Here is a 45,479-nt window from a genome sequence, read left to right as displayed (position 1 = left end):
AAATATCATTTATTAACCTTCACTTTCTCAAAACCACCTTAAAAAAGGCGACCATTCGGTCGCCTTTTTATTTCTGTCGCTTTCCAGTCAGGAATATCACCGAACCGGTCGCTTGGCACCATTGCCTTTAGCCGCTGGCTTGCCGCCTTGAGCAGCGGGTTTGGCACCCGGCTTGGCAGAGCCTGCGCGGGTCGGCGCTTTGCCCTTATGGGCAGGTTTGCTCTTACCCGCATTCTGGCCCGCACTCTTGCCTTCACCCTGTGCGGCGGGCTTGCCATTAGCCGCGCCTTTGTGCAGCTGGGAACCCACCGGCTTGCCGCCCGTCGGCTTGTTGCCTGTGCCATTGCCACGCTGGTGACTGATGTTGCTGTGACGGGTCAGGGCCGGTTTCAGCCCCTTGCCGCTGGCGGCGCGCTCGTTGCGCCCTTCCGCAGGCACCAGACAGCCGGGGCCGTTGCCAATCAGGTGGCCCTTGCCCATGGCGAGCAGGGCTTCGCGGATCATCGGCCAGCCAGCGGGATCGTGATAGCGCAGCAGCGCCTTGTGCAGGCGGCGGCGACGCTCGCCCTTGGCGACAAAGACATCGCCCCCTTCGCGGCTCACCTTGTTTAACGGGTTTTTCTCTGTGTAATACATGGTGGTGGCGTTGGCGAGCGGCGACGGGTAGAAGTTCTGCACCTGATCGAGCTTGAAGCGGTTCTCTTTGACCCAGAGCGCCAGATTGACCATGTCTTCATCGGTAGTGCCCGGGTGGGCGGAGATGAAGTAGGGGATCAGGTACTGCTGCTTGCCCGCCTCTTTGGAGTATTTGTCGAACAGCTCCTTGAACTGGTAGTAGCTGCCCATGCCCGGCTTCATCATCTTGGAGAGCGGCCCCTCCTCGGTGTGTTCCGGCGCGATCTTGAGGTAGCCGCCGACGTGGTACTTGGCCAGCTCCTTGATATAGCGGGGATCTTCGACCGCGATATCGTAACGCACGCCGGAGGCGATGAGGATCTTCTTGATCCCCTTGAGGTCACGCGCCTTGCGATAGAGGTTGATGGTCGGGCTGTGGTCGGTGTCCATGTGCGGGCAGATGGTGGGCCAGACACAGGAGGCGCGACGGCAGGTCTGCTCGGCTTTGGGGCTCTTGCAGCGCAGCTTGTACATGTTGGCGGTGGGGCCGCCGAGATCCGAGATGACGCCGGTAAAGCCCGGCACCTTGTCGCGGATATCTTCGATTTCTTTGAGGATCGACTCTTCCGAGCGGCTCTGGATGATGCGCCCTTCATGCTCGGTGATGGAGCAGAAGGAGCAGCCGCCAAAGCAGCCGCGCATGATGTTGACCGAGGTCTTGATCATCTCGAAGGCGGGGATCTTCTCGTTGCCATAGGCCGGGTGCGGCACCCGCTGGTAGGGCAGGCCGAATACGCCGTCCATCTCCTCGGTTTCCAGCGGGAAGGCGGGCGGGTTGACCCAGACGATGCGATCGCCGTGGGCTTGCGACAGGGCGCGGGCACAGCCGGGGTTGGTCTCGTGGTGCAGAATGCGCGAGGCGTGGGCGTAGAGCACCTTGTCCTCTTTCACCCGCTCGAACGCCGGCAGCTTCACATAGGTTTTTTCCCACGGCTTGGGCTTGGCCGGCTGCACCAGCACAGGCTGGGCTTCCTGCGCGGCAGGTGCCGCTTCGGTGGCGTCGTCAGAACAAGGAGCCCCTTCCATATAGGGGTTCATGATGGGATCGATGCGGCCAATCTGGTCGAGCTTGCTCGAATCCACCCCTTTCCAGCCCGGCAGCGGCTCCTTGCGGATAACGGCGGTGCCGCGAATATCCTGCATGGTGTCGATGCTCTCCCCCGCTGCGATGCGGTGGGCCACTTCCACCAGCGGCCGCTCGGCGTTGCCGTAGATGAGGATATCGGCCTTGGCATCGAGCAGGATGGAGCGGCGAATGGTCTCGGACCAGTAGTCGTAGTGGGCGATGCGGCGCAGGGATGCCTCGATGCCGCCGATGACGACGGGGACCTCCTTGAAGGCCTCTTTGCAGCGCTGGGTATAGACAAGAGTGGCGCGATCCGGCCGCTTGCCGCCCACATCCCCCGGGGTGTAGGCGTCGTCGTGGCGCAGCTTTTTGTCGGAGGTGTAGCGGTTGATCATGGAGTCCATGTTGCCCGCGGTCACCCCGAAGAAGAGGTTCGGTTTGCCCAGACGCATAAAGTCATCCTTCGATGACCAGTCCGGCTGGGCGATGATACCGACCCGAAAGCCCTGCGCTTCCAGCATACGGCCGATGACCGCCATGCCGAAGCTCGGGTGATCCACATAGGCATCCCCCGTCACCAGAATGACGTCGCAGCTGTCCCAACCGAGCTTGTCCATCTCTTTGCGGGACATGGGCAGGAAGGGCGCCGTGCCGTAGCACTCGGCCCAATAGCGGGGATAGGAGAAAAGGTTGGTAACCGGCTGCATTTTAACCACCTGGAACAATTCGGGTCGCGCATTATACCGGTTGCGGTCAAGGGGAGCGATGGCTTTTTGTCCTTATAGATCCCGCGGAATAGGCCACTGCCCGCAATAGCAAGGGCGCCCGCAGGCGCCCTTGTGATGATGAGGCTGATAACCGGCCCCCGTCAGGATTGAGATCAGAGCGCCGGAGGGTGCGACTCCCCTGCCCCCTTGGCGGCCAGCGCTTCGTCTACCTGCTGATCCCGCGCCCCTGTCATGCCGGCGTGGCGGGCGATCAGATGGTAGATGGCGGGCACCACCAGCAGGGTGACCAGGGTGGCCAGCGACAGCCCGAAGAAGACCACTGTCCCCACCGCCATCCGGCTCTCGTAGCCCGCCCCCATGGAGAGCATCAGCGGCACCGCGCCGATAATGGCGGTGAGCGAAGTCATCAGGATGGGGCGCAAGCGGCGCACCGAGCCTGCGATGATCGCCTCCTCGAACCCTTCCCCCCGCTGGCGCAGCTGGTTGATGAACTCGACGATGAGGATGCCGTTCTTGGTCACCATGCCGATCAGCATGATCATGCCGATCTGGCTGTAGATGCTCATCTCCTGCCCCGTCAGCCAGAGGCCAAGCAGGCCGCCGAAGATGCCGAGTGGCACCGTCACCATCACCACTGCCGGGGTCAGGGTGCTCTCGAACTGGGCCACCAGCACCAGATAGACCACCAGCAGGGCGAGGCCAAAGACCAGCACCATCTCCCCCTGATTGTCGCGGTAATCCTTGGAATCACCGGCATAATCCACCGTCATGCCGGTGGGCAGGTTGGCGTTGGCCCAGCCATCGAGGAAATCGAGGGCCTCGCCCAGGGTGTGATCCGGGTGCACGTCGGCGGTCAGGGTGATCGCCTTTTGCCGCTGGTAGTGGTTGAGGCGGTTGGCGGTCGCCACCTGCTTGACGGTAGCCAGGGTCGAGAGACTGACCATTTCGCCATTAGCGGCCTTCAGGTAGATGCGACCGAGATCCGAGATGCCGTTGAACTCGGTCTGGTTGCCGCGCAGGTAGACGTCATACTCCTCGCCCCTGTCCACATAGGTGGTCTTGCTCGCCCCGCCCAGCAGGGTTTGCAAGCTGTTGGCCACGGTGGAGACCGGAATGCCGAGCTGGCTGGCGCTGTCACGATTGATGGTCACCTGCAGTTCGGGGGTATTTTCGGCGTAGTCAAGGTCCGGGTTCACCATCAGGCCACTGGCCTGGGCGGCCTCTTTCAGCGCCAACCCCTGTTGATGAAGCTCACCATAATCGTTGCCTTGCAATACGAACTGGACCGGTGCGGTGGAGCCGCCGCGAAAACCGGGCATAAAGGGGCGGATCATCACGTCGGGAATACCGGCGAGCTTGGCGCCCAGCGAGCGGGAGAACTGGGTGGCGGTGATGTCGCGCTCGGCCCAGTCGGTGAGCTGGATGATCACCATACCGGTCTGATCGCCGCCACGGCCAAAGGCGGGGGTGCTGAAGCTCAGCGACTGCACTACCCCCTCCCCCAGCATCGGCATGATGGCGGACTCCACCTGCTGCATGTTGCGCTTCATCCGCTCGATGCTGGTCCCCTCCGCCCCCTTGACGAAGACAAACACCACGCCGCGATCCTCGGTCGGGGTGAGGCTGCTCGGCAGCTGGGTAAAGAGGGCGCCGATACCGGCCAGACAAAGCAGCAGCGCCAGCGGCATCCAGCGGGAGCGGCGCAGCAATCCCTGCAACAGGCGGCGATAGTGCCCCTCCAGCCAGCCAAGCCCGCGATCGAGGGCTGCCGTCAGCCGGTTCGGCTTGTCGAGCGGGCGCATCAGCCAGGAGCCCATGGCCGGGGTCAGGGTCAGCGCCACCAGCGAAGAGCAGAGCACCGCAAGCGAGAGCAGAATGGCAAACTCGGTAAAGAGCCGCCCCACCATGCCATCCATAAAGGCGATGGGGACAAACACCATCACCAGCACGGCAGTGGTGGCGATGACCGCAAAGCCCACTTCGCGGGTGCCGTGCCAGGCGGCCAGCAGCGGCGGTTCACCCCGCTGCAGATGGTGGTGGATGTTCTCCACCACCACGATGGCGTCATCCACTACCAAGCCGATGGCGAGAATAAGGGCCAGCAAGGTAATGAGGTTGATGGAAAAGCCGAAATACCAGGCGCCGATAAAGGCAGAAATCAGCGACACCGGCACCGTAATGGCCGGAATAAGCGTGGTGCGCCCCTGGCCGAGGAACAGATAGAGCACCGCCACCACCAGCACGGCGCAGATGGCCAGGGTCTCGTACACCTCGTCGATGGCCTGCTTGATAAAGATGGTGGCGTCATAATCGACCTCAAGCACCGCCCCCTCTGGCAGGAAGCGCTGCATCTCGCCGAGTTTCTTCTCGATCCCCTGCGCCACTGCCAGCGGGTTGGCGGTGGACTGGGCGACGATACCGATCCCCAGACTCTCGCGGCCATTTCGCTGGTAGGCGCTGTCTTCGTTCTTGGCCCCCACCTCCACATCGGCGATATCAGCCAGATAGACGCTCTGACCGTTGGCGGCAGTGGTGACTTGCAGTTGCCGGAAGTCTTCTGCCGTGTGGTAGAGGCGGGCAATCTGCACCGCCATGGTCATGGAGTTGTTGCGGATCTCGCCCCCCGGCAGCTCGATGTTCTCGCGCTTGAGGGCATCCTGCACATCCGCCACCGTCACGCCGCGCGCCGCCATATCAGCCGGTCTCAGCCGCACATACATCACCTGGGTGAGATCGCCGGAGAGCACCACCTCGCTCACCCCGTCCACCAAGCTCAGGGGGTCGACCAGCACCCGGTTGGCGTAATCGGTCATGGCGGTGCGATCCATCTGGCTGCTGCTGAAGTTAAGCCAGACCGCCACATCGCCGCTGCCGCTATCCTTGGTCACCAGCGGGTCGTCGGCATCCTCCGGCAGCTTGCTCTTGGCGCGGGTCAGGGCATCGCGCACATCGGAGACCCCCTCCACCATGTTCCAGCCGAGCTTGAACTCCACCGTGATCACCGAGCGCCCCTTGCGGGTCACCGAGTTGATGTTTTTGATGCCGCTGATACCGGAGAGCTGATCCTCGATGGGTTTGGTGACCTGACTCTCCATCACCGCCGGGGCTGCCCCCTCATAGGTGGTGGTGATGGTGACCGACGGGGTCTGCACATCGGGCATCTCCCGCACCGTCAACTTGCTGAAGGCGACCAGACCAAACACGGTGAGCAGGGCGCTGAGCACCACCGCCACCAGCGGGCGGCGAACTGAGATATCGGAGAGCCACATCAGCCGTTCACCTCGGCCAGATCACGCACCTGCACCCCATCACGCAGATTGACCAGCCCCTCGACCACGATGCGATCGCCGACCTTCAGCCCCTCGGTGACCCAGACGGTCTCCCCTTCGGTTTCACCGAGCACCACAGGCACCCGCTTGACCCGGCCATCGGCCTCGAGACGGTAAACAAAGCGCTGCTCACCGGCGTACTCCACCGACTGGGCAGGGATCAGGGTGAGCTGCTGGGCGGGCAGTGCCAGCTCCACGTTGAGCAGCATGCCCGGGCGCAACTGGCCGTTGCCATTGGGGATCATCACCCGCGCCTTGATGTTCTGGGTATCGTTGGAAATGCGGCTGTCGAGGGTGGTCAGGGTGCCGTTGAATTGCTGATCCGGCCAGGCAGTGCTGGTGGCGGTAACCGGCATGCCCGGTCGCAGCAGGGAGAGGTAACGCTCCGGCACCGCCAGATCGAGGCGCAGTTTGTCCAGTTCATCCAGATGCAGCAGGGTGTCGCCGCTGTTGACCAGCGCCCCTTCGCTCAAGTCAATCAGGCTCACGGTACCGGCAAAGGGAGCCTGCAAGGTACGCAGGGAGAGCTCGTAGCGGGCGGCATCGAGGCGTGCTTGCACCTGGGCCACGCTGGCCTCCTGCCCCTCCAGCACCGACTGGGTGACGGCGCCACGGGCGACCAGCTTGCGCATCTCGTTAAGCTTGCGGTGCTCGTCGCGCAGACTGGCGCTCTGCTCGGCCAGCTCAGCCTGCTGTTTGCCCGCATCGAGCGCGATCAGGGTCTCCCCCTTCGCCACGCTCTGACCCGACTGCACCGCAATCTTGACGATGCGGCCGGTCACTTCGGGGCTGATGATGACGGAGCGATTGGCCGCCAGCTTGCCCACCAGCTTGAGGGTCGGCTCAGCCAGGCTCTGCTTGACGGTTTGAGTGCGGATATTGACCTGTCTGGTCGGTGCTTTGGCGGCGGGTTCGCTGTGACGCAGCGCCCAGACGCCGGCAACCACGATTAGAAGAAGGCCCAAGCCGAGCCAGATACGCATTTTCATCGAACAGTCCATGAAGAGTAAGGGGGTAAATCCAGATTGGGGCCATTTTAGCCCCAGACTATGCCGTGACTATGTATAAATGTGACAAAACGTAACAAAAACAGAAGAAGATCATTGTGTTGATGATTAAATGATTAACCAATCAACAGACTGGCGTAAAATGGAGGCTCTCCATTACCAACAGGTGTTTGTTCCCATCGACGTTGTTTGATCGCCGCTTCTTTTCACCTTTAAGCTGGCCGTTGCTAGCGCTGGCCGCATTGCTCATCATCTTGGCCCTGCGCCAGTCGCTCAGGCAGATAGAGGATATCTACCAGAGCAACACCCTTAACAGCGCCATTCATCTGGGGGATCAATTCAGGCAGAGTCAGGTGTTTCTGGAGGCGATGCACGGCCAGGCCGAGGAGCGACTGCGCAGTACCCCCCAGTCAGCCCTGACCCGCCAACTCTATCGGCATATCGAGATGCTGCCGGATGGAGGACTGGCCCTCGATCATCGCCCCGCCGACTTGCCCAAGCGGCTGGTGGGCAATCTGACCGGTGCCGGCCCCTTGCCACCTGTAGGCAGCGAGCGGGAGGCTCGCATTCATCTGGCCCTGAGCCTCTCTCCCTTGCTGGCTACCGCCAGCCAGCGTCTTGGCAACGAGATCGCCTGGGTCTACTTCACCGGCATAGACAATTTTATCTGCCTCTATCACTGGGAACCTTCCAACCGGTTTCGCTTCTCCCCCTCGCTCTACCCGAGTTCTTATTGGCAAGACGCACTGGCAGCCCATAACCCGAAGCGGGGCACCATTATATCGAGTCCGTTCAACGACCTAGCGGGGAAGGGGCTGCTCATCACATTGTCGCGCTCCCTCTACAAGGAGGGTCATCTGGTGGGGATGCTCAGTATGGATATCCAGCTCTCGCGCTTGCATCAGCAGCTTGACGAACTGACCCCGAAACTCGGAGATTACATGCTAGTCAACCAGTATCGGCAGGTGCTGGCCAGCGGTGCAACAAACACGGCCACGCCCGCCGATCTGCTCCTCTCCTCAACCTATCTTTGGCAGCAGGGCAGCTTGCGCCTTATCCTGACCATTCCGGACACCCCTTGCAGCTGATCCACACCATTGCCCTCTGGCCCCTGCTGAAGGCCATGCTCTGCCAGTCCGCCCCGACCCTGCTTGCCATCCTCTTTATGCTGCTGGCCGCCCTCTCCAACCTGAAATTCCATCGCCTCAACCAGCGCCTCAACTACCTCTCCTGCCACGATGCCCTCACCGGTGCCTTCAACCGCCACTATCTGGTGCTGCTGGAACAGGCGGGCGATCTGGCCCGACAGCAAGCGGGGATCCTGATGCTCGATGCGGATCACTTCAAACGGGTCAATGACAACTTCGGCCATGGAGTGGGTGATAGGGTGCTGATCAGGCTGGTACAGATCTGCCAGCAGCAGATTAGGCCCACTGATCGCCTGATCCGCTGGGGGGGCGAAGAGTTTCTGCTGCTGATTGGCCGCGCTGATGCAACGCAGCTCGGCGAGCTGGCGGAGCGGCTGAGAAAGGCGGTGGCGGATCACGACTGGGCCGCCATCGAACCCGGGCTGGAGGTCACCATCAGCCTCGGCTATCTGCCCCACCAGGAGAACCTTCCCCTGCACGAAGCGGTGCGCCGCGCCGATGTGGCGCTCTATCAGGCCAAGGCCAACGGTCGCAACCGCAGCGAAAGATGGCAGGGTGACGAGGACCAGCCCACAGAGTAAGCTGGAACATCCACACTTTTCAGGAGTCACTTCGTGCCACGTAAACCCCGCGTAGGGCTCGCTCTGGGGAGCGGTGCCGCCAGAGGATGGGCCCATATCGGCGTCATCCGCGCTCTTGAACGACTCGGCATCAAGCCGGATTTGATCGCTGGCTGCTCCATCGGCAGCTTTGTCGGCGCCGCCTATGCCGCCGGTGAACTGGATCGGCTGGAAACCTGGGTGCGCGGCTTTACCCGCCTGCAGGTGGTCAGTCTGCTCGACCCGGCTCTCTCCGGCGGGCTGTTTCGCGGCGAAAAGGTGTTTGGCCTTGCCGCCAGCCATCTGGGGGATCCCGATCTCGAGAACCTGCCCATCCCCTTCGCCTGCATCGCCACCGAGCTCGATACCGGACGCGAAATCTGGTTGCAACGGGGCCCGCTGCGTCAGTCGGTACGTGCCTCCTGTGGCATGCCGGGGATCCTCACCCCGACCCGGATCAACGACCGCTGGCTAGTGGATGGCGCCGTGGTCAATCCGGTACCCATCTCGCTGGCTCGTGCCATGGGTGCCGAGGTGGTGATTGCGGTCAACCTCAACACCGACATGCACCAGCCCTGGACCGATGAACCAGACCAACCCGGCAGCGGCGGCCTGCTCAGCCAGTGGCTCAATCGCGGTGAATCCGGGCCAACCACCCCGGGTCTGTGGAGTGTGATGAGTGGCTCCATCAACATCATGCAGGAGCGCATTACCCGAGCCCGGATGGCCGGTGACCCACCGGAGATCCAGCTCTGCCCGCGCCTTGGCAGCTTCTCAATTATGGATTTTCATCGCGCCAGCGATGCCATCAATGAGGGGGAGGCCTGCGTCGAACGCAACCTCGAACAGCTCAAGGATGAATTGGGGCGCCTCGGGTTGCTGGGCAGTTAGTTGTCGACATGCTGCGGTTTACACATGAAAAAAGCGCCATTTGGCGCTTTTTTTCAACTTCCTTACCCGGTCACTCCTTACGGTAGAAGAGCAACCCGAGCAGAATCACCCCCACAGAGACCAGCAGATAGAGTCCCAGACTGGGATTGGTGATACCGCCATAGAGGATGATGAGCGCGCCCAGGGTGGCACAACTCGGGATCACGAACCGCTTTATCCAGCCCAACTCGGTAAAGGTGCGCATATACCAGATATAGAGGAACAGGTAGAGGCCATAGATCAGCACAATAGGCATCTCATCAAGAGCGATGTAACGACCGAATGTCTCGTTGATGCTGCAATACCACAACACCGAGTAGATCACCGACAACAGCGCTGCTGCACGGGCCGAGTTGATGGGCATATGATGGTGCGGTTCGATACGGCTCATCCACTTGGGAGCAGGCCCCTGATTGCGGATCGCCAACGAATAGGGAATGCGCATGGTCGCCAACACTAAACCGTTGAGGGTGCCGAGGCAGGAGACAATCACAAACACGGTCAAAATAGTCGAGGCAGTCCCGCCAAACAGGCTGGTGGTCGCAATATTCACCGCGTTATCCCCCTGCGCCACTATATCGTCCGTCGGCAGAACACTGGCGATCCCCAAGAAATAGGTAACATAAACCACAAAGACGATCAGAGTACCAATCACCAGCGCTCTGGGCAGGTTCCTCTTGGAATCGCGGATTTCGCTGTTGATGGTCACGGCAGCGATCCACCCTTCGTAGGCGAAGGCGGTGGCAACGACGGCCGTGGCCAAAGTGCCTCCGGTGCTCCCGATACCATCCATCGCCTGCACAAAGTTGGTCACGGTCACGCCATTGAGCAGACCAGAAATGGTGCCCACGATGGCAACCAGGATGAGCGGGATCAACTTGATCAGGGTCGAACCCACTTGCAGCTTGCCCGCCAGAACCGGGGCATAGAAGTTGATCAGATAGGTAACTGTCATATAGATAGCCGCCAGCATCCAGGTCGCACCAGAGTTGGTCGGATTATCACTGCCGAGCAAGATCATGGTGTACAGAGCGGCGACCCAGGCAAGGATGGCGGAAAGAGGGGCGTAATAGAGTACGCCTTTAAACCACCCCACCAGATAACCAAACATTTTGCCGTATGCCGCTTCGGCATAATCGACGATACCGTTGGACTTTTCGATCCGCTGGGCAAACTCGGCAAACACCAGTGCGCCAAAGATCATCGAAAATGCCCCCAGCGCCCACGCCAGCAGCGCAATGGCCAGGTTACCGCCCGTCAGACGCAGAACATCATCGGCCTTGAAGAAAACGCCTGAGCCGATCACCACGCCGACCACCATGGCGATGGCTGTCATCAGGCCATAGCGTTTATCCAACTCATTACTGTTCATACCCATCGCTCATCTCTTCTTGAATGTTATTGTTTTCGGGTGGCCAGAGACCACCAGAGGCCCATTTTTCGGGGCCGCCTATTCTCGTTGGTCAGCATGGATAATTCAAAGCAGGTTAGATAAAAAAATCGAGCTGCGCCCCAAAAAAAATACCGCCCAAAGGCGGCATTTCTATTCACATCAATGATCACGCCTTGGCGAGGTCATCCGGTCCGATCTGGCCGATTTCGGCGATTTTTTTGTCTGCCAGCAGCCAGAGGGTGAATTTGTGCAGATCCGGGTGATGAGCCAGGGCAACCAGGAAGGCGCCCCCAACTTCACGGTAACCCAGTTCGTAGTTTTTTAAGGTTGTGGGAGGAACGCCCAACAAATCGGCAAACTTGGGACGGCTCAAACCGACCGCTTCACGGATTTGACGGATCTTCTTACCCACTGTAACGATATTTGAATTCATAATGTTCCATACTCCGTTTGACGGATTTACTCCGCCTTTATTTTTCGCGACGACTCGTAGTCAAGTGTATCAGTTTTGTTCGGACTCGTTATGGTCGAGCCTCTATCTTTATGAGCGCCCTTCGGCGACAACCCTAGCCTTCATGGGGGATGGTAATCCCTCAGCCGCTTCAGGTAAACAGTCTCGAAAAGAAACCTTTATTGTGACCCCCTCAATAACTCGTATAATCCACCAGATACCTATTAAGAGGAATAAGTATGGCGTTTCCCGGCATTATCTCTCACCTGCACCCCGTTTCAAGCCCGGAGGAACTGGCACAACAGCGTCTGCAAGGCGAACAATATCGCGCCGAAGCATTCTGGCTTCCAGCCCAGCTCTCCAGCCATGCCAGCGAGCTGCTGGCCGCCCTGCCGGAGAGCTGCAGCCTGTTTCTTGAACAACCCTGCCCAAACCTTTCCCTGCGCAGCCACGATGGCACCCTGTATAACAATGAGCAGCTCATCACGATAAATGGTCAGGCTATTGCTCTGGCAACCACCCCGGGTGATGGTGGTCTGGTGCCCGAATCGGGCATGTGCGAGATGGCCGACTGGCTGGAGGCGGGACACCGCCATTTCATCTGTCCCGCCGCGGTTCAGCCGGTAGCACGAGCCATCCTCAATATCTGGCCTCTTGACCCCTATCTGGCCCGACATTTCCTGATGACATTTATCCCCTTGCTGCAGAGCGCAACCCAGGCCGATTACCTCGCTGTTTTTGCGGCCAGGGCGACTCCGACCAACCCGCAACCAGACTGGGCTCAGGCTTATATGAAGCTGGAGAAGAAACTGCACAGGGCCTATCTGGATCATTAATTAATCTGGATAAACAGCCAGTTAAGGGCACGACACAATTTGCCACAGGGCTCATTTGTGAGCTTGATCATGTTTTAAAATCAGCATAGAGTGCGCCTCGTCATCGGAATGACTCAGTTGCCTGGCCGTGGTTTCTCACGCATCGCGTACCATGCCAGCGCACTCGACACACCAGGAGAGTGTGCAACCCGCTTCTGCCGGGTCATCTGCCAGACTCGACGCCAGCCGTACGGCGGAGCCTGCAGCTTACATAAATTACAAAGTGTGAAGCACGTGCATAACGTGCGATCTCAACGAGGATTTTTTTATGATGAAAATGGCTCCTTCCATGATCGCCATCGCCATGGCTGCTCTGGGTGCTACCGCTGCTCACGCCGCTGACGACATCTACTTCGGTGCCGGTGTCGGTGCTGCTCACTTCAACGGTCTGAACAAGATCGATGGCGGCGGTTACGCTGGTACTGAAGATGCTGCCGCAGCCAACGCCTTCGTTGGTTACAACTTCACCGAGAACTTCGGTACCGAATTCGGTTACCAGTATGCCGGTCGTGGCAACACCGAAGGTCTGCGTTACGAGAACCAGGGCGCCACCCTGTCCGGTATCGCCCGTCTGCCGGTTGGCAACGACTTCTCCCTGTTCGCTGAAGGCGGCGCCTACTGGGCTCACACCGATGGTCTGGGCATCAGCGACACCAAAGTATCCCCGCTGGCTGGCCTGGGCGTGACCTACAAGGTTAACGACGCTCTGGATCTGCAAGCTCGCTACCGTTACATGTGGGACGTGGCTGATCTGCACGCTGACAACGGTGACCGTTACAAGTCCAACCAGAGCGTTGCAACTCTGGAAGCGGTATACCACCCGTTCCGCACCTCCTACGTAGCGCCGGTAGCGGCTCCGGCACCGGTTGTTGAAGAAGCGCCGGCTCCTGCTCCGCAAGTGGTAGAGAAGAACTTCGCCCTGAACTCTGACGTGCTGTTTGCTTTCGGCAAAGAGACCCTGAAGCCGGAAGGTGTTGCAGCCCTGAACGCGCTGTACCAGCAGATCGTTGAGTTCCAGCCGAAAGATGGCAACGCTGTTGTTGTTGGTTACACCGACCGTATCGGCTCCGACGCTTACAACCAGAAGCTGTCTGAAGCCCGTGCCCGTACCGTTGCCAACTTCCTGGTCAGCAAAGGTATGGCTGCCAGCAAGGTTGCCATCGAAGGTCGTGGCGAAGCCAACCCGGTTACCGGCACCAAGTGCAACGGCGTAACCGCTAAAGCTCAGCTGATCTCCTGCCTGGCTCCGGACCGTCGCGTAGAAGTTCGCGTATCTGGCGTACAAGAAGTCCAGCAGTAATCTGATCAGGTTCAGATAGTGCAAAAAAGGGATGCTGCGGCATCCCTTTTTGTTTGTCTCCTTCTCCCCTGCATCTCTCTCCCCCCTCCCTGTGCTTGCCTGTCCCGCCTCGAAAGCATAAAGTAGTTGCGTCTGTAAGATATTGGATAAGCGATAAAAAGCGTTTTTTGCCCGGTCTGTTGCCCATGATAAATATGATTCATGAGAGTCCAAGGTCTTCGCTATCCACTTTGCTGGCGACTTTTCGCCGCAATAACAACAAGTGCATTGCCCGCCATGGGCTAACACAACGAGGATAAACCGATGAAACTCAAAATGGCTCCTACCCTGATTGCTCTGGCGCTCGCCGCCGCAGGCACCACAGCTCAGGCTGCCGATGACTGGTACACAGGTATTGGTACGGGTTGGGCTTATGCTCATAACCTTGACGATGTTAAAGGACTGGATACAGATAAAGACGCCACTGCACTGAGTCTGTTCGGTGGTTACAACTTCAACGATTACTACGCAGCCGAACTGGGCTATCTCTACGCCGGTAAAGCGGGCGTAGACGGTGCCGATTTCAAAACCCAGGGGGCAACCCTCTCCGGTATCGCCCGCCTGCCGCTGGGCGACATCTTCTCAGTGTTTGCTGAAGGTGGTGCCTACTTCAATCACGTCAACGGTAATGATAACAGCGACAACGGCACAGCACCGCTGGCGGGCCTTGGCCTGACCGCCAAGCTCTCCGACCTTGTCGATGTACAAGCCCGCTACCGTTATTTGTGGAATCTGGGCAGTGAGCAGAAGACCTGGGAGAGCGACATGAGCGTGGCGACCCTGGAGCTGGTGCTGCACCCCAACCGGACATCTTATGTCGCACCAGTTGCCGCTCCTGCGCCTGAGCCGGTTCCCGAGCCGGTACTGGTCGACAAGAACTTCGCCCTGAGCTCTGACGTGCTGTTTGCCTTTGGCAAATCCACCCTCAAGCCAGAAGGTGTCGCAGCGCTCAACTCCCTGTATCAACAGATCGTTGATGTTCAGCCGAAAGATGGCAGCGCCGTGGTCGTCGGTTACACCGACCGTATCGGTTCTGATGCCTACAACCAGAAACTCTCCGAAGCGCGTGCCCGTACCGTAGCCGACTTCCTGGTTGGCAAAGGTCTGCCAGCTGGCAAAGTGGCCATCGAAGGACGCGGTGAAGCCAATCCGGTCACCGGCACCCAGTGCGATAGCATCAAGGCCAAGGCCAAGCTGATCAGCTGTCTCGCGCCGGATCGCCGCGTCGAAGTGCGCGTCACCGGTGTTCAGCAAGTACAACAGTAATCCTGCAGTCCGCCCTACCAAGGAGGCCACCTGGCCTCCTTTTTCTTGCCTCTCATATCACCCACCTTTCCCCCTCTCTTGCTTTTCTCTCTTCCGGTCTCACGCCCATAGGCCAGGTTCACAGCTTGCGCCACATGCCTCTCTTATGGTTAAAAACAGCCCGTCATCTATACATAAGTGTGGGGTTTGGCCAGCAGGTCTCCCCACAACACCAAACATCGACGAGGATACGCGATGAACATAAGAGTAAAACCTGTGTGGATTGCACTGGCATTGGCGAGCACAGGCGCACAAGCGGAACCGATTCACGACTGGTATGCCGGGGTCGGCGGTGGCTGGGCCATTGCCCACAATCTGAATGATTTCAGTCAGGATGTCAGCAAGGATGCGACAGCACTCTCTCTGTTTGGCGGTTACAACTTCACGGAGAATCTGGGGGCCGAGATTGGCTATCTCTCCACCGGTGACTGGAATATCGGCGGTACCAATTTCAATAGCAAGGGAGCAACACTCTCCATCATTGGCCGCTTGCCACTCAACGATATGTTCTCGGTATTTGCTGAGGGAGGAGGCTACCTTTACCACGTCAAGTCTATCAACGGTGGCGATGACAACCTGGCGCCGCTGGCGGGTCTGGGTGTGACGGCCCGGCTCCATGACTGGGTCGATCTGCAGGCACGCTACCGCTACATAGTGCGCGTTGGCGATGATCCGGATAACGGCAAAGCCAACAGCGGCACCCAGCGCTGGGTCAGCGACATCAGCACCGCCACACTGGAACTGGTGATCCACCCGAACCGCAGCCAACCCGCAGAAGCGGCCCCCACGCCTGCCCCGGTCGTAATCCCCCCGCCACCGGCCGAACCGGAGATGGTAGATCAGACCTTCAACCTCAGTTCAGATGTGTTGTTCGCCTTTGGCAAAGCGGACCTCAAACAGGAGGGGATGAGCGCGCTGGACGATCTCTACCAGCAGATCGTCGACGTGCAGCCCAAGGATGGCAGTGCGGTGGTGATGGGATATACCGACCGCATCGGTTCGGATGCCAACAATCAGAGGTTGTCAGAAGCTCGAGCCCAAACCGTTGCCGACTTTCTGATCAGCAAGGGATTGCCTTCCGACAAGGTGAGCATCCAGGGCAATGGCGCGAGCAATCCGGTCACCGGCAACCAGTGTGATGCCATCAAGCCGAAAGCGGCGCTCATCGACTGCCTTGGACCGGATCGTCGGGTCGAGGTACGCGTCACCGGCGTACAGAGTACCAGCGAGTAGTTCATCTTGAGGCGATGACCATGTCAGAAGTGCAGTAAAAAGGGATGCTTTCGCATCCCTTTTGATTTGCATCTTCCCGCAGAAATCAGAACGAGGTGCGACGGTAGCGGCGATATTCCGGATGCCAGAAGTTGGCGTCGATGGCCTGATCGATCACTTCGTCCGGGGTCTGCACCGCCTTGCCCTGCAGCATGGCGGTCTTGGCCACCATCTTGGCGATAAAGCGGGAGACCTGATGGATATCCGCCAGATCCGGCAGCAGAGAACCCTCCTCCCCTTTCACCAGCGGCGAGCACTCTGCCAGCGCACGGCTGGCCGACATCAGCATGGCGTCGGTCACCCGGGTGGCGCCGGAGGCGATGACGCCAAGGCCGATCCCCGGGAAGATGAAGGAGTTGTTGCACTGGGCGATGACGTAGCGCTTGCCCTTGTGCTCCACCGGTGCAAACGGACTGCCGGTGGCCACCAGCGCCTGACCGTCGGTCCAGCGGATCAAATCCGCAGGTGTCGCCTCGACCCGGGAGGTGGGGTTGGAGAGCGGGAAGATGATGGGACGGACACAGTGCTTGTGCATGGTCTTGACCACCTCTTCGGTAAACAGCCCCGGCTGACCGGAGACCCCGATCAGGATGTCCGGTCGGCCGTGCTCCATCACCTCCAGCAGGGAGATGTTGTCCCCCACCGGCCAATCGGCGATCCGCTCCACCGGCTGGGAGAGGCGGCGCTGGAAGTCGAGTTGGTTGGGGATCTTGTCGGTGATAAGACCAAAGCGGTCCACCATAAAGAGCCGGCTGCGCGCCTGGGCATCGGTCAGCCCTTCGGCCTTCATCTGCGCCACGATCTGCTCGGCAATGCCGCAACCGGCGCTGCCCGCGCCGAGGAAGGCCACCCGCTTCTCGGAGAGCTTGGCGCCAGAGGCCTTGCAGGCGGCGATCAGGCTGCCCAGGGTCACGGCGGCGGTGCCCTGAATGTCATCGTTGAAGCAGCAGAGCTCGTTCTTGTAGCGGTTGAGCAGCGGCATGGCGTTGTTCTGGGCGAAGTCCTCAAACTGCAGCAGGATATCGGGCCAGCGGCGCTTGACCGCCTGAATAAAGGCATCGACGAATTCGGCGTACTCTTCACCGGAGATGCGCGGATTGCGCCACCCCATGTAGAAGGGATCGTTCAGCAGCTGCTGGTTGTTGGTACCCACATCCAGCACCACCGGCAGACAGTAAGCAGGGGAGATGCCGCCACAGGCGGTGTAGAGGGACAGCTTGCCGATGGGAATGCCCATGCCGCCGATCCCCTGGTCACCCAGACCCAGGATCCGCTCGCCATCGGTCACCACGATCACCTTGACGTTCTGCTTGGTGGCGTTTTGCAGCATGTCATCGATCCTCTCCTTGTCCGGATAGGAGATAAACAGACCACGGGCGCGGCGATAGATGTTGGAGAACTCCTCGCACGCCTTGCCGACAGTCGGGGTGTAGATGATGGGCAGCATCTCTGTGAGGTGATTGTGCAGTAGCCGGTAGAAGAGCGTCTCGTTGGTATCCTGAATGTTGCGCAGGTAGATGTGCTTATCCATGTCGTTGCCAAATCCCATGAACTGGCGATAGGCCCGCTCAGCTTGCTCCTCGATGGTTTCGATATTCTGGGGCAGCAGCCCCTCGAGGTTGAAGTTGCTGCGCTCTTCGCTGGTGAAAGCGCTGCCCTTGTTGAGTAGCGGGGTCTCCAGCAGGGCGGGACCGGCGTAGGGAATGTATAGGGGACGTTTCTGGTTATTATCTTCAAACATGGATCTGGGTACCTAAACAGTTAGCGAGAAACAGGAACCCGCCGATCCTATGAGCTTGTGCGACAAATTTCAAAGTGTTTGCGTATTCGTTGCAAAAGGTTTGCGAGCATGTCGACGAAACGCACCGGGAGTCTGACCAGTCAAACGACGAAAACGGTTGGCAAAGTTAGCCCCATCACTGTAACCGACCCGGGCCGCCAGTTCGCCAAGTGGCCAGTTGGTATAGAGCAACAGCTGACGCGCCTTGTTCATTCTAAGCTCGGTTACCCTCGCCATCGGCCCCATACCGAACGCTTGCTGACAGAGCCGGTGCAGATGGGGCACCGAGCAGGCCATCTGGTCGGCGAGCCGGGCCACGCTCCAGGATTCGTCGAGGCGCGCCTCCACCCGGCGAAACAGCGCCTGCAGGCGTAGCTCCGGCGTGCCACGCACCTCTCCCTGCAGGGTGCGCTCCAGCAGTGCCAGCAACAGGCTGAGCAGTTGGGGTTGCAGCACAGAGCGAACCCCCTCCCCCTGCATCAGGCTGAGCAGATGGTAGAGCTGATCGCCGCCATCCCCTTGCCAGATACGGTGCCCAAGGTGGTGCAAGTGCTGCCAGCGCGGCACGTCATCGAGCAGAATCCAGCTCATCTGCCAGCTTTCGCCAATCAGCTTGAGACCACCGGGCACGGCGGCGGGCAGGAAAATCAGCGATCCGGCCGGAATGGCTTGCTCCCCCTCGTCGGTGAGCAGCGCGCCCCCCTCATCGTGACTCACCATCAGGATGTGAAACTCGGGGTGATTGCGGCGAATGAGGTAGTGCTCCCGAATGGTCGAGAGGCCGGTGAGGAAGATCCCCGCCTCGCCGAGCAGCGGCAACCCTTCGCGCCCCAGCATCCGCTCATCGCAAGAGGGCGCTATCTCCAGACACTCGCAGGCAAATGGCATAACACCTCAACAGGATAGTTTTACACAAGAAAACCGAGAGCTACTCACAGTGAGAAGAGCCTCATCAGCCCCTATCATACCCCTGACAAACCTTGCTTTTCTTATACCCGGTTAACAACTATGAATTATTGGCAAGCGATTTTAAAACAAACCACCGATCGCGAATTCATGACCCGATTGTGGTGGCTGGCCCTGCCGGTTTCGCTGCAATCCATGATGTTCTCCCTGCTCGGCCTCATCGATATCATGATGGTGAGCCAGCTTGGCACCACGGCTGTGGCGGCGGTCGGCTTGGGTAACCGGGTCTTCTTTTTCAATCTGCTGGTGATAGCTGGCCTCGCGGGCGGGGTCTCGGTATTGGCAGCACAATACTTCGGGCGCGGGGAGATGGCCGGGGTGCGCCGCTCTCTTGCGCTGGCCATAGTAGGCGCCCTGCTGGTCACCCTGCCCTTTGCCTTCATCTATGTGCTATCGCCGGGTAGCGTGCTGGGCTTTGCCAGTCAGGATCCGGCACTGCGGGCACTGGCGGATCAGTTCTTGATGATCACCGGCGCCACCATCCTCTGTACCGCCATCGTAGTGCCGCTGGAGTCAGCCCTGCGCTCGGTCGGCAATGCCGCCGCGCCGACCCGGATCGGCATTATCGCCATCATCGCCAACGTCATCCTCAACTACGCCCTCATCTTTGGTCACTTCGGCTTCGAGGCGATGGGAGTAGCCGGTTCGGCCTGGGGCACCACCATTTCCCGGCTGCTGCAGACAGTCCTGCTGCTGCTCTACGTAAAGCGTTATGAGGCGCGCCTGATCCCGCGCACACCAGACTGGCTGGCCGCCTTCAAGCGCAAGGAAGTGGTGCGCTTTACCCTGATCGCCCTGCCGCTGCTGTTCCATGACGGCCTCTGGGCCTTCGGCATGCTGATTTACGGCTTTCTCTACGCCCATCTTGGTACTGACTCACTGGCCATCATGACCACCCTCGGCACCCTGGAGAGCATCCTCATCTCCCTCTTCTTCGGGCTGGCAGTGGCCTGCTCCACCCTGCTCGGCCATCGGCTCGGGGCCGAGGAGTATGAGGTCGCCTGGCAGCACTCCCAGCTCTTCCTGCTGCTGGCACCGATTGGCGCACTACTGGTGGGGATCATCGTCTGGCTGCTGCAAGCCAACCTGCTGCAGTGGGTCGGCAACCTGCCCCCCGAGCTGATGACGGAAGCGGGTCAGGTGCTCGGCATCATGTGCCTCGGGATGCTGCTCAAGGTGTTCAACATGGTGGGGATCATCGGGGTGCTGCGCTCCGGTGGCGATGTGAACTACAGCATCTTCATCGACATTGTCGGGATGTGGTGTATCGGTATCCCGCTCGCCTGGGTGGCCGTTACTGTGCTCGGCTGGCCCCTCACTTGGGTAGTCGCTGTTGTGTTGCTGGAGGAGCTAAGCAAGATGGTGCTGGTGCAGCACCGTATTCGCCAGCGCCGCTGGTTGAAGAATCTGGTGATGGGCTAATACGCGACAAAGCGGGGTCATATCAATGACAGAAAAACCCTGTTTGCAGTATGCTGGGCGCCTCTTCAATCAGAAGCAGGGCGCCGCCACATGCAATGGCTCAATGCCCCTGTCCAGTAGTCGTTTAAGGAGACGAGCATGCAACCACAGAAAGAGCTGATCACCGAGACGGCCCTGCTGGAGATGGCCAACAAGATCATCAAGGAACACGAAGATTTCATCCACGGTATGCGCGCCGATTCGGTGGAGCAGAAGGGGGATATTCTGGTGTTCAAGGGGGAGTATTTCCTCGCCGAAGATGGCACCCCGACCGGCAAGACCATGGCGGTCTTCAACATGTTCAAGCTGCTGGCCCAGCAACTCTCCGGCAAGTACAAGTTGAGCTGATTTCACCAGCTCATTGCCAACAAGATGCCGCCCTCAGGCGGCATCTGTTCTTGCGCTGTTCTGCCCCTCGACCACTACGCAGTTGCGTCCCGCCATCTTGGCCTGATAGAGGCACTCATCAGCGCGGTTGATCAGCAGATCCGTGCTCTCGCCGGATCGGGCCAGCGCAATTCCTATGCTCACCGTTACCTCCAGTAATTCGTCCGAAGTGGGACTCTTCACCAACCGCGTTTCGACAGCAATGCGCAGCCGTTCAGCCACTTTGCTCGCCAGTACCGGATCGGCATGGTTGTACATCAGGATGGCAAACTCTTCACCACCATAGCGCCCCAGCACCATATCTGGTTCCAACTGTTCGCCCAGCGTGATGGCCACCTCCTTGAGCACCGCATCACCTGCCAGATGGCCGTAGATATCGTTGATCCGCTTGAAGCGATCGAGATCCAGCAGCACCAGCGCAAAGTGCTTCTGTCTGATCAGCAATTGCGCCCTGGCCTGTTCCAACTGCTTCATCAGCAGGCGACGGTTCATCATGCCGGTCAGCTCATCGGTGGTGGACTCCCGATAGAGCCGCAGCAGCATATTGAGCTGGCCACACTGCACCCAGCAACTGGCCAGGGTGAACATGCCAAGCACCCACACCTGGTTCAGGGTGGCCTGGCTCCAGATGCTCTGTCCAACCAGCAACCAGTGACCCAGTAACATGGTCACCAGCACCACGCAGGCCAGTTGCAAGCTGAGGGAGAGGGGGATGGGGAAGATGGCAAACAGAGTGATCAGCAGATAGGGGAAAACGGCATAACCGGCCTGCAACTCCTGCTCGCTGCCAAAGCTGTGCAGGCAGAAGAGAGAAAAGCTCATCATCACCGCCATCAGGTAGCCAAGGGCCAGCTTCATCCGTTCCCGCTTGAAGTGGATGAGATAAGAGAGCGGGATCAGTGGCGAGAGCGCCAGTGTGCAGAAGATCCGAGCCTGAAACAGCAGCTCGAAATGGGGGAGAGGCAGAGTCATCCAATCCACCACGGCCCAGGCCGGCAACCCCACCATCAGCAGGCAGGTAAGCAGACGCAGACGCACCGTCATAAACCCCATACGGGTACGGGTAAAGTCTTCGGAGTGAACCCGCGCACTCCAGAACTCTGACAGCTTATGCATCCAGAGTCTCCACATTAATACCAAGGGCTCATTCTACACTCCAATAGTGATAAAACAGCCATTAGCGAGAGAATAAAAAAAGAGATCTGAATCACACAAACCGACAGATGATAATCGCAGCACGCAAACGTTTCAATCCATCCAAAAATAAACCTTTTTTTGCATAATTAGCGCTGGTCAGCCTCATTTCAATCACTACAATAGCGCCCAATTTTCTCCCCCTCCCCACACAATTCGAGGTACTTATGGAACAGGCTGCTGTCACACGCGCCAATCGAGAGGCACATCCACCCAGGCGAGCCCATAGCGAACTGGTCTATGGCATAGAGGATGTCCCGCCTCTGCCCCAGACGCTGTTCGCCGCCCTGCAGCATATGCTCGCCATGTTTGTCGCCATCATTACCCCGCCCCTGATTATCGCCAATGCCCTCGGCCTCCCTGCCGCCGAAACCCGTTATATCGTCTCCATGTCGCTGGTCATGTCCGGCATCGCCTCCTTCATTCAAACCCGCCGCTTCGGCCCCATCGGTTCCGGCCTGCTCTCGGTGCAGGGCACCAGCTTCAACTTCCTCGGCCCCATCATCGCCTCCGGTCTCGCCCTCAAACAGGCGGCCATGCCCACCGAGGATCTGTTGGGCACATTGTTCGGCACCATGATGGTTGCCGCACTCACTATCGTGGTGATGAGCCGCTTCCTCCATCTGGTGAAACGGATCATCACCCCGCTGGTGACCGGCATAGTGGTGCTGCTGATCGGCCTGACCCTGATCAAGGTAGGTCTCATCAGCATGGGCGGCGGCTATGCAGCCCTCTCTGATGGCAGCTTCGCCAGCCATACCAACCTCTTCCTCTCCCTGCTGGTGCTCGGCCTTATCGTGTTGCTGCAGCGCAGTCGCAACCCCTGGTTGCGCCTCTCCGCCATCATGATCGCCATGCTGGCGGGCTATGCCGTGGCGCTGCTGCTGGGCAAAGTGAGCACCCCCACCTTTGACGGCCCTCTGGTGATGGTGCCCATTCCGCTCCACTACGGCCTCGGCTTTGACTGGCAGCTGTTCGTGCCGCTCGCCATCATCTTCGTGGTGACGGCGCTCGAAGCGATCGGCGACATGACCGCCACCTCGGACATCTCCGGCGAGCCGCTGGAAGGGCCTGTCTATATGGAACGGATCAAAGGCGGTGTGCTGGCCGATGGTGCCAACTCCATGCTGGCGGCGGTTTTCTCCACCTTCCCCATGTCCACCTTCGCCCAGAACAACGGCGTTATTCAGCTGACCGGCGTCGCCAGCCGCCATGTCGGCCTCTTCATTGCAGCGATGCTGGCCCTGCTCGGCCTGTTCCCGGCGGTCGCCAGTCTGGTGCAGCAGATCCCGGAGCCCGTGCTGGGGGGCGCCACTATCGTGATGTTCGGCACCATCGCCGCCGCTGGCGTGCGCATCATTGCCCGCGAGGAGCTGGATCGCCGCGCCCTGATGATCCTGGCGGTGTCGCTCGCCATGGGGCTGGGAGTCGCGCAGGTGCCGGAAGTGCTGCAACACCTGCCGGAGCTGGCCAGAAGCGTGCTCTCATACGGCGTCGCCACCGGTGGCATTACCGCCATCGTGATGAACCTGCTGCTGCCCAAGTGCAGCAAACAGCCTCTCTGATCCCGCGACGAACAGAGCGCAATAAAAAAGCCACGACCCGGGTCGTGGCTTTTTTCGTTTGGATAGATTGTTGTGGGATCAGGCCGTCTGCGGCTCCGGCTCGGCTTCGCTATCCAGATCCCGGCTAAAGTAGGCGCGGGTCTCGGCGATCACCACATGGCGCAGGCCAATCAGGCCGATGAGGTTGGGCACCGCCATCAGGCCGTTAACGATATCGGCCAGGAGCCAAATCATGTCCAGATGGAGGAAAGCACCGCTCGCCACCAGCGCCAGATAGACCAGGCGGTAGGGTTTGATCGCCTTCACCCCGAACAGATACTCGGTGCAACGCTCGCCGTAGTAGTTCCAGCCAAGGATGGTGGTAAAGGCGAAGAATAGCAGGCCAATGCTCACCAGATACTGGCCGACATGAGCATCGAGCCCCTGGGCAAAGGCCAGACTGGTCATGGCCGCGCCGCTTGCATCGCCGCTCCACACGCCGGTCACCACCAGAGTCAGGCCGGTCATGGTGCAGATGATGATGGTGTCGATGAAGGTACCGGTCATGGAGACCAGCCCCTGCTCCACGCACGAATCGGTCTTGGCCGCCGCCGCCGCGATGGGCGCAGAGCCCAGACCTGACTCGTTGGAGAAGACCCCGCGCGCCACCCCAGACTGAATGGCCAGCATGATGCTGGCGCCGACGAAGCCGCCGGTCGCCGCATGGCCGGTGAAGGCACTCTCGATAACCAGCATGACGGCATCGGGCAGGGCGCTGGCGTTATTCACCAGCACGCCGAGACAGGCGACGATGTAGAAGATGGCCATAAAGGGCACCACCTTGCTCGACACGCTGGAGATGGACTGAATGCCCCCCAGAGTCACCAGCGCCACGATCAGGGTCAGCACCACGGCGGTCGCTTCACGGGGCACCGAGAAGGAGAGGCTCATGGCATCGGAGATGGCATTGACCTGCGGGAAGGTACCGATCCCGAAGAAAGCGACACCGATGCCGAACAGGGCAAACAACTTGGCGAGCGGCTTGGAGCCGAGCCCCTTCTCCAGATAGTACATGGGGCCGCCCGCCATCTGGCCGTTGGCATCCTGCTCGCGATATTTCACCGCCAGCAGACACTCGGCATACTTGGTGGCCATACCGAACAGCGCCGCCATCCACATCCAGAACAGGGCACCGGGGCCGCCGAGCTTGATGGCGGTGGCGACCCCGACGATGTTGCCGGTGCCGATCGTTGCCGAAAGCGCGGTACAGAGGGCGCCGAAGCTGGAGACATCCCCCTGCTTGCCCTGCCCCTGATCGCGACCAAAAACCAGCCGCAGTGCGAGCGGCAAGCGCACCACCTGAAGCAGACCCAGACGCAGAGTGAGGTAGATACCGGTCCCGACCAGCAGGATCAGCAGGGGCGGCCCCCAGATAAAGCTATCGATGGCGGTTAACGCCGATTGAATTGATGACATGCATCCTCCTTAAGAAACAGAAATTAAGGAGGAGAAGGATGATCTTCCCATAGGTGTCGCGATCGGCCAGAGGCGATCGGATGCGGGCCAAGCCCAGGTACAACCATCCCATCCCCTCTGTCCTTTTGCCTGAGAGTTTCCGGCGCCAGCCTGCCCTTGCGGGTAGTCATGGTGCCTTGCTCCTTCGGCGCCCGATTTAACGGGTCTCTCCAGAGTATCGTCCAGTAGCAGTCCACACCGGTTGCCCGGTACCTGAAAGATTCACTTCTTCGGTGGATGGTTGCCCATCGCTCTCCTGCTACCTTCATCCGAACTAGTTTGGATTAGGAAGTCGGCATGTTAATCCAAAAAATGTGAGCTGTCTCGCACTTGGCTGCCCCCATTTATATTTTTTTAGTGACCGCCAGAACCGCAGCAAGAATGTTAAATGTTAGTTAACTATCAACAAGTTAGGCTCTCACGGATCAAATGTGGCCCAAACGGGAAAAATGGCGGATAGAGAACAGTGATCCCTCTCGTTTCGCCAAGAAAATCTTGCCGACATATCCAATCAAAATGCTTGCGCACAGAATCAATAAGCCGATAATCCGCTGCATAACCAAGCACTTTGCCATCAATTTATGCACTGTGTTCGGTTGGTCCCACCGGACCGCTCGCCTGACCCGGCCGTCGCCGGTTCAATCGCATATGGCTTGGGCATATCACGCCCCCTAAGGATGACCAAAAGAGAATGAACGAGACCCTGGTAGCACAAGATTACCGTCAGCTGGTTGAACAATTCGGCTCCCCCCTGCTGCTGCTCGACAAGGCAGCCGTCCGCAAACAGTATCGGGCCCTGGCCGCCGCCCTGCCCGATGTACGATTGCACTATGCACTCAAACCCCTGCCCCATGAGGCGGTGGTCTCTGTCTTGAAGGAAGAGGGGGCCTGTTTCGATCTGGCCACCAATGGCGAAGTGGATCTGGTGCGCAGTCAGGGGGTTCGCCCGGGACGTTGCATTCATACCCATCCCATCAAGCGCGACAGCGATATCCGTTACGCGCTGGAGTTCGGCTGCACTGTGTTTGTCTATGACAACCCGCTGGAGCTGGAAAAGTTCATTCCCTACAAGGACGAAGTGAAACTGCTGCTGCGGGTCAGCTTCCCCAACCCCGAGACCAAGGTCGATCTCTCCAAAAAGTTCGGCTGCCCTCCGGAGCAAGCGCTGCCGCTGCTGCAACTGGCCCACGCCAAGGGGATCAAGGTGATGGGACTGTCGTTCCACGTCGGCTCCCAGGTACCTCATGCCCGTCGCCATGTGCAGGCCATCGACGCCTGCCGCGAGATCATGGAGCAAGCCTGGGCGCTCGGGCTCAAGCCCTGGGTACTGGATATCGGCGGCGGCTTCCCGGTCGATTATGAGGGGGGCGAGTTCGATATCGACGGCTTCTGCGCCCCGATCCGCGAAGCGCTGGCCAAGTTGCCCGCTACCGTGCAGAAGATTGCCGAACCGGGCCGCTTTATCAGCGCGCCGGCCATGACTTCGGTATCAAGCGTGATGGGCAAGGCCCACCGCGGCGACAAGATCTGGTACTACCTGGATGACGGTCTCTACGGCAGCTACAACGGCCAGCTCTATGACCACGTTACCTATCCGGTGAGCACGCCTTATGCCAGTGGCGAGCAACACAACTCGGTGCTCTCCGGCCCGACCTGCGACAGCGTGGATGTGATCCGCGATGGCATCATGCTGCCGGACCTCGAGCTTGGCGAGCTGGTAGTGGGTAAGGTGATGGGCGCCTACACCTGGGCCTCCGCCTCCACCTTCAACTTTTTCCCCAAGGCCAGCATCCTCATTCTGGACAGCAGCCAGAAGGGGCAGAAGCTGGTGGCAGTAGCCTGAGCATACCGCTCGCTCGCCAACAGGTTCACTGGGCAAAAACAAGAGGGGGAAGCTTGAGCTTCCCCCTCTCTCATTTCACCAACCCCTATCAGATAAACTGACTGGTCAGCAGCCAGCCGGTGTAGGCGACGAAGCAGGTGAGCAGCACGCCCCCCTCCAGCCGGTTGATGCGGCCCTGCCCCTTGCGGCCCAGACACATCACCAGCAGCAGCAGGGTCAGCCCCATCATGATGCTCCAGTCACGGGTGAGCACTTCCGGCGCCACATCCAACGGATGAATGCCCGCCGCGATCCCCACCACCGCCAGGGTGTTGAACAGGTTGGAGCCCAGCACGTTGCCAAGGGCCAGATCATGCTCGTTCTTGCGAATGGCGATAAGCGAAGAGGCCAGCTCCGGCAGGGAGGTCCCTACCGCGACTATGGTGAGGCCAATCACCAGATCGCTGATACCAAGCGCCTGAGCGATGGTCACCGCCCCCCAGACCAGCAGACGGGAAGCGCCGATCAGCAGCACCAGCCCGACCACCAGCCAGAAGATGGCACTCTTGAGGGACATCCCCGCGCTCTCGATATCCTCGGCGGTCTCGGTATCCAGCGCATCTCCCTTGCCATTCATGCCAGCCCAGATAGACCAGCCCATCAGAGCAACGAAGACGGCCCCCAGAATGACCGCATCCATCCGGCCCAGATGACCATCGATCAGCAGGGCGCCGGAGAGCAGGGTAATGCCGAGCAGGATCGGGATCTCCTTGCGCACTACCTGAGAGGCCACCGCGATAGGGCTGATCAGTGCCGTCAGACCCAGGATCAGCGCGATATTGGTGATGTTGGAGCCATAGGCATTGCCGAGCGCCAACCCGGGATTGCCCTGTGACGCCGCCAGCGCGGAGACCACCATCTCCGGGGCCGAGGTACCAAAACCGATGATCACCATGCCGATCAGCAGCGGCGGCATCCCCGCATAACGGGCGGTGGCAGCGGCACCGTCGACAAACTTGTCTGCACTCCAGACCAGCAGCGCCAGTCCGGCAATCAGGGCAACAAAAGCCAGGGTCATAGGATCTTCATCTCTTGTTATCTGCAACAAAGCGCCAGCCCGAACGGGCAGGCACCATGGGAAAGTGGCGCCAGTGTAGCTGTGCCACCTTCCATTTCAAGGGGAAATCAAACCATGATTAACATTTCACAGCACAGCCAGCAGGCTCGCGGCATCGGAGACCTCGAACTTGCCAGGCGCCTCCACAAACAGCTGCTCGACCACTCCATCGTTGGCGATCAACGCAAAGCGCTGGGCACGGATGCCGCCAAAGGCACCGGTATCCTTGGCCAGATCCAGCGCCCGGGTCCAGCTGCCATCGCCATCCGCCAGCATGGTGATCGCCTCGGCATTCTGGGCCGTCTGCCAGGCCCGCATCACGAAGGCGTCGTTGACCGACAGACAACAGATGGCATCCACCCCTTTGGCCATAAACTGATCGGCCAGCACCACATAGCCGGGCAGATGAGCATTGGAGCAGGTAGGAGTAAAGGCGCCGGGTACCGCAAACAGCACCACTTTTTTACCGGCGAACAGCGTCTGGCTATCCCGCAGCTGCTTGCCCTCGGCGGTGATAAAGGTAAATTCGCCCGCAGGCAGGGGTTGTCCTACAGCAATCATGATTTCTCGTCCTGAGTCGTGATGGGAAGTCGCCAGTTTATCCCAGAGTGACGATGCCGCCTAACAGCGGCTCTGAGCCTGACTCTGGATAGCGGCAGGCATTTTCCCCTTGGGCAGACTACTCTTGAGCTGGTTTCACGGCGCCAGGAGGCCCCATGCAACACTATTACGATGGTCTGGAAATTCGTCCCCCCGCCATGCGCGAACAGCAGCAACTGGACCAGCTCAATCATCAGCTTACCCATGTCAGTCAATATTGCGCCGGTTACTCCAGCGCCTATCGCCAGTGTCACCTCGAGGATCTGGCTGAGCTGGCCACCCTGCCACTGCTCGACAGCAAAGAGCTCTTTGCCGCCCAGCAAGCTCATCCCCCCTTTGCCGGTCTCACCGGCCGTCCAGCCAGTCAGGCGCTGCGGGTCTTCTCCTGTCCGGGCCAGCTGGCCATCCCCGAATATGCCGGAGCAGACTGGTGGGGCGCCGCCCGGGCGCTGTTTGCCGCCGGTTTCAAGGCGGGGGAAGTGATGCTCAACGGCCACGACTATCATGCCGGCCCCACCGCCTTTATCTTCGATAACGGCGCCCGCCAGCTGGGGGCTCCCGTGGTACCCTGCGGCCCCCACGATACCCAGCGCCAGCTGGAGGCACTGCTGCGCTATCAACCCACCGGCTACGTCGGCCCGCTGGTGACCCTGCTCGACCTGCTGGAAGCAGCCGAGGCAGCGGAGATCCCGAGCGACTCGCTGCGCCGCGCCCTACTGTGCGAAGCAACCCATCCCGAAACGGCACCACTGCGCGCCATTCACGGCATTGCGGCCCTCAACTGTCTGGTGTGGCAGGATGTGGGGGTGGTGGCCTACGAGAGTCAGCCCGGTCAGGGCTTTATCGTCAACGAGAGCTGCATCGTCGAGATCATCGATCCCGCCAGCGGCAATCCCGTGAGTGGCGATGAAACGGGCCAGCTGGTGGTGACCCGGCTCGATCTGGAGTATCCATTGCTGCGTCTGGCCACCGACTGGCAAGGGCACTGGCTCGCCAAGCCGAGCGCTTGCGGGCGCACCAACTGGCGCCTCAAGCTGGTGTAGCAGACCAAGTAAATGCACAAAGGCAGACGGGCAGCCATCAGGCTGCCCGTCTTGTCTCTGGAGAAGAGGATATATGAAGTTGGTCAGCGCCTTTCCTGCCAGGTGGCGATGGCGAGCAGGGAGTCGGGGGTAAATTCACTGGCACGCTCGGCGATCTCGGCCAGGCTCATCCAGTGCACCGCGCTCACCTCTTCGGCCTGCAACTGCAGCGGCCCCTGATAGCGGCAACTGAAGAGGCCACCCCAAACCCGGTAGCCCTTTCCTTCCGCATAAAAGCTGCCAAAGCCCTGCAAGGGAACATCCATAATCCCCAGCTCCTCGGCCAGCTCGCGGCGGGCTGAGCGCTCCATCTCCTCACCTGTGGTGACCACGCCACCAGCGCAGGCATCCAGCATGCCGGGGCAGAAATCCTTGCTGAGGGTGCGTCGCTGCACCAGGATCCGATCCGCGTCGTCGAGCACCAGAATATAGCTGGCGCGATGGCAGAGATTCTCCCGCCGCACCTTGGCTCGCTCGGCCACGCCAATCACCCGGTTGTTCCCGTCCACCACATCAACCCATTCCACGCACAAGCCCTTTCGTTCCATTCGACTGCCCGCAGTATATCGGTGCGGTGGTTTGCCATGGCACAACTTTTTCGATGACGCCGTCAATTTGCCGAGCCCACCAGCAAAATAAGGATTCATGCAAATCTTTATAAATCGTCATATCAGTGTCATCGACCGACACCATAGTGTGCCCTGTCCAGGCAATCAGGGAACCGTGCGATGAAGGTGTTCAAGCAGTTATCCCCACGGCAGATCGCTCGCTACATCAAGAGCTTTCATCGAGGCTATTTTGCCATCGAGTCGCTGGGAACATTTGAATTCAACGCGGGCAGGATCAGCCTCCATGGCCTGACCTGCCGCCAGCGGCTAAGACTGGCTCGCCAGATCAATCTGGCGGTCAGACAACTTGGTCACCGCGACCCCTTGCCGGACATGTGAGTCAAAGGGTCTTGCCCTACTGTCTGTTGTGCATCCATGCTTTGCCCGCCGGCTACTGGCCGCGCGGGCCGTTTTCGATATCGGTAATGATGCCGTTGCGCACCGTCACAAAGCGCATGAACTCGTTCTTGCCGAAGTTGTAGGTCCAGCGTTCACCATATTTGACCTGCACCATGTTGCCAAACTGGTTCTCCTCGTTGCGATTGAGCTCTTCTCGCAGCATGGGCTCACCGCACTTGAGCAGCATCTCGGCGGTGGTGTCGCCCTCGGTGATCAGGGCGTTCTTGCAACGCATGGCATCGGCACTGGCCGGAATGCTCAACAGCAACAGAGCAAGCCCCGCTACTTTCTTCATCTTCTTGCTCATCGGGTTCTCCTTATCCTCTCTAATGAGTCGCAGCATGCCTGTTCCCGTTTCTGAAAAAACCAGTCAATGGCGCAAAAGTGCCGCCCTTTTCTGCTCTCCAGCCCGCAGGTCGCGACAAATACTGTCTATCACATAACCCAAAAACAAACGGCGACCCGAGGGTCGCCGTTTGCATCAAGCCAGCAGGATCACAGGATGTCCAGCAGCTCGACTTCAAATACCAGTGCAGAGTAGGGCGGGATGGAACCGGCACCACGGGCACCGTAGGCCAGATCGTGGGGGATGTAGAGCTTCCACTTGGAACCAACCGGCATCAGCTGCAGCGCTTCAACCCAGCCAGCGATCACGCCGGTCACCGGGAATTCAGCCGGCTGGCCGCGAGCAACAGAGCTGTCGAATACGCCACCGTGGGTGAAGGTACCGTGGTAGTGCACACGCACGGACTGACCGGCTACCGGAACGGCACCGTTGCCTTCTACCAGCACTTCGTATTGCAGACCGGAATCGGTCACGTTTACGTTGTCGCGCTTGGCGTTGTCAGCCAGGAAGGCTTCGCCATCAGCAGCAGCGGCCTTGGCGGCGGCTTCCTGCTCTTCTTGCATACGCGCAGTGATCACCTGGAAGGCATCATTGATATCGTCACGGCTGACCGCGAACTCCAGACCATTCAGAGCATCTGCCAGACCTTGTTGCAGGGCAGGGATATCCAGACCGGCAAAGGCTTGCTGCGCCAGCTGATCACCCATGTTGCGGCCGATGCCATAGCTGGCCTTCTGTTCGATAGAGTCGTATTGGGACATTGAGATGTTGCTCCAGATCCATGTAGTAAAGAGGCGGGATAATATCAGACTTTTGGCCGGGGTGCTGCCGGGGACGCCCCTGATTTCCCCGTCAGTGGGAGGAACTTCACACAAGATGCGGATGAACGCCGCCCAACGGCGGCGATCTGCTTAACCGCGATCCAGCAAGGCTCTGACCGCAGCCACCTTGGCGCCATCGGTGATATTGACCCGGCCATCATCCGAGGTGCCCATATTTACGCCATGGGGCACCATGCCACCGCGCCAGCCCATGCCGGACATATGCACTTCACTCACTCCGGTGAACTCGATGATGGTACGCACGTTGTCGGCATTGACCCCGGCCCCCGGCATCAGGCTGGCACGTCCCGCCAGCGCCTGCTGCATCTCCTGCAAGGTCTCGAGCCCAGCCAACGCTGTCGGCGCATGGCCCGAGCTCAGAATGCGCTCGCAACCGGCAGCGACTATGGTCTCCAGATCGAGGCGCCAGTCGGAGGAGAGGTCGATGGCGCGATGGAAGGTGACTCCCAACGGGCCAGCGGCATCCACCAGCTGTTTGAGCTTGGCGGCAGGCACCCGCCCCGCCTCATCCAGCAAACCGACCACCACCCCTTGCAAACCGGCAGCGCGTGCCGCAGCGATATCTTGCAGCATCATCTCGAACTCGCCGTCGTTGAAGCAAAAATCCCCGGCGCGCGGGCGGATCATGGCGCAAACCGGCACGGTGGCGTGGCGGGCCGCCTGCTGCATAAAACCGTAGGAGGGGGTCAGGCCCCCCAGACCCAGCGCAGAGCAGAGCTCGATGCGATCCGCCCCGGATTGCTGGGCGGTAAACAGGGATTCCAGGTTGTCGATACAGATTTCAAGACGGGTCATGAGGACTCCTTTTTCGGGGAGATCAGACCCCACATCTGATCTCATAGATTGAGCAAGGCTGCGCCGCGCACACCACCGGCACCGCCGAAGCGGGCCTGGCGGATCTCGGGCAGGGCGACCCCGGGCAGCAAGTGACCGGGCAGACGCAGCGGCAGCTGTTCATAGAGGGCGGGCAGGCCGCTCAGGCCGCCCCCCAACACCACCACCTCGGGATCAATCACCGAAATGGCGGTGGCAAGCCCGGCGGCCATGATCTCCAACCAGCAGTCGACCGTCTCGACCGCATGGGGTTCATGGGCCTCGAAGCGCCCCACAATCTGGTGACCCGTGGCGCGCTGGCCATGGAAATGGTGATAGAGACGCTCCAGACCGGTGCCGGAGGCATAGGTTTCAAAACAGACCAGACGGCCGCAACCGCAACGGGGACGGGGCAACTCGGGGTACTTCATCAGCATGGTCGCGGGCAAGGGGTAGTGACCAATCTCGCCAGCCAGCCAGTTGCGCCCCTGAATAAGCTTGCCCGCCAGATAGACGGCGCCGCCGATGCCGGTGCCGATGGTGACGCCGAGCGCACTGCCTGCGCCGTCGGCAGCGCCCTGATGCACTTCGGACCAGAGGAAGCAGTTGGCGTCGTTATCCACCTTGACCGGCCGTTCCAGCAGCTCGGCCAGATCGGCGCCCAGATGGCGACCATTGATGGAGGGCAGGTTGGCCGCCACTATACTGTGATCGTGACTGTTGATGACGCCGGGGAAACCGATGCCGACCGAGCCCCGTGCGCCGAAGCGGGCATCCGCCTGCTCGACCCGGGAGCGGATCAGCTGCTGCAGCCCCTCATAATCGTTGCCCGGGGTGCTTATGCGCTCCTCGTGGCAGAGGTTCAATGCACTGTCATAGACCGCAAAGGCGATCTTGGTGCCACCGATATCAAAGCCGTAATACATGCCAGCACTCCCTTGTCAGCCCGTGTTTATCCAACTCTGTTCCAAGGGGGACATTGTATTAATTCGCAAAAAAAATAAAGTGACCGAAGGCGAAAAACAGGAGAGTGATCAGAGCAAACGGCTCATTTGTCGCTGCAGGCAGGGCTGCCCGAGGCTTATCAGGGTGCGCTCCTCACCATCAAAGACGAAGCCGCGGCGCAGGTAGAACCCCTCGCCTATGTGGTTGCCATCGAGCAGCCACAATTTGACGCTATGGCAACCGGCGCGGCGCATCTGCATCGCCACCGCCTGCCACAGCCGTTTGCCATAGCCTTGTCGCCAGTGATAGGGATGGAGATAAAACGCGCGGATCAGGGCGCTACTCTGCCCCGCGTCCTGCTGTGGTTGCCAGTAGAGCAGGCCAATCACCACCTCATCGAGACAAAGCAGCATGGGCCTTGGGCCTGGCTCGGCCAGACGGCTCTGCCAGATCTGCAGATGGGCGGTAACGTCCAGCTGCTCCAGCAGGTCGGCACCGAGCACCTGCCCATAGGCAGCGAGCCAGCTGGCTCGCTGCATCACCGTCATGGCGGCAGCATCGTCGCTGCGCGCCATGCGCAGGCTTATGCCTTGCATTGGGGCACCAGACCGTTGGCGCGGGCCTGCTCATAGAGCGGTTGCACTTCCGCTTGCTGCGCTTGCAGCTCGGCGATCCGGTTCTCGTTGCTCGGGTGGGTGGAGAGCAGTTGCGGCGGGGTGTTGCCACCGGCTGCGGCACTCATGTTTTGCCACAGGGGGATCGCCTCGGCCGGATTGAAGCCGGCGCGCGCCATCAGTTCCAATCCCAGCCGATCCGCTTCGCTCTCTTGGGTTCTGCCATAGGGCAAGGCGATCCCTACCTGAACACCGAGGCCAAGGGCAGCCATGGTAGCGGCCCCGCCGAGACTGTCACTGCTACCGATAGCAGCGTTAGCCACCGTCAGACCGATGCCGGTCAGCTGATCCCGGGAGAGTCGCTCGTTGGAGTGCTGGGCCAGCACGTGAGTCAGCTCATGACCGATAACGGTCGCCAGCTGATCCTGATTCTTGGCCACTTTGAGCAGGCCGCTGTAGACCCCGATCTTGCCGCCGGGCAACGCAAAGGCGTTGACCTGCTTGGAATCAAACAAGACAACCTCCCAACTGGTGATACCATAGCTGGCGGGCACCTGGGCAGTCACCGCCTTGGCGACACAGGAGACATAGGCGTTGAGCTTGGCATCCTTGCTCACCTTCTCTTGCTTCTTCATCTGCTCGAAGGAGTCGGCGCCCAGCTGGTTCATCTGCTGGGGAGAGTAGAGCAGCATCTGGCTGCGGCCGGTCGGCGACTGGGCACAGGCGACCAGCAGGGAACTACAGAAGGCCACCAGGCCAAACTTGGTGAGGGACGCAATCATGAAGGGATCCTTTGTCGTAACGTTGCCCTATTCTCGGAAATGCCGCCCTGCTGTGCAAGGGAGCCAGCCCCCGGCTGGCGGAAAAAAATCCATCCTGCGCTATTAACAAAACTGACAGCCGCCAAAAACAAAACGAGCCCACTTGGGGCTCGCTCTATCAGGAGATGCTGACTGCTGGCAGTTACAGGATCCCCAGCTTTTTCAGGTCCGCCTGTACCACCTTGGCTGGCACCGGCACGTAGCCATCTTTGGCCACGATGCTTTGACCCGCTTTGGAGAGCATCATCTTGACAAACTCTTGCTCCATCGGGGAGAGCGGCTTGTTCGGATGCTTGTTCACGTAAACGTACAGGAAGCGCGACAGCGGATACTTGCCGGTGATGGCGTTATCAGAGGTCGCTTCGATAAAAGTCTTGCCATCCTTGGAGAGCGGAACCGCACGCACGCCGGAGGTGACGTAGCCGATGCCGGAATAACCGATGCTGTTCAGGGAGGCAGAGACGGACTGCACCACGGAAGCAGAACCCGGCTGCTCGTTCACACCGCTCTTGAAGTCGCCGTTACACAGGGCGTGCTCCTTGAAGTAACCGTAAGTACCGGATACGGAGTTGCGACCGAACAGTTGCAGATCCTTGCCGGACCAGTTACCGGTCAGACCCAGATCAGACCACTTGGTGGCCGCCTTGGCTTCACCGCACTTGAGGGTGCTGGAGAAGATGGCGTCGATCTGCGGCATGGTCAGCCCCTTGATGGGGTTGTCCTTGTTGACGAACACCGCCAGGGCATCGACTGCAACGCGGATGGCAGTCGGCTTGTAGCCGTAACGCTTCTCGAATGCTTCCTCTTCACCGGCCTTCATGGCACGGCTCATCGGACCGAACTGGGCAACACCTTCGGTCAGGGCAGTCGGGGCGGTAGAAGAACCGGCGGCCTGGATCTGCACGTTGACGTTGGGGTACAAACGCTTAAATTCTTCGGCCCACAGGGTCATCATGTTGGCCAGGGTGTCAGAGCCGACAGAGGACAGGTTGCCCGAAATGCCGCTGGTCGGTGTGTAATCCGGCAGGTCTTTATCCACACCGGCAGCCAGGGCGCTGACAGAAAACAGGGTTGCTGCGGTGAATCCGATTACACCAGCCAGTTTGTTGAGTTTCATCCAATCTCTCCAAAGTTACAAAAGGCGATTACCTTGAGCTTCATTCTGTCTCCTATCTCCGAGGTGACAGAAGGCTATTGCCAATACATGGCGCCGATTAACACTGTCTTGCGGTAGTCAATTCGACTGAGTCAGCGGTGAGTTCCATTCCGACTGACTCTCCAAAGTTACAGAAGGTCCGTTCTTAAGACGGCGCCAGTATCTGACCTGGCAGTGACAAATTTATGGATTTAATGTGACACTTTAATGACATGGCGGCAGATTTGAACAAATGAAAAGAGGGCCCGTTCAAAGGCCCTCTTTTTGCAGTTAACTCATTGCCATAAAAGACTATTTAATCACCACCATACGGCTCGGGATGAGAAAGCTGAAGCGGCTGCCAAGGCCAACACGGCTCTCGATATCGAGCTGGCAGTCGTGATGACTGAGGGCATGCTTGACGATGGCAAGGCCTAAGCCTGAGCCGCCGGTGTGGCGCGAGCGGGCCTTGTCGACCCGATAGAACCGCTCGGTCAGCCGCGCCAGATGCTCGGGGGCAATCCCCTCCCCTTCATCGCTCACGGCAAACAGCGCCATCGCCCCCTGCTTGCGCCACTCCACGGTAATTTTTCGCCCAACCGGGGTGTAGTGGATGGCGTTATAGACCAGGTTGGAGACGGCACTGCGCAGTTGCTCCTGATCCCCACGCACCAGCAGATTGGGCTGCACCACAAATTCGATCTGGTGGGCCCGTTCGCCCGAGAGCGCCCGCGCCTCCTGCTCCAGCAGCCCCAGCATGGCAGGCATGTCCACCAGATGGGAGAGATCCACGCTCGGGGCCGCCTCGATACGGGAGAGGGTGAGCAGTTGATTGACCAGATTATCCATCCGGATGGTCTGCTCCATCATCACCCGATGCGCCTTGGCCCACATGGCAGGCGAGAGCGGCTCCTCGGCCATCTCCGCTGTCATTTCCAAATATCCCTTGAGCACGGTAAGTGGCGTGCGCAACTCGTGGGAGACGTTGGAAACGAAGTGCTTGCGGGTCTTCTCCAGACTGCGCAAGCGGGTGACATCCCGCACCACCAGCATCGCCTGATCCGAGGCGTAGGGCATGATGCGAAACTCGAGAAACTTCTCCTCGTTGACCGGGGAGTGCATCTCGAGGGGCTCGTCATACGCCCCCTTACCCAGATAGGCGTTAAAGGCAGGATTGCGAATGAGGTTGCCGATATGCTGGCCGGCATCCTCCGGCCAGCGAAAACCGAGCAGCTGCTCGGCCAACCGGTTGCACCAGAGGATGCTGCCATCATCGCGCAATACTACGGCCGCGTCGGGTAGCGCCTCGGCCCCTTCCCGAAAGCGGCGGATCAGGCCCGCCAGCTCGCGGCGTCGGGCGCGGTGGCGCTGCTGCAACTTGTAAATGCCGTTGAAGATGTGCTCCCAACTGCCTTTGCCGTTGGGAGGAACCAGGCTGCGATCGTGCCACAGCCAGTCCGACAGCCGCTTCTGGAAGCGGTAGTGCCAGCCAAGATGGAGCAACGCAGCGACCAGCAGAGTGAGCGAGAGGTGATCAATCAGCCAGCCAACCAATGCGAAGGGCGCGTAAAAAAATGCCATTCGCCACAACTGTCGCCGCCAGGCGTAGGGTTGCAACATAACAGCCTCTAGAGACGGGTTGAGAAGCGGTATCCGGCTCCACGCACCGTCTGAATCAATCTATCGTGCCCTGTCTCTTCGATCGCCTTGCGCAGGCGGCGAATATGGACATCCACGGTTCTGTCCTCGACGTACACATTGGTACCCCAGACATTGTTGAGCAGCTGCTCGCGGCTGTAGACCCGCTCCGGGTGGGTCATGAAGAAGTGGAGTAGCTTGAATTCGGTTGGCCCCATGTCGAGGGCCCTCTCTTCGGCGCTGACCCGATGCGAAACAGGATCCAGTTTGAGCCCCTGCACCTCGATCACCTCGTCCACCGAGGTGGGAGATACGCGGCGCATCACCGCATGGAGGCGGGCAGTCAGCTCCTTGGGAGAGAACGGCTTGGTGATGTAGTCATCGGCCCCCGCTTCGAGGCCGCGGACCTTGTCCTCCTCCTCGCCGCGGGCGGTCAGCATCACCACCGGGATCTGGCGCGTTACCTCATCCTGCTTGAGCTGCTTGATAAACTGGATGCCACTGCCACCGGGCATCATCCAGTCGAGCACGATGAGTTCGGGGTAGGGTTCGCGCACCTTCGCCAGTCCATCGGCGTAATCTTCCGCTTCAATCGTCTCATATCCCTTCTGCTCCAACACGAAGCAGAGCATTTCGCGGATCGGTGCTTCGTCCTCGACCACCAGAATTCGCTTAGCCATTCCCTTCTCTCTCCTCTGTGAAGATGGGTGCGCCAATTATTAGAATTTTCTGTGACACTTTTATGACTTTATGACATGCGGGATGATAAACGTTTTCAGATTCAGTTGGCAGCAGTACGTTGCAACAAGTCCCACCGGTTGCCGCTGATATCCTCAAACACCGCCACGGTGCCGTAAGCCTCGTCGCGGGGCTGTTCACAAAAATGGACACCATACTGCTGCATCCGCCGGTAATCCCGCCAGAAGTCATCGGTCTCGAGAAACAGAAATACCCGCCCGCCGCCCTGCTTACCGATAGCGGCACGCTGCTCTTCACTGGCGGCGCGGGCCAGCAGCAGCACGGAACCCGTGCTGCCAGCCGGAGCTACCCGCACCCAGCGCTTGCCCGGTTTGCCCGGCTCGTCGAGCCGGGTATCTTCCAGCAGCGCAAACCCCAGCCCTTCGGTGAAAAAGGCGATGGCCTCGTCATAGTCGGCCACCAACAGGGTCAGCGCCCCTATGTGTTGTGACATGGCAGAAAATCCTTAACAGATGAGTCAATGGGCGCAACGCCCCGGCAAGGGCGCATCATAGCGGCTGGATGGGCAGGGCTCCAGCCGTCATGTGCGTCTTGAAAACGACCGAAGAGGGGGAGTGAGCGCTCAAGGCGCTTCACGCAGCGTCCGGTAGAGGGTGGTGCGGCTGATCCCCAGTTGGCGCGCGGCCTCGCTGACGTTGCCGCCGCATGCCGCCAGCGTTTGCTGTACCTGCCGCCGGGTTTGTTCACGCAAGCTGGTCGCCTCCCCCATCGGCAAGGCGCCGGGCTCTGCGGCCACACTGGGCAGATGCAGGTGGACGGGCTCAATCCAGCCCAACCCCTCTGCCAGCACACAGGCCACGCCCCTCACGCAGCAGTTGCCTGCCATCGAAAGGATGCTGGCCGAGCCAGAGTCGACCTTCCCGGTTGGCGCCGAGCAGTTCCCTCTCCTCTCCCAGCAACAGGCGGGCGGACCAGAGGCTCTGGGGATCGAAATCCACCAGCCTGCCCGACTGACGCGCCAGCAGTGCGTTTTCGAGGGTCATGGCCAGCAGCCGCACCGTGCCCAGCATATCGCCGTCGTGGTGTGCCGCATCGGTGGAGATATCGAGCACACCGAGCAATTGCCCGTCCGGCCCGAGCAACGGACAGGCGCTGCAACTGAGGAAGCTGTGCTGGGCGAAGAAGTGCTGATTGCCGAGCACCTGCACTTCGCTCTGCTCGGCCAGCGCAGTACCGATGGCGGCCTGGAAGCTGGCTCCGGTGCTGGCGGAGGGTTTCTGCAGCGTGCTCAAGCCCGCCAAGCAGACCCCGGTCACCATCATGCTGATGATGGATCTCATCAAGGACATCCTGCCCCCCGGCGTGGTCAACGTAGTCAACGGCTTCGGCGCCGAGGCCGGTCAAGCGCTCGCCACCAGTAACCGGATCCAGAAACTGGCCTTTACCGGTTCGACCGAAGTGGGCGCCCATATCCTGCGCTGCGCAGCCGACAAGCTGATCCCTTCCACCGTGGATCTGGGGGGCAAGTCCCCCAATATCTACTTCGCCGACCTGATGCAGCACGAGAGCAGCTACATCGACAAGGCGGTAGAAGGGATGCTGATGACCTTCTTCAACCAGGGGGAAGTGTGTACCTGTCCCTCCCGCGCGCTGGTACAGGCCAGCATCTAGGACGACTTCATGGACGGGGTGCAGGCCCGTGCCCGCACCATCGTTCAGTGCCCCCCCCCTCGATACCGCCACTGAAGTGGGAGCGCAGGCGTCCCGCGAGCAGTTCGACAAGATCCTGGGCTACATGGAGATCGGCCGTAGCGAAGGGGCCAAGATGCTGGTCGGCGGTAGCCCCGCCAAAGTCAGCGGGCTGGAGGGGGGCTTCTACATCCAACCCACCATCTTCTCCGGCCAGAACAAGATGTGGGTGTTCCAGGAGGAGATCTTCGGGCCCGCCCTCGGGGTTACCACCTTCAAGGACGAAGCCGATGCACTGGCCATTGCCAACGACAACCAGTACGGGTTGGTGGCAAGCCTGTGGACCCGTGACAGCAACCTGGCCTGGTCTGGGTCAACTGCTACCACGCCTACCCGGCACGCGCCGCCTTTGGCGGTTACAAAAAGTCGGGGATAGGCCGCGAGACCCACTAGATGATGCTGGACCACTATCAGAACACCAAGAACCTGCTGGTGAGCCACGACATCAACCCGTTCGGCTTTTTCTCAACCGAGCGCCTTCTGTAAACAAGGACACGTCATCAAAGAAGGCGCCTGCGGGCGCCTTGTTGTTTCTGCACTGCTTGCCAGTGGTCGTCTCAACCGGCCCGACGCCAGCGGTAGCGCCGCTCCGGCCGCCCCCGCTGACCGTAGTTGAGATCCACATCGACCCTGTCTTCCGACTCCAGATACTCCAGATAGCGGCGCGCCGTGGTGCGACTGAGCGACAGCCGCAGCGCCACTGTGTCGGTGGAGAAGACGTTCTCCGGTTCACCAGCCAGCAGATCCAGCACCTGACGCAGCGTGATACTGTCGATCCCCTTGGGGGTAGCACGCACCTCCTTGACCTGGGTGCGTCCTCCCTTGCCAAGCAGCTTGTCAAGATCGTCCTGCTCCAGCCGACCCCGCTCGCACAGACGGCTGTGCAATAGCAGGATCTCGTCCAGGCTTTGCTGAATGCGAAACAGCCGCAATGGTTTGAGGACGTAGTCATGAACCCCCAGATTGAGGGCCTGCTGGATGGTCTCCACATCCCGCGAGGCGGTCACCATGATGACGTAGGCTTCTCGGTTGTGGCTGCGCAGGCGGCTCACCCACTCAAGGCCGGAGCCATCGGGCAGGGAGACATCCACCAGCAGCAGTTGGGGCACCACACCGGCCATCATGGCATCGGCCTGGGCCAGGGTGCCGGCCCGCCCCAGCAGGGAGAAACCAGGTGTCGCCGCCACCAGTTCTGACAAGATGGCACCGATCCGATCGTCATCTTCAATAACAAGCGTGATTATTGGTTCCATGGCTCACATTAATTGGTTTTTATTCAAGTAGATACCAAACAGTGTGGTCTGCTCGGCGGTTCGCCGCCATTCTATCACACCCTCGTGCCGACCCACGGTCTCCTTGACCAGGAACAGACCCACCCCGTGATCGCCGCTCTGGCGACTCACCCCGTAATCGAACAGGTGATCGGCCAGCTCCTCGTCGACCCCCTCGCCGCTATCCTCCACCTCGATCACCAGTCGCCGCCCCACATCGCACAGGGACAGCAGCACCCGCGGCGGCCGCTGCTGGCGGTTGCGCCAGGCTGCCTGCAGGCCGTTGTCCAGCAGATTGCCGATGAGGGTGATGAGATCGGCCGAGACCGAGGCCGGATACTCCGCCAGCGCCGAGTCGGGATCGAGCTCCAGGGTCACCCCGAGCTCGCGGGCACGGCTGAACTTGCCGAGAATAAGCCCCGCCACCGGCTTGTTGTCGATCAGCCGCAGCAACTCCTGCAGCATGGTCTGGCACGCTTCGTTCTCTTGCTGGATCAGCTCCACCGCCTGATCCACATGACCCAACTGCAACAACCCGGAGAGGCTGCTCAGCTTGTTGGCGAACTCGTGGCTCTGCATCCGCAGCATCTCGGCATACTGGCGCAGGTGGGTCACCTGCACCCCCAGACTGGCTGCCACCTCAGGACGGCTGAAGATCAGCAACCGCCCCGGCGCCTTGCCCTGCACCGCCTGCCAGCGACCGACGAAGGACTCCCCCTGAATGGTGAAGCTCACTTCCCCACCCTCCTGCTCCAGACAGGGGGCAAGGGGCGGCACCAGCTCCGCCAGCGACTGCCCCTGCAAGGCGTGGCGCCCGGTGACCGGCAGCCGCAGCTGATAGCTGGCGGTGCTGTTGATCATGTTGATGTTGCCGCGGCCATCGAGGGCGATGACCCCTTCAGTGATGTGCTCCAGCACCAGATCCTGCAGAGTGAAGCGGCGCACGATCGCCTCCGGCTCCAGATCGAGCAGGGTCTTGCGCAGCAGATATTGCACCCAGAGTGCCAGCAGCAGGCCACACCCCAGCACCGCAACGATGGCGCTGATGAGCAGGGCCACCCGCTCCATATAGATGCCCTCCACCTGCTGCATCAGGTAGCCCACCACCACGGCCCCCATAACGCGCCCATCACCGCCCACCACCGGGGAAAAGCAGCGGATCGCCGGCCCCATGGTGCCCCGATCCTTGGAGCAGTAGCTTCGCCGCTCCTGCAGCGCGGGCCAGATATCCTCGCCGCGAAACTTCTGCCCCACCAGCTCGGGGTTGGGGTGGCTGAGGCGGCGACCATACTCATCGGTCACCACCATATAGGTGGCATCGGTGCGGTTACTGACCGCCTCCATGTAGTCGCGTAGAGTCGGTTCATTCCCCTGGCGCAGAGCCTCGACCACCCGGGTATCCGCCGCCATGACCCTAGCCAGATCACTCCCTTTCTCCTGCAAGTTGCTCTCCAGCAGATGACGGATAAAAAGGGCGAGCAGGCTGCCCAAAATAAGGATCAGCAACAGGGAGAGCCCGAGCGACAGGGTGACCAGCTGGTGGCGAAGTTTCATGCACATACCTTAAAACGTCAGGACATTGTCCAATAGTGCGGATGCCACCAAGTCTGGTCAATCAAAGGTGCCGGATCGCCGGCAAAATCGGCCAACCCCTCCTCGCGGGCACAGAGTGCCACCGCTCTGGCGACGGCGCGGGCCACCTCTCCCACCTGTTCAATGGGGGGCAACAGCCGGCCCGCCACCAGCGGATAGGCTCCGACTGCCCGCACCGCAGCCAGCAACATGCCATCGCTGATGCGGCAGGCCTTCACTGCGCAGGCCCCGAGGCCAATGCCCGGAAAGACATAGACGTTGTTGCACTGTGAGACCACCCGCCGCACCCCTGCCACCATCACCGGCGCAAAGGGGCTACCGGTGGCCAGCAGGGCGCGGCCATCTGTGGCGGCCCACACCTGCTCGGGGGTGGCCTCGGCGCTGCGGGTCGGGTTGGAGAGTGGCAAGATCACTGGCTGATCGCACACTTCCCCCATCGCCTGCAGCACCTCGCCAGTAAAAAGGCCGCCCTGACCGCTCACGCCAATCAATACCGCTGGTCGCACCTGGCGGATGGTCTCCAGCAGCGAGCTATTGGCCTCCTCTACAGCGCGGGCAAACGGCTGCTGGGCGCAGGTCAGGTTGGGGCGATCGCTGCAGACCACCCCGTCCTGATCAAACAGCCAGACACCGTCGTGACTCCCCGCCAGCTGGGCCAGCATGGCGGCGATGCCACAACCGGCCGAGCCCGCCCCGACGATCAGCACCGGGGCATCGCACAAGGCGGAACCCGACTGTTGCAACCCGGCCAGCACGCAGGCAGAAGCCACTGCCGCCGTGCCCTGAATGTCGTCATTGAACATGCAGAGCTCGTCGCGATAACGGGATAGCAGGTTGGCGGCGTGCTTGCCGGCAAAGTCTTCAAACTGCAGCACCACCCGGGGCCAGCGCTTGCGAATGGCCGCCACCACCTTGTCCATGAAGTAGTAGTAGCTCTCGCCATCGATACGCGGGAATTGCCAGCCGAGATAGGAGTCATCCTCCAGCAACTCGGGATTGTTGGTGCCCACATCGACACAGAGCGGCAGGGTGCGGGCCGGGTTGATGCCACCCGCAGCGGAGTAGAGCGCCAGCTTGCCGATACAGATCCCCATGCCGCCAATGCCGAGATCGCCGAGCCCCAGTACCCGCTCGCCATCGGAGATGACGATCACGTCCACCTCCTGCTCCACCGACTCGAGGATATCGTCGAGATCATCCCTGTCATGCCAGGAGAGATAGAGACCGTGGCTGCGCAGATAGAGATCGCTGTGGCGCTGACACGCCTCCCCCACCACCGGGGTATAGATGATTGGCAGCAGTTCCGGCAGGTGGTGACGCACCAGATCGTAGAACAGCACAGGATTGTCCTCCTGCAGCTGGCGCAGCAACAGATGCTGGTCAAACGGACTCTGCATGGCGCTGACCAGTCGGTAGATCCGGCGCCGCTGCTGGGAAAGGGACTCCTCCTTGTGGGGCATACGGCCGCGAACACCCTGACGCTTGCGTTCTGCATAGGGCAGGCTGGTGCCCATCTTGATGTCGTTCATTTTGTTTGTTCCTCAATCCGGTATCAGGCGAACAGGGAGATAAGAGCGGTAGCCAAAATCAGCATCACAGCGCCGCCAAGACGGGAGGAGATCTGGGCAAAGGGCATCAGCTTCATCCGCTGGGCCGCCGAGAGCACGGCTACGTCGCCGGTGCCGCCCATGTTGGCCATGCAGAGCCCGCCGGTGATGGCCGCCTCGATGGGATAGAAGCCAATCAGCTTGCCGACCAGCGCCGCGCCGAGGGCGCCTCCGATCACAGTGACCATGACCAGCACGAAGTAGCTGATGGAGAAGGCACTGATCAACTCCGGAATACTGGTATAGGCGACGCCGATCCCCACCAGCAGCGAGGGGGTGAGGTTGCTCACCACAAACTGATACCAGTCGGCCGCCGCCTGCTCATAACGGCGCGGCAGCAGGCCGCTCACCTTGATAAAGGCGACCGCCAAAATCATCAGGGCGAAGGGGTGCATGGGGATAAAGTTGCCAAGCAGGGAACCCAGCACAAACATGCTGGAGCTGATAAAGAGCCCCATACCGAGACTCTGCAGGGTCGGCGCCTCGGCCTGCTCGTCAGCAATACTCTGGCTATTCTCTTTGACCATCAGTTTGCCGTTACCGGTCAGGGAGGGGTAACGGCGGCCGAGCCGTGCCAATAGGGAGCCTGCCAGAATGGCCAGGGTATTGGCGATCACCACCGCTGGTACCATACGTGACAGCAGGTCGGCGCTGGACATCTGCATCGGACCGGAGAGGATCTCCACCAACGGCACCGCGCCAGCTCCCATGCCACCGCCCATGATGGGCAGGCCGATCAGCAATACGGCATTCTTGAAACCATACCCCATCAGGGAGCCGACCCCCCCCACGCTCAACAACGCCAACACCACAC

Annotated in this window: 40 protein-coding genes, 2 pseudogenes and 1 riboswitch; of the genes and pseudogenes, 14 read left to right on the top strand and 28 right to left on the bottom strand. The window is 60.2% G+C overall.

Features of this window, described 5'->3' with window-relative positions:
- Positions 1 to 96: 96 nt before the first annotated feature.
- The 3 genes from ACRAUW_RS03765 to ACRAUW_RS03755 all read right to left on the bottom strand — a co-directional run bounded on the left by ACRAUW_RS03765 (position 97) and on the right by ACRAUW_RS03755 (position 6,787).
- Positions 97 to 2,448, bottom strand: coding sequence for a YgiQ family radical SAM protein (locus ACRAUW_RS03765; RefSeq protein ID WP_431361217.1), 2,352 nt, complete (start codon positions 2,446 to 2,448; stop codon positions 97 to 99).
- A gap of 173 nt (positions 2,449 to 2,621) precedes the next feature.
- On the bottom strand, positions 2,622 to 5,738 hold the full coding sequence (locus ACRAUW_RS03760; protein WP_431361216.1) for an efflux RND transporter permease subunit: 3,117 nt from the start codon (positions 5,736 to 5,738) through the stop codon (positions 2,622 to 2,624).
- Positions 5,738 to 6,787 carry an efflux RND transporter periplasmic adaptor subunit gene (locus ACRAUW_RS03755; protein WP_431361215.1) on the bottom strand — a complete coding sequence of 350 codons (1,050 nt, stop codon included), beginning with the start codon at positions 6,785 to 6,787 and terminating at the stop codon, positions 5,738 to 5,740. Before ACRAUW_RS03755 ends, ACRAUW_RS03760 begins: the two co-directional genes overlap by 1 nt.
- Before the next feature lie 260 nt (positions 6,788 to 7,047).
- Here ACRAUW_RS03755 and ACRAUW_RS17585 point away from each other — a divergent pair, with 260 nt between their 5' ends.
- From ACRAUW_RS17585 to ACRAUW_RS03745, 3 genes are read left to right on the top strand one after another with little or no spacing between them, the layout of a single operon-like run.
- Positions 7,048 to 7,893, top strand: a complete 846-nt coding sequence (locus tag ACRAUW_RS17585) for a hypothetical protein (protein ID WP_443111955.1) — start codon at positions 7,048 to 7,050, stop codon at positions 7,891 to 7,893.
- Positions 7,884 to 8,534 carry a GGDEF domain-containing protein gene (locus ACRAUW_RS17580; protein WP_443111954.1) on the top strand — a complete coding sequence of 217 codons (651 nt, stop codon included), beginning with the start codon at positions 7,884 to 7,886 and terminating at the stop codon, positions 8,532 to 8,534. The genes ACRAUW_RS17585 and ACRAUW_RS17580 overlap by 10 nt, the downstream gene beginning before the upstream one ends.
- Before the next feature lie 33 nt (positions 8,535 to 8,567).
- On the top strand, positions 8,568 to 9,443 hold the full coding sequence (locus ACRAUW_RS03745; RefSeq protein ID WP_431361214.1) for a patatin-like phospholipase family protein: 876 nt from the start codon (positions 8,568 to 8,570) through the stop codon (positions 9,441 to 9,443).
- Positions 9,444 to 9,513: 70 nt separating this feature from the next.
- Here the strand turns inward: ACRAUW_RS03745 and ACRAUW_RS03740 are convergent, their stop codons facing one another.
- Positions 9,514 to 10,854, bottom strand: a complete 1,341-nt coding sequence (locus tag ACRAUW_RS03740) for an APC family permease (RefSeq protein ID WP_431361213.1) — start codon at positions 10,852 to 10,854, stop codon at positions 9,514 to 9,516.
- A gap of 187 nt (positions 10,855 to 11,041) precedes the next feature.
- Positions 11,042 to 11,308 carry a helix-turn-helix domain-containing protein gene (locus tag ACRAUW_RS03735; RefSeq protein WP_431361212.1) on the bottom strand — a complete coding sequence of 89 codons (267 nt, stop codon included), beginning with the start codon at positions 11,306 to 11,308 and terminating at the stop codon, positions 11,042 to 11,044.
- Positions 11,309 to 11,565: 257 nt separating this feature from the next.
- On the opposite strand from ACRAUW_RS03735, the gene ACRAUW_RS03730 reads away from it, so the two are divergent.
- The 4 genes from ACRAUW_RS03730 (at position 11,566) to ACRAUW_RS03715 (ending at position 16,078) form a co-directional block, all read left to right on the top strand.
- Complete coding sequence (locus ACRAUW_RS03730; protein ID WP_431361211.1) at positions 11,566 to 12,162, top strand: hypothetical protein; 597 nt, start codon at positions 11,566 to 11,568, stop codon at positions 12,160 to 12,162.
- 307 nt (positions 12,163 to 12,469) lie between these two features.
- Complete coding sequence (locus ACRAUW_RS03725) at positions 12,470 to 13,501, top strand: OmpA family protein (protein WP_431361210.1); 1,032 nt, start codon at positions 12,470 to 12,472, stop codon at positions 13,499 to 13,501.
- 303 nt (positions 13,502 to 13,804) lie between these two features.
- Positions 13,805 to 14,806, top strand: a complete 1,002-nt coding sequence (gene ompA, locus ACRAUW_RS03720; protein WP_431361209.1) for a porin OmpA — start codon at positions 13,805 to 13,807, stop codon at positions 14,804 to 14,806.
- Positions 14,807 to 15,040: 234 nt separating this feature from the next.
- On the top strand, positions 15,041 to 16,078 hold the full coding sequence (locus ACRAUW_RS03715; protein ID WP_431361208.1) for an OmpA family protein: 1,038 nt from the start codon (positions 15,041 to 15,043) through the stop codon (positions 16,076 to 16,078).
- Positions 16,079 to 16,163: 85 nt separating this feature from the next.
- Here the strand turns inward: ACRAUW_RS03715 and ACRAUW_RS03710 are convergent, their stop codons facing one another.
- Both ACRAUW_RS03710 and ACRAUW_RS03705 read right to left on the bottom strand, forming a co-directional pair.
- Entirely contained in the window at positions 16,164 to 17,858 is a 1,695-nt protein-coding gene (locus ACRAUW_RS03710) for an NAD-dependent malic enzyme (protein WP_431361207.1), read from the bottom strand.
- A gap of 69 nt (positions 17,859 to 17,927) precedes the next feature.
- On the bottom strand, positions 17,928 to 18,785 hold the full coding sequence (locus ACRAUW_RS03705; RefSeq protein WP_431361206.1) for a helix-turn-helix transcriptional regulator: 858 nt from the start codon (positions 18,783 to 18,785) through the stop codon (positions 17,928 to 17,930).
- A 120-nt stretch (positions 18,786 to 18,905) separates the two neighbouring features.
- Between ACRAUW_RS03705 and ACRAUW_RS03700 the strand changes: the two genes are divergently transcribed.
- On the top strand, positions 18,906 to 20,285 hold the full coding sequence (locus ACRAUW_RS03700; protein WP_431361205.1) for an MATE family efflux transporter: 1,380 nt from the start codon (positions 18,906 to 18,908) through the stop codon (positions 20,283 to 20,285).
- A gap of 138 nt (positions 20,286 to 20,423) precedes the next feature.
- On the top strand, positions 20,424 to 20,672 hold the full coding sequence (locus tag ACRAUW_RS03695) for a YciN family protein (protein ID WP_421254379.1): 249 nt from the start codon (positions 20,424 to 20,426) through the stop codon (positions 20,670 to 20,672).
- 33 nt (positions 20,673 to 20,705) lie between these two features.
- Here the strand turns inward: ACRAUW_RS03695 and ACRAUW_RS03690 are convergent, their stop codons facing one another.
- Positions 20,706 to 21,827, bottom strand: coding sequence for a GGDEF domain-containing protein (locus ACRAUW_RS03690; protein WP_431361204.1), 1,122 nt, complete (start codon positions 21,825 to 21,827; stop codon positions 20,706 to 20,708).
- 245 nt (positions 21,828 to 22,072) lie between these two features.
- Here ACRAUW_RS03690 and ACRAUW_RS03685 point away from each other — a divergent pair, with 245 nt between their 5' ends.
- The gene (locus ACRAUW_RS03685; RefSeq protein WP_431361203.1) at positions 22,073 to 23,470 is read left to right on the top strand and encodes a nucleobase:cation symporter-2 family protein; all 1,398 of its coding nucleotides are present in this window, start codon (positions 22,073 to 22,075) and stop codon (positions 23,468 to 23,470) included.
- Between the two features lie 78 nt (positions 23,471 to 23,548).
- Here the strand turns inward: ACRAUW_RS03685 and ACRAUW_RS03680 are convergent, their stop codons facing one another.
- Positions 23,549 to 24,925 carry an alanine/glycine:cation symporter family protein gene (locus ACRAUW_RS03680; RefSeq protein WP_431361202.1) on the bottom strand — a complete coding sequence of 459 codons (1,377 nt, stop codon included), beginning with the start codon at positions 24,923 to 24,925 and terminating at the stop codon, positions 23,549 to 23,551.
- Positions 24,926 to 25,032: 107 nt separating this feature from the next.
- Positions 25,033 to 25,148: riboswitch (glycine riboswitch) on the bottom strand.
- 507 nt (positions 25,149 to 25,655) lie between these two features.
- Here ACRAUW_RS03680 and ACRAUW_RS03675 point away from each other — a divergent pair.
- Complete coding sequence (locus ACRAUW_RS03675; protein ID WP_431361201.1) at positions 25,656 to 26,807, top strand: type III PLP-dependent enzyme; 1,152 nt, start codon at positions 25,656 to 25,658, stop codon at positions 26,805 to 26,807.
- Positions 26,808 to 26,895: 88 nt separating this feature from the next.
- Here the strand turns inward: ACRAUW_RS03675 and ACRAUW_RS03670 are convergent, their stop codons facing one another.
- Entirely contained in the window at positions 26,896 to 27,864 is a 969-nt protein-coding gene (locus tag ACRAUW_RS03670; protein WP_431361200.1) for a calcium/sodium antiporter, read from the bottom strand.
- Positions 27,865 to 27,990: 126 nt separating this feature from the next.
- On the bottom strand, positions 27,991 to 28,464 hold the full coding sequence (locus ACRAUW_RS03665) for a peroxiredoxin (RefSeq protein WP_431361199.1): 474 nt from the start codon (positions 28,462 to 28,464) through the stop codon (positions 27,991 to 27,993).
- Between the two features lie 155 nt (positions 28,465 to 28,619).
- Here ACRAUW_RS03665 and ACRAUW_RS03660 point away from each other — a divergent pair, with 155 nt between their 5' ends.
- The gene (locus ACRAUW_RS03660) at positions 28,620 to 29,546 is read left to right on the top strand and encodes a phenylacetate--CoA ligase family protein (protein WP_431361198.1); all 927 of its coding nucleotides are present in this window, start codon (positions 28,620 to 28,622) and stop codon (positions 29,544 to 29,546) included.
- Between the two features lie 83 nt (positions 29,547 to 29,629).
- Here the strand turns inward: ACRAUW_RS03660 and yfcD are convergent, their stop codons facing one another.
- Positions 29,630 to 30,133 (bottom strand): NUDIX hydrolase YfcD, encoded by a 504-nt coding sequence (yfcD, locus tag ACRAUW_RS03655; protein WP_431361197.1) that lies wholly within the window; start codon positions 30,131 to 30,133, stop codon positions 29,630 to 29,632.
- A gap of 180 nt (positions 30,134 to 30,313) precedes the next feature.
- On the opposite strand from yfcD, the gene ACRAUW_RS03650 reads away from it, so the two are divergent.
- Positions 30,314 to 30,532, top strand: coding sequence for a DUF1107 family protein (locus ACRAUW_RS03650; RefSeq protein WP_005338403.1), 219 nt, complete (start codon positions 30,314 to 30,316; stop codon positions 30,530 to 30,532).
- Positions 30,533 to 30,584: 52 nt separating this feature from the next.
- Here ACRAUW_RS03650 and ACRAUW_RS03645 read toward each other — a convergent pair whose 3' ends face one another.
- The 12 genes and pseudogenes from ACRAUW_RS03645 to ACRAUW_RS03590 form a co-directional block, all read right to left on the bottom strand.
- The gene (locus tag ACRAUW_RS03645) at positions 30,585 to 30,899 is read right to left on the bottom strand and encodes a DUF2845 domain-containing protein (RefSeq protein ID WP_005338404.1); all 315 of its coding nucleotides are present in this window, start codon (positions 30,897 to 30,899) and stop codon (positions 30,585 to 30,587) included.
- Positions 30,900 to 31,087: 188 nt separating this feature from the next.
- On the bottom strand, positions 31,088 to 31,699 hold the full coding sequence (locus ACRAUW_RS03640) for an FKBP-type peptidyl-prolyl cis-trans isomerase (RefSeq protein ID WP_431361196.1): 612 nt from the start codon (positions 31,697 to 31,699) through the stop codon (positions 31,088 to 31,090).
- A gap of 150 nt (positions 31,700 to 31,849) precedes the next feature.
- The gene (locus tag ACRAUW_RS03635; RefSeq protein WP_431361195.1) at positions 31,850 to 32,575 is read right to left on the bottom strand and encodes a copper homeostasis protein CutC; all 726 of its coding nucleotides are present in this window, start codon (positions 32,573 to 32,575) and stop codon (positions 31,850 to 31,852) included.
- Between the two features lie 41 nt (positions 32,576 to 32,616).
- The gene (locus ACRAUW_RS03630; protein WP_431361194.1) at positions 32,617 to 33,519 is read right to left on the bottom strand and encodes an ROK family protein; all 903 of its coding nucleotides are present in this window, start codon (positions 33,517 to 33,519) and stop codon (positions 32,617 to 32,619) included.
- A 108-nt stretch (positions 33,520 to 33,627) separates the two neighbouring features.
- A complete protein-coding gene (locus ACRAUW_RS03625; protein WP_431361193.1) occupies positions 33,628 to 34,134 on the bottom strand; it encodes an N-acetyltransferase family protein in 507 nt (168 codons plus the stop codon).
- Positions 34,122 to 34,934, bottom strand: a complete 813-nt coding sequence (locus tag ACRAUW_RS03620) for a M48 family metallopeptidase (RefSeq protein ID WP_431361192.1) — start codon at positions 34,932 to 34,934, stop codon at positions 34,122 to 34,124. Before ACRAUW_RS03620 ends, ACRAUW_RS03625 begins: the two co-directional genes overlap by 13 nt.
- 181 nt (positions 34,935 to 35,115) lie before the next feature.
- Positions 35,116 to 36,090, bottom strand: a complete 975-nt coding sequence (locus ACRAUW_RS03615; RefSeq protein ID WP_431361191.1) for a PstS family phosphate ABC transporter substrate-binding protein — start codon at positions 36,088 to 36,090, stop codon at positions 35,116 to 35,118.
- Positions 36,091 to 36,420: 330 nt separating this feature from the next.
- The gene (gene phoR / locus ACRAUW_RS03610; RefSeq protein WP_431361190.1) at positions 36,421 to 37,728 is read right to left on the bottom strand and encodes a phosphate regulon sensor histidine kinase PhoR; all 1,308 of its coding nucleotides are present in this window, start codon (positions 37,726 to 37,728) and stop codon (positions 36,421 to 36,423) included.
- An 8-nt stretch (positions 37,729 to 37,736) separates the two neighbouring features.
- Positions 37,737 to 38,426, bottom strand: coding sequence for a phosphate regulon transcriptional regulator PhoB (gene phoB / locus ACRAUW_RS03605; protein ID WP_236344782.1), 690 nt, complete (start codon positions 38,424 to 38,426; stop codon positions 37,737 to 37,739).
- Between the two features lie 101 nt (positions 38,427 to 38,527).
- The gene (locus ACRAUW_RS03600; RefSeq protein WP_431361189.1) at positions 38,528 to 38,938 is read right to left on the bottom strand and encodes a VOC family protein; all 411 of its coding nucleotides are present in this window, start codon (positions 38,936 to 38,938) and stop codon (positions 38,528 to 38,530) included.
- 129 nt (positions 38,939 to 39,067) lie between these two features.
- Positions 39,068 to 39,295, bottom strand: coding sequence for a helix-turn-helix domain-containing protein (locus ACRAUW_RS03595; protein ID WP_431361218.1), 228 nt, complete (start codon positions 39,293 to 39,295; stop codon positions 39,068 to 39,070).
- Position 39,296: 1 nt separating this feature from the next.
- Positions 39,297 to 39,686 (bottom strand): annotated as a pseudogene (locus ACRAUW_RS03590) (GAF domain-containing protein); the annotation flags it as partial.
- Between ACRAUW_RS03590 and ACRAUW_RS03585 the strand changes: the two are divergent.
- Positions 39,682 to 40,680, top strand: a pseudogene (locus ACRAUW_RS03585) (aldehyde dehydrogenase family protein); the annotation flags it as partial. The pseudogenes ACRAUW_RS03590 and ACRAUW_RS03585 overlap by 5 nt on opposite strands.
- Before the next feature lie 71 nt (positions 40,681 to 40,751).
- Here the strand turns inward: ACRAUW_RS03585 and ACRAUW_RS03580 are convergent.
- The 4 genes from ACRAUW_RS03580 to ACRAUW_RS03565 all read right to left on the bottom strand — a co-directional run.
- On the bottom strand, positions 40,752 to 41,447 hold the full coding sequence (locus ACRAUW_RS03580) for a response regulator (protein ID WP_431361188.1): 696 nt from the start codon (positions 41,445 to 41,447) through the stop codon (positions 40,752 to 40,754).
- 3 nt (positions 41,448 to 41,450) lie between these two features.
- The gene (locus tag ACRAUW_RS03575) at positions 41,451 to 43,019 is read right to left on the bottom strand and encodes an ATP-binding protein (protein ID WP_431361187.1); all 1,569 of its coding nucleotides are present in this window, start codon (positions 43,017 to 43,019) and stop codon (positions 41,451 to 41,453) included.
- Positions 43,020 to 43,036: 17 nt separating this feature from the next.
- A complete protein-coding gene (locus ACRAUW_RS03570; RefSeq protein ID WP_431361186.1) occupies positions 43,037 to 44,587 on the bottom strand; it encodes an NAD-dependent malic enzyme in 1,551 nt (516 codons plus the stop codon).
- A 23-nt stretch (positions 44,588 to 44,610) separates the two neighbouring features.
- On the bottom strand, positions 44,611 to 45,479 hold an 869-nt coding region (locus tag ACRAUW_RS03565), incomplete at its 5' end, for a 2-hydroxycarboxylate transporter family protein (RefSeq protein ID WP_431361185.1).

This window comes from Aeromonas sp., from assembly GCF_050633025.1.
Classification (GTDB): Bacteria; Pseudomonadota; Gammaproteobacteria; order Enterobacterales; family Aeromonadaceae; genus Aeromonas.
This window is presented reverse-complemented; position numbering and strand designations above follow the sequence as displayed.

What these genes read in the sequence shown, in the direction of transcription:
- ACRAUW_RS03685 (WP_431361203.1), top strand. Translation starts at nt 22,073, where the DNA reads ATGGAACAGGCTGCTGTCACACGCGCCAATCGAGAGGCACATCCACCC.
- phoB (WP_236344782.1), bottom strand. Translation starts at nt 38,426, where the DNA reads ATGGCTAAGCGAATTCTGGTGGTCGAGGACGAAGCACCGATCCGCGAA.
- ACRAUW_RS03725 (WP_431361210.1), top strand. Translation starts at nt 12,470, where the DNA reads ATGATGAAAATGGCTCCTTCCATGATCGCCATCGCCATGGCTGCTCTG.
- ACRAUW_RS03650 (WP_005338403.1), top strand. Translation starts at nt 30,314, where the DNA reads ATGAAGGTGTTCAAGCAGTTATCCCCACGGCAGATCGCTCGCTACATC.
- ACRAUW_RS03575 (WP_431361187.1), bottom strand. Translation starts at nt 43,019, where the DNA reads ATGAAACTTCGCCACCAGCTGGTCACCCTGTCGCTCGGGCTCTCCCTG.
- ACRAUW_RS03635 (WP_431361195.1), bottom strand. Translation starts at nt 32,575, where the DNA reads ATGACCCGTCTTGAAATCTGTATCGACAACCTGGAATCCCTGTTTACC.
- ACRAUW_RS03570 (WP_431361186.1), bottom strand. Translation starts at nt 44,587, where the DNA reads ATGAACGACATCAAGATGGGCACCAGCCTGCCCTATGCAGAACGCAAG.
- ACRAUW_RS03625 (WP_431361193.1), bottom strand. Translation starts at nt 34,134, where the DNA reads ATGCAAGGCATAAGCCTGCGCATGGCGCGCAGCGACGATGCTGCCGCC.
- ACRAUW_RS03630 (WP_431361194.1), bottom strand. Translation starts at nt 33,519, where the DNA reads ATGTATTACGGCTTTGATATCGGTGGCACCAAGATCGCCTTTGCGGTC.
- ACRAUW_RS03645 (WP_005338404.1), bottom strand. Translation starts at nt 30,899, where the DNA reads ATGAGCAAGAAGATGAAGAAAGTAGCGGGGCTTGCTCTGTTGCTGTTG.
- ACRAUW_RS03600 (WP_431361189.1), bottom strand. Translation starts at nt 38,938, where the DNA reads ATGTCACAACACATAGGGGCGCTGACCCTGTTGGTGGCCGACTATGAC.
- ACRAUW_RS03615 (WP_431361191.1), bottom strand. Translation starts at nt 36,090, where the DNA reads ATGAAACTCAACAAACTGGCTGGTGTAATCGGATTCACCGCAGCAACC.
- yfcD (WP_431361197.1), bottom strand. Translation starts at nt 30,133, where the DNA reads ATGGAACGAAAGGGCTTGTGCGTGGAATGGGTTGATGTGGTGGACGGG.
- ACRAUW_RS03705 (WP_431361206.1), bottom strand. Translation starts at nt 18,785, where the DNA reads ATGCCATTTGCCTGCGAGTGTCTGGAGATAGCGCCCTCTTGCGATGAG.
- ACRAUW_RS03740 (WP_431361213.1), bottom strand. Translation starts at nt 10,854, where the DNA reads ATGAACAGTAATGAGTTGGATAAACGCTATGGCCTGATGACAGCCATC.
- ACRAUW_RS03695 (WP_421254379.1), top strand. Translation starts at nt 20,424, where the DNA reads ATGCAACCACAGAAAGAGCTGATCACCGAGACGGCCCTGCTGGAGATG.
- ACRAUW_RS03690 (WP_431361204.1), bottom strand. Translation starts at nt 21,827, where the DNA reads ATGCATAAGCTGTCAGAGTTCTGGAGTGCGCGGGTTCACTCCGAAGAC.
- ACRAUW_RS03580 (WP_431361188.1), bottom strand. Translation starts at nt 41,447, where the DNA reads ATGGAACCAATAATCACGCTTGTTATTGAAGATGACGATCGGATCGGT.
- ACRAUW_RS03680 (WP_431361202.1), bottom strand. Translation starts at nt 24,925, where the DNA reads ATGTCATCAATTCAATCGGCGTTAACCGCCATCGATAGCTTTATCTGG.
- ACRAUW_RS03715 (WP_431361208.1), top strand. Translation starts at nt 15,041, where the DNA reads ATGAACATAAGAGTAAAACCTGTGTGGATTGCACTGGCATTGGCGAGC.
- phoR (WP_431361190.1), bottom strand. Translation starts at nt 37,728, where the DNA reads ATGTTGCAACCCTACGCCTGGCGGCGACAGTTGTGGCGAATGGCATTT.
- ACRAUW_RS03660 (WP_431361198.1), top strand. Translation starts at nt 28,620, where the DNA reads ATGCAACACTATTACGATGGTCTGGAAATTCGTCCCCCCGCCATGCGC.
- ACRAUW_RS03665 (WP_431361199.1), bottom strand. Translation starts at nt 28,464, where the DNA reads ATGATTGCTGTAGGACAACCCCTGCCTGCGGGCGAATTTACCTTTATC.
- ACRAUW_RS03755 (WP_431361215.1), bottom strand. Translation starts at nt 6,787, where the DNA reads ATGAAAATGCGTATCTGGCTCGGCTTGGGCCTTCTTCTAATCGTGGTT.
- ompA (WP_431361209.1), top strand. Translation starts at nt 13,805, where the DNA reads ATGAAACTCAAAATGGCTCCTACCCTGATTGCTCTGGCGCTCGCCGCC.
- ACRAUW_RS03700 (WP_431361205.1), top strand. Translation starts at nt 18,906, where the DNA reads ATGAATTATTGGCAAGCGATTTTAAAACAAACCACCGATCGCGAATTC.
- ACRAUW_RS03640 (WP_431361196.1), bottom strand. Translation starts at nt 31,699, where the DNA reads ATGTCCCAATACGACTCTATCGAACAGAAGGCCAGCTATGGCATCGGC.
- ACRAUW_RS03735 (WP_431361212.1), bottom strand. Translation starts at nt 11,308, where the DNA reads ATGAATTCAAATATCGTTACAGTGGGTAAGAAGATCCGTCAAATCCGT.
- ACRAUW_RS03675 (WP_431361201.1), top strand. Translation starts at nt 25,656, where the DNA reads ATGAACGAGACCCTGGTAGCACAAGATTACCGTCAGCTGGTTGAACAA.
- ACRAUW_RS03760 (WP_431361216.1), bottom strand. Translation starts at nt 5,738, where the DNA reads ATGTGGCTCTCCGATATCTCAGTTCGCCGCCCGCTGGTGGCGGTGGTG.
- ACRAUW_RS03730 (WP_431361211.1), top strand. Translation starts at nt 11,566, where the DNA reads ATGGCGTTTCCCGGCATTATCTCTCACCTGCACCCCGTTTCAAGCCCG.
- ACRAUW_RS03710 (WP_431361207.1), bottom strand. Translation starts at nt 17,858, where the DNA reads ATGTTTGAAGATAATAACCAGAAACGTCCCCTATACATTCCCTACGCC.
- ACRAUW_RS03670 (WP_431361200.1), bottom strand. Translation starts at nt 27,864, where the DNA reads ATGACCCTGGCTTTTGTTGCCCTGATTGCCGGACTGGCGCTGCTGGTC.
- ACRAUW_RS03620 (WP_431361192.1), bottom strand. Translation starts at nt 34,934, where the DNA reads ATGATTGCGTCCCTCACCAAGTTTGGCCTGGTGGCCTTCTGTAGTTCC.
- ACRAUW_RS03765 (WP_431361217.1), bottom strand. Translation starts at nt 2,448, where the DNA reads ATGCAGCCGGTTACCAACCTTTTCTCCTATCCCCGCTATTGGGCCGAG.